The sequence below is a fragment of the Chitinibacter sp. GC72 genome (assembly GCF_009760905.1).
Classification (GTDB): Bacteria; Pseudomonadota; Gammaproteobacteria; order Burkholderiales; family Chitinibacteraceae; genus Chitinibacter.
In genome coordinates, this window is the sequence record NZ_VIRW01000001.1 from 56,140 (window position 1) to 113,810 (window position 57,671).

Consider the following 57,671-nt stretch of genomic DNA (forward strand, 5'->3'; position numbering starts at 1 on the left):
GGCCGGACGCCACGACAAAACACTGGTTTTCAATCGCGCGCGCACGCAGCAGCACTTCCCAGTGCGCCCGCCCGGTGGTGGCGGTAAACGCGGCGGGCAGCACCCAAATATCCACCTCGCCGACCAGATCCAGCGCACGAAACAGCTCGGGAAAGCGCAAATCATAGCAAACAGCCAGCCCGATGCGGCCAAATGGCGTGTCAAACGCCACCGGCTGCTGCCCGGCGCAAATGGTATCGGCCTCGGTAAAGCATTCGGCCCCATTAGCAAAACCAAACAGGTGGATTTTGTCATAGCGCGCGACACATTCGCCCGCGGGGTTAAACGCCAGACAGCTATTCATGACTTTATCGGGCTCGCCAGACACCAGAGGAATCGTGCCGCCGACCAGCCAGATCTGATGCTCACGCGCTTGCGTGGCCAGAAAATGCTGTAGCGGCGCGGCCTGGCTTTCGATTTGATGATCGGATTGATATGGCTCCTGATGCGCCAGCTTGTCGCGATCACTCTGGCCCATGATCGCGAAATATTCCGGCAAGACAATCAGCTGCGCCCCGGCGGCGGCGGCGCTGGCAATCAGACGAGCTGCGTGTGACAAATTGCTGGCCACATCCGGACCGGACACCATCTGGATGGCACAGGCGATTAAACTATTCATATACACACCACCGTATAAAGCTGCACAGCATATTTAGATTGATCTGCAGCCATATACCCATTAGTCCTAATTAGAAAAGGGCCGCTCCGGCCTGACGCCGATTTTCTTGATCTGCGGGTCAGCCATGCTGCCGTCAATCTGGAATTCATACGCCACCAGCTCGCCCAGCGGATTATCCAGCGCCGACTGTGCCGCCAGCGTGGCCAGACCGATAATCGGGTTTACCACCGCCACCCCTAGCGCTACCGCGCCGCCAATGCTGGGTACTACTCGCACTCGCAAATGCTGGGTACCAGCGACAAAATTGGCGTCGCCAGTAAAGCGCACTTTGGCCGCTGGGCCGTTGATTTTCAGATTATTGGTTTTGGCGATGCCCTGCTCGATCACTGCCGTGCCGTGAATCTCGTCAAACTCGAAACCACCGCTAAACACATCGCTAAAGTCGAGCTTGAGCCGACGTGGCAGCGCTTGTAAGCTTAAAATCGACATAAATCGCCCCACGCCGGGATCAAGCTGGCTAAATTGCCCGGCGCCCATATTCAGCTCGATCTGCCCGGCTGCCGTTGGCCAATCGGGCGACCACGGCGCGCCGCGCCATTGCCCATCGCCGCGAAACGTCAGCGGCGCCTGTTTCATGGCCTCGGGGTAGCCCAGACGTTTGAGCAAATTGCCCAGATTGGGCGAATCAATCGCTACCTTGGCTTGCGTTCGCTCGCTGCCGTCCTGCCGGAACCATTGCCCATTGAGGGCAATCTGGCCGTCGGCATTGCTCAAGCTCAATTCCTTGAAATCAATCCCGCGCCCTTGCGGCTGGCTGGACAGGCGCAAAGTGCCCAGCTCGACATTTTTAAAACGAAAATCCTGCGCTTGCAGATTGAGCGCCGGCCAGGATTGCCACAGGCTTAAACCGCTTTTCTCAGCGGGCAGTGCCAGCGGGCCGCGCGCGAGCAGGCGGGATGGTTTTTCCGGCTCGGCCGCGACTGCAGCGGGTTTTAGCGGCAGCCAGAGCTTGCTCAGCTGCACATCAAGCCGGTTGGCCCCCGGCAACCAGTGCAGATCGCCCACAATCTGCTGGCTGGCCAGGCTGGCCTGCACGCCTTTCTCGCTGATCTGGCCTTGCAGGCGCACTTCATCAAGCTGCTGGCCTGCAATATACAGCTGGTCAAACGCCAGCTGCTGCACCTGCAATTCGGGCATTTTGCTGCCCGGATTTTTGCCGGTGGCGGGCGTTTTCAGCCACTGACTCTGCAGCGGCAACCATTCGGCCAGATTGAGCTGCGGCCAGCGGCCACTGAGCTGGATGCCCTGATTTTGCGGTAATACTACGGGTAATCGGGCTGCGGATTCACCCTCGCTACCAAGCACAATCTGGCCGCGCACCGGTGTGGCATCCGCAGGAAGCAACAGCGCGGCTTGCAAGGTTTTGCCGTAGGCAAATTCAAGCCGGGAACCGCTTTGCTCACCGGCCACTTTCAGGCGGAATGCCCGGCTCTGTGAGGCGGATTTATTTAATGGCACAGGCAGATGGCTCTGCGCGCCCTGCAAATCCGAATTCAGATTAAAGACATAATCATCCTCGTCCACTTGCAGCTGCCCCTGAAACGCCACCATCCCTTGCAACCACGGGCTCAGCGGCGGCAGATAATGCCGCAAAGCCTGCTCAAGCTCGGCCTGTCCTTTCAGATTGAGCATCAGCTCGCCCTTGGCATTGGTTTCGCCATGCATCTGTACTGTGCCGCCCAGAGCCCGAGCGGTGGACGGCTGCACTTTCATGCTGGTTTCGGTGAAGCTAACGGCCCCTTTGGCCTGATTGAGCACCGGGATCTCGTCGCCAAAATCAAGCTGGTTGCCGTCAAAAGCATACAGCCCCTTGATGCGGGTCTGCTCTACGTCCTCAATCGGAATATCGAGCTGCAGATCAAGCTGGCCGCGGCCTTGCGCCTTGAGCTGATCGAGAAACCCATGCGTGGCAGTGCGTACCGGGCTGTTTTCCACATAGCGAAGAAAATCGGCGGTTTGCCCGCTCACCTTGCCATCGACAAGCACATGCTGATTGTATTCAAGGTTGGGAATGGTCACTTTGACCTGGTCCAGCGCCGTGCCGCTAATCTGTCCCTGATTCGCCGCCACCGTCAGCTGCATACCGTCGATCAGTACCTGTCCATCCACCTGTGTAATCATCGGCCAGCCGTCGGCGTAATTGATGGTGACGCCCTTGGCCTCGGTCTGCACCATAAACTGTCCGGCCTTGGCCGCTGGCGTGCCCATGGTGTACGGAAACTGCGCCACATCGCCACGCCAGAGCAGACGGCCATTGCGCGCATCGCCAGCCAGTAGCCCGCCCTTAAGCCAGACCAGCACTTCATCAGAGAGCACACGCGGCAGATAGGCGTAGACGCGCTGGGCGGCCAGCCGACGGATGTCCGCGTTCAGATCAACCTGCCCCATGCCGGTACCCGGCCAGCGATATTGCCCCTGCGCACTCAGCTCAAGCTCGGTATTGACGGCTTTAAAGCCATCCAGGTTCAGCTGCCAGCCCTGGCCCTCACGCCGCCAGTCAACGGCTGCCTGCAGCAGACCGAATTGCAGCGGCTCCAGAAATTGCGCCGGGTAATCAAACCGCACATTCTGCCCGCCCAATTTGAGCTGCCCGCCCTTGGGGGCTAGATTCAGCGTCAGATCCAGCCCGGCGATTGCAGGCCAAGCGGTGACGCCCTGCACCGATAACTGGCTGATTTCGGCGTCCACTTGCAGCGTATCGAGTTGCGGTTGCTGGCTGTGTTGGCGTCCCTTTCCATAGGGCCATTGCCCCGGCCACTCCAGACTAAGCTGCTTGAGATAGCCCCCCAGCGTCGCGCTGCGATACGCCGCCAGATGTTCGGGCAAAAACTGCCGATAGGCATTGAATGCCTGCAGTTGCCAGCGGCGTGCAGTCAAGGTTTGCCGCTCTGGGGTTTGCGTATATTCCAGCTCGCAGCGCTCGCACCAGGCCTGCCCTTTACCTTGATTCCCCTCACCCGGAATACCTTCACCTTGAATCTGTCTGCCGTACACCTGCAGCGTGCGCTGCTGCTTGCGATCACGCCAGACCATTTTGCCGTCAAACAGCGGCAAGCTCAGCATGGTCTGATCTGGCAGCAGCAGCCGCCAGTTGCTCAATTGCACATCGGCTTCCAGTCCTTCGAGCACACCTTTGTCCAGCTCCAGCGTCAAAGCCAGCGCGCCGTAACCCGACTTCATGTCGATAGCCGGCATCAGTGGCGACAGCCAGGGGCTGACTTGCAATAGATCACTGGCAGGCAACACAACCTTGAGCCAGCCCGACCACTGCGACAGCGTATTAACATTGTCGCCACTCAGGCGCCCCTGAATATCGACCTGCTTGCCGACCCCCGATTTGTCCATCAGATGGCGTGGCATAAAGCGCAGCACCAGCTGATGGCTGCCAAACCAGTTTTCAGCATTGAGCTGCACGCGATCGGCATACAGCGCCGGAAAACGGTTTTGCTCATCTTGCAGGCGTACCGCGCCATTGCTGATGGTCAGCTCGCCCTGATTGAGCAGCCAGTTGAAAAACTGCCCGTCGCTTTTGGCCTGCGGATCAAGCTTCAGACCCGCCACCTGCCACTGCCCGTTGGCAAGGCGCACAATATCAAGCTCGGGTGCATGCAGGCGCAAATGGCTAAAGCGCAATTGCCCGACCAGCAAATGCCACCACGACAGCGTGCCTTCCATGCGGTCAAATTCCAGCGGGCTGCGCTGAGATGGGCTGCTCTGGGTTTGGCGGCCCTGGCTGAGGCGAAACTTCAGCAGTGCCAGCTGCGGGCGAATCCCACGCCAGCTGCCTTGTAGCTCGGCAATCTGCACTGTCGCGCCCACTTTCTGGCTTAACTGCTGCTCGATCCAGGGTTTGTAGCTATTGAGGCGCGGGATAAAGACAAACTGCCAGGCCAGCGCCGCCAGCAGCAGCAACAAAAATGCAGTCAGCACAATGCGTTTTAGCCAGCGCAGATGCCAGGCGGTAAATAGCGCGGTCAGGGATTTGAGCTGACGCAAAAACGCAAGAGACATCGGGATTCCGGGTAAGACACCGTGCACGCAAAGGACATCAGCTGTGCTACGGTATTGGATATGAAATTTATCCCTGCATTTTAACCTGAAAGTGCAGCCAAATTCAGCAGCCTTACATCGCCACAACCGGGAAAAACAAAGCCAAATCCATGACCGATACCCTTGTTGAATCACATCCGCTGCTGGCCAGCGCCCAAAATCACAGCCGCTACCTGCAACGTCTGTTTTTATGTCGCCCTGATCTGGCCGCCGAAACGGCGCAATCGGCTGCGCAAGCCTTTAGCCGCAGCGAGATGCTACAGCGCCTGCGCGCCCATCCTGTCGATAGCGACGAAGCGCTCTCGCTGGCTTTGCGCCGTTTGCGCCAGGCCGTGATGGCGCGGCTGATTGTGCGCGAAATCAATGGCTTGTCCGCGCTGACCGAAGCCATGCACACCATTTCCGATCTGGCCGAAGTGGCGATTGAAGTCGCGCTCGACTGGGTGAGCCAGCCCGATGAGCGCTTTGGTGAGCCGATTGGCGAAGAGAGTGGCAGCGTGCAAAAGCTGATCGTCGTCGGCATGGGCAAGCTGGGCGGGCGCGAGCTCAATGTCTCGTCCGACATCGACCTGATTTTTATCTATCCCGAAGACGGCGAAACCAACGGGCGGCGCAAAATCAGCAATCACGAGTATTTTGTGAATATTGGCAAACGGCTGATCCGGCTGATCGGCGACACCGACGCCAATGGTTTTGTGTTCCGCGTCGATATGCGCCTGCGCCCGTTTGGCGATTCAGGCCCGCTGGTCAGCAGCTTTGCCGCGCTGGAAAACTATCTGCTCACACAAGGCCGCGAATGGGAGCGCTACGCATGGATCAAGGGGCGCGCGCTCACAGGCGACGAGCAAGGCATGGCCGGGCTTATGGAGCTGGTGATGCCTTTTGTCTATCGCAAATACCTCGATTACGGCGCCTACCAATCCATGCGCGAGCTGCACAGCCAGATTCGCCGCGAGGTGGAGCGCAAAGACCGGCTCGACAACGTCAAGCTGGGCCCAGGGGGTATCCGTGAAATCGAGTTTATCGGACAGGTGTTCCAGCTAATACGGGGGGGGCGTAACAAGACATTACGCTCACGCGCCACGCAGCAGATTCTGCAGCAGCTGGCCGAGCAAGGCCTGCTACCCGCAGACGTGGTGAGCCAATTGCAAGCGGCGTATGTTTTTCTGCGCGATGTCGAGCACCGCATCATGTATCTGGACGACGCGCAAACGCAGATGCTGCCCGGTGCTGAAGATGACCAGCAACGCCTTGCGCTGAGCATGGGTTTTACCGACTGGACGCAGTTCCGCGCCGCGCTGGACGCGCATCGCGCACAGGTGAACCAGCATTTTGAAGAAATCTTTCTGCAGCCGGAGCAAAATACCCCCCAAGGGGATAAGCCTGAAGCAGCCATTGATGCTTTCGCAGAGGGCAATACCCCACTGTATGCCCAGCTAGGCTACAGCCAGCCGGAAGAAATCCAGCGGCGCTTGTCCAATATGCAGGACAGCGGCAAATACCGGCAAATGCCCGATCGTTGCCGCCGCCGCCTGGACAGCATTCTGCCCAATCTGATCAGCTGCACCGCGCAATTTGACAACCCGGACGCCACGCTGATGCGCCTGCTTGATCTGCTGGACGCCATCAGCCGCCGCGAATCCTACCTGGCCTTGCTGGCCGAGCACCCGCAAACGCTCAAACGGCTGGCCAGCCTCTACAGCGCCAGCCCCTGGGTATCCGAATACCTGACCCGCCACCCGATCCTGCTCGACGAATTGCTCGACGTGCGCCTGCTGCATCAGGCACCGGACTGGGACAAGCTGGGCCGCCTGCTGCGCGAGCAGATGAACGAGCAGGCGGGCGATGTGGAAGCCCGGATGGACAGCCTGCGCCATTTCCAGCACTCGCAGATTTTCCGTCTGGTGTCGCAAGACCTGGCCGAGCTGCTGCCGCTGGAAAAATTATCCGACCATTTATCCGATCTGGCCGACCTGATCCTCAATGTGGCGCTGGAACAAGCGTGGCAGGATTTGCCCAATAAGCACCGCGACACGCACCGCTTTGCCATCATTGGCTACGGCAAGCTGGGCGGCAAAGAGCTGGGCTTTGCCTCCGATCTGGATATTGTCTACCTCTATGACGACGATCACCCCAACGCCGCCGACATCTACGCTCGGTTGGCCAAGCGCATCGTCAACTGGCTCACTTCGATGACTTCGGCTGGCCAACTGTATGACATCGACTTGCGCCTGCGCCCCAATGGCTCGTCCGGCCTGTTGGTTTCGACGGTTGAAGCATTTACCGAATACCAGCACCACTCGGCCTGGGTGTGGGAGCATCAGGCCATCACCCGCGCGCGCTATTGCGCAGGCGATGCGCAGGTGGGCCAGCAATTTGAAGCCATCCGCCACCAGATTCTGTGCCGGGAGCGCGATGTCAGCGCCTTGCAGGCCGAAGTGCTCAAGATGCGCAATAAAATGCTCGAAACGCATCCGGCGCTAGCTCACGATGTCAAACACCGGCGCGGCGGGATTGTGGATATTGAATTTATCGTGCAGTTTCTGATTCTGGCGCACTCGCGCCACCTGCCCGCGCTGACGGCCAACGCGGGCAATATCGCGCTGCTGGATGTTGCCGCGCAGCACCAGCTGATCAGTACCGCCAGTGCCGAGCACGCACGAACGGCTTATCGGGAATTGCGCCGCCTGCAACATCGCCACCGGCTCAATGGCAAGGAGCTCAAGCTGGAGCACATCAACGCCATCGCGCTGGATATACAAGCCGTAGAGGTGCTCTGGCACAGCCTGTTTCCGGCGCAAGCGCCACTCTAGTCTGTGAAGCGGGTGCTTGGACGTGCTGTTTCAGCCCGTCCAAGCCCAGCGCCATCACTCACAGCACCAGAATCCATCCAGAACCCTTCCAGTCCCTCGGCCAATAGAGTCATTATCACAAAGCGCAAGCGGCCACTGTGGGCTCACGCACAGCAAAGCCACAAATTCCTTACGTGAAACATGGGCAATATGACATGATGAGCGCCTGCAAATTCTGGGGGCGCGCGCCATGCAACGGTATGAATATACGGAAGGAAACTCGAGCAAATTCTGGGAAATCGAGCAAGACGGACTGCAGCTCAATATCCGCTGGGGCCGTATCGGCACCAACGGCCAAAGCCAGACCAAAGACTTTGCCAGCGCCGACAAGGCCAGCACCGCGATGGAAAAGCTGATCAAGGAAAAAACCGGCAAAGGCTATACCCACACCGGGGATATAGCTGTAAACAATATCAAGAAAGAGCTACAGCAAGATACCCCTGAGCAAGCTACTGAAAAATCCATCACCGTCAACATCGCTGCCCCGCAAGCAGCAACTCCGCCATCCCAGCCCGAGCGTGGCAGCACCCCGCCGTGGCTCAGTATTGAATACATCGCCCTCACGCCGGAAATGCGGCAAGCGGCGCATCCAAACCGGCAAAACCCCGGCCAGCCACTCAACATCGATCCCGAACAAGCCTGGCAGGAGTTTGCCAGCAGCCTGGAAGACGAAGGTGAAGATCGCGAAAAACTGGCGATGGATGTTCAGGAAAGCGGCACCGCTTTTGCCAGCGCCTGCAACGAAGCATTTGAGCGTATCCGCAAGGCAGAACGCCATGGCAGCCCGCAATCGGACGCCGTATTACTGGCATTTAGCTGCAATGCCAGCTGTTTTTATCGGATGGCGCTGGGCGGCAATGCCATCGCGCTGGTGCGTTATCTGCTTGGCCACTACGGCTTGCTGGGCGCGATTGATATTCTGATCGAAGCCGAACAAATCCACGTTGAGCGCGATTGGGATTACTCGCAACGCGTCACACGCCTGACACTAAGCCGGCAAGTAGACGGAACGCTGATTCATGGCGAGCGCTTTTGCCCGGGCGAAATGCTGTATCGCACGGCGCTGGCACAAGCCAGCGAGAGCGACTGGCAAGCTGCAGCCGAACGCCTGCAGGCCGCAGCGCCACTGATCCACCCAGCGCGGCGAGTGCTGCTGGCTGCGCTCTTGCCCGAATGCCCCGAGTTTGCCAACAGCATGGCGCTGGAGCTGGCCAATAGCGGCCAGAGTCTCACCATGCTGGCCACCGTGGTGACCTCGGCGCAAGCGCGCAAAGCCGTGCGTCAGGCCAGCAATGGCCACTGGTATGGCTACTATGCCGATTTTCCGGCCACCGTGATTCAGCAGCATGGCGACGAAGCCGTTGCGCTGCTGGAAGCGTTGATTCATCACGACACCATCGCCGACATGATCGCCCGCATCGGCACGCCCGAAGCCATCACTGCACTGGCCAAAGTGGCGAGCCAAAGCAAAGCTAATCAGGCGCGCTTTGTCAGCGCCAGCCAGCGCTGGCCGCTGGCCGCTATTCCTGCGATTGCCGAGCTGCTGATTCACAGCGGCAAGGATGCAGGGCTATTTTCAGCCACGCTGACCACGCTGGCGCAAGCCCACCCTGCGGCGCTCGAGCAGGTCTGGCACTGGCTTAGCGCTGCGGCACAAGGACAGATTAGTGAGCTGCTGGCGCGCTTTACCAGCCCGACCGACGTGGCCAGCACCGACGAGCTGCCGCGTGTGCTGGTCTCCCCGCCGTGGCTAAGCAAGAAAAAAGCCGCCATCGCCGCGCTGGAGCTGGACGTATTGCCATTGCCGCCCGTTGAGCAATGGGCTGAGGACGAAAAAGAACAAGCACGAGCAGTCCACGAATGGCAGGCCAAGCGATTTGAAGAGGCGGCCAAAGATGCCACAGCCTTGGCCGACGAGCTGGGCTTTGGCCGGGTAAGCCATCAGCAAAGCGAAAACCGCAAGGCATTCCAGGGCATTTTGCAAAGTGCAGTCCATGCGCTGCAACAGCACAATGGCGCAAGCCTGATTGAGGCGTGGAAAAACTACAAAGCGGCCAAACTGAGCTACTGGATGAGTGCCGATACCCGCTATCTGACGCTGCTGCCCGAAGCGATGGCGCTGCAGGTCTGGCCAAGCTTTGCCGTGGATGACAGCTATCGTTGCAGCTTCTTTATGGCCACCTACGGCTTGAAGGCGCTCGACGGCCTGCTGGCCTGCGTGCAGCAGCGCCCCGCCGCGGAAATCCCGCTTGCCATGCATTACGGCTGGTCTGCGCTCGCCCCTGCCATCGCCCGCGCCTATGTCAAGCTGAAAACCGCCCGCGCCAGCGCGCGCGAATGGCTGCTGGCCTACCCCGAGCATGCCATCACCGGCCTGCTCCCCAATGCCTTGGGCAAAGCTGGCGAAGCGCGCGATTGCGCAGGCACAGCACTGCGCCTGCTGGCCAGCCACGGCCACGCGGCGTTGATGCGCACGGTTGCACAGCGCTATGAGCGCGCCGATGTGCTCAACGCCTTGCAAGCCGTACTCGACGAAGACCCGCTGGACCGCTACCCCGCCAAAATCGGCAAAAACCCCGCATTCTGGCAGCCGCAAGGCTGCCGCCGCCCGGTGTTGCTCAATGGCAAGGCGCTGCCCGATAGCGCGCTGGAACATCTGGGCTGCATGCTGCGCTTTCCGACCACCGAGGGCATTTACCCCGGCATCGAGCAGGTCAAAGCCGCCTGCCAGCCACAATCACTGGCCGATTTTGCCTGGGATGGCTTTAACCAGTGGCTATTTGCCGCGGCACCATCAAAAGAAAACTGGGCGTTTAGCGCGCTTGGCCTCTTGGGCACTGACGACACGGCGCGTAAGCTCAATCCACTGATCCGCGCCTGGCCGGGTGAGGCGCAGCACGCCCGCGCCGTGGCCGGGCTGGATGTACTGGCCACCATCGGCAGCGATGTGGCGCTGATGCTGCTCAACGGCATTGCACAGAAGGTGAAATTCAAAGGTTTGCAGGATCGCGCCCGCGAGAAAATCGCCGCCATTGCCGAAGCCCGCGAGCTCACCACCGAAGAGCTGGAAGACCGCCTGGCGCCGGATCTGGGGCTGGACGAAATGGGCACGCTGCAGCTGGATTTTGGCCCCCGGCAATTTATCGTCGGCTTTGATGAAACACTCAAACCCTATGTGCGCGATACCGATGGCGTGCGCCTGAAAGATCTACCCAAGCCCAACGCCAAGGACGATGCCGAGCTGGCCAAGGCCGCAGTCGACACCTACAAGCAGCTGAAAAAAGACGCCAAAACCGTCGCCAGCCAGCAAGTGCAAAGGCTGGAAGTCGCCATGTGTACGCGCCGCCGCTGGCCGGTGGACGTGTTTGTCCAGTTCCTCGCCACGCATCCGCTGGTGCGCCATCTGGTGCAGCGGCTGGTCTGGGGCGTATACACGCTGGCGGGTGAAGGCCGCTATGGCGGCGAGCTGCAAGCCACTTTCCGCGTCGCCGAAGATGGCAGCTACACCGATGCCAACGACGATGAATTCACCCTGCCCGCAGGCGAAATCCGCATCGGCCTGCCGCACGCGCTGGAAATGCCCGCCGACGATGGCGCAGCCTTTGCCCAGCTCTTTGCCGACTACGAGCTGCTGCAGCCCTTTGCCCAGCTGGGCAGAGACAAACACAGCCTCAAGGCACAAGAAGCCGCCGAAGCCAAACTGCTGCGCTGGAAAGACCGCGTGGTTCCCACCGGCAAGATTTTCGGCCTGAGCCATCGCGGCTGGCGACGCGGTGAAGCGCAGGACGGCGGCGGCATCTGGTATTACACCAAGGAGATCGGCGACGGCCGCCTGATCGAGCTCACCTTCGATCCGGGCATCATCGTCGGCATGACCGACGAATACCCCGAACAGAAACTGCAAGAGCTGGTCATCGCCAAAAAAACCAGTGGCTGGCACCAGGACAGCAACGAAGCCTTCGCCACGCTGGACCCGATCACCGCCAGCGAGCTGATCCGCGACATGGAAATGCTGGTGGGTTAACTAGATGGGTATTGCCATGTAGAGCTTGATTTGCATTGGCTGCATGGCAATACCCTAAGGCACAATCAAACTAAAAAAACTGAGTACTAAAACACCAAGGAGCAAAACCATGCAACGTGATGACATCGGAACGGCTGGCAATCTGAGCTGCAACACACCAAATGGCATCGCGCCTTGGTTGAAAAAAAACCCGGTAGACCTGACCAAGGCCATGCGAGCATATGCTCTGCCCAATCGTGCCAATCCGGGCGAGCCTTTGCAACTGGATGCCGATACCGAATGGCAGGCGTTTGCCGCGTCACTCGATCCGGATTTGAATGGTCAATTAGTCAGTGAATGGGTGTTAAACGAACTGGATGATGCTACCCGCGCCGCCTGCGAAGAAGCCATCTACCGCGCACAAAATCGGCAGCGGGAAGGCAGCCTGCCGTCGGAAGCTGCCCTGTTTGCAATCTGCAGTTCAAATGACTTTTATGCCAGTGATGCCTTACCACTAGGCCGGTACTTGATCGCGCAATATGGCATCAACTCGGCTCTGGATATTTTATTGGCTGCAGAGCAACTGAATATTGAAAAAAACGCGGATGACATCAGCAAAAGCAAGCTGGTTCAAATCAACCAGTACTCGCAACGACTCAGTTACACCCTCTGTATTAACCGGTCTATCACCGAAACGCTCAACGGTTCGGAGCAATTCTCGGGCGGCGAGTGGGTTTTCCGCTCTGCACTGGCCCAGGCCAGCGATGCAGAACGCGCTTTAGCACTCACTCAATTACTCACTGCAGCGCCACAGCTTCACCCGGAACGTCGCATCCTCCTCGCACTACTGTTGCCGGAGTATCCGGACCTCGCCCAGCACATCGCCGGCACATTGCCCACGGATAGTCGCACCCTGAGCTGGCTGGCCGCCGTCACAATCAGCACGGAAGAACAGCAACGGGTCATCAGCAATAGTCGCAACAACGATGGCTATGGTTTTTGGTGGACTTATCAGCAGCAATTTGCCAGTACCGTCATTCAGCAGCACGGTGCAAATGCCGCTGTTTTATTAACCTATTTTGTTGGCAATGAAGGCGTCGCCGACATGCTGGCGCGCATTGGTACGCCCGAGGCGATTCAGGCCTTGATCCAGCATGCCGCCGACGGCGGCAAGGCCAAATACCAGCGTCTGGCCAAAGCTTGCGAGCGCTGGCCGATGGCAGCAACTGCAGCGCTAGCTACTTTACTCGTCAAGGCCGGACGACATGACAAGGCTCGCTACCATACACTGCTCACACCACTACTGCACAAGCATGCGGATGCTGTGTGCGAGCTGCAGGCATGGCTGGAGCCGGCAGCCCAGGAAGTGCTTAACGAGCTGCAGACCGAACTGGCTCAGCAAGCCGCAAACGCCTCCGCCATCAACAGCACGACCGCAGAACCAGCACCCGAGCAAGACCCCCAGACCGCCGCACCCGATCCGCAAGCCAGCAGCCTGCCTGCGGTACTGGTTTCGCCGCCTTGGCTCAACAAGAAAAAGAAAGCCGCCATTTCGCCGCTGGTGTTGGACATATTGCCACTTGAGCCGGTGGAGCATTGGGAAGAAGGCCAGCGCGAAAGGGTGATTTCTGCACGTCAGTCCAATCTGAACGCCATCAGCAAAACACCAGAAAGGCTAGCAGAGGTCTTGTTGGGCTCCTTTTATGGCAGCCAGAGTGCTGAGCGCATGCAGCAATATCAAGCCTTTGTCGAACCCGCTCGCCAAGCGATCGCCGCCAACGATGCCGCTGGTTTATGCGCCGCCTATCTAGCCTATAAAGCGTCCGATCTCAGCCGCCAAACATTCCCGCATTCCTACTGCCTGCTACTGTTGCCAGAGGGCATCGCACAAGCGGTTTGGCCGACCTTGGCTGCTTACGATTATTTCACCGACTATTTCTTTATGGCGAAAGTCGGCTTGAAAGGGCTGCAGGGTTTGCTGGTGGCCGTTGAGCGTCGCACCGAAAGCGGTATTGCCATTGCGCAGCATTTCGGCTGGGCGGCATTGGCTCCGGCCATTGCGCAAGCGTATCTCAAACAAAAAACCGTACGTACCAACGCCCGCAACTGGCTGCTGAAATTTCCCGAACACGCCATTACCGGCCTGTTACCGGCGGCACTAGGCAAAGCCGGTACTGCCCGCGATACCGCCACCACCGTACTGCGCATGCTGGCCGATCAAGGTCACGCCGAGCTGATCCGCCAGGTTGCGGCCCGCTATGGGCAGAAGGAAGTCGATCAGGCTGTGCAGGCCATGCTGAATGCTGATCCGCTCGATTGCTTCCCAGCCAGAATCAGCAAAGCGCCGTCTTTCTGGGCGCCGCAAGCCTGCCCGCGCCCGCTGCTGCTCGATGGCACACCGCTGCCGGATTCGGCACTGGAACACCTGGGCACCATGCTGCGCTTTCCGTCATCCGAAGGCGTTTACCCCGGCATCGAACAAGTCAAAGCGGCCTGCCAGCGCGACAGTCTGGCCGCATTTGTCTGGCAGGCATTTCAGCAATGGCAATACGCCGGTGCGCCCGCCAAGGACAACTGGGCTTTTACTGCGCTGGGCCTGCTGGGCAACGATGAAACCGTGCGCCAGCTAGTACCGCTAATTCGCACCTGGCCGACCGAAGGCCTGCTGGCGCGCGCGCAAAGCGGGCTGGATGTATTGGTGCGGATTGGTAGCAACTATGCCTTGCTACAACTGAACGGCATCGGCCAGAAAGTCAAATCCAAGCCACTGCAACTGGCTGCCCAGCAAAAAATGCAGGAACTGGCCGATAACGCCGGCCTGACGCCGGACGAGCTGGCCGAGCGTATTACGCCCGATCTGGGGCTGGATGCTGCAGGCGGGCTGGACCTGGATTTTGGCCCGCGCCAGTTCCGCGCCGGCTTTGACGAACAGCTCAAACCTGTGGTTTTTAATCATGAAGGTGTGCGGCTGGCCGACTTGCCCAAACCCAACAGCAGCGACAATGAGTATCGTGCCGAGCAAGCCCAAAAGCAGTTCAAGGCGCTCAAGCGCGATGTGAAGGCACTGGCCGACCAGAGCCTGAAACGATTGGAGCGGGCCATGTGCGAACAGCGGCGCTGGCAGCGCGAAATTTTTGAAAGCACGCTGGTGCAACATCCGCTCCTGCGCCATGTGACGCGTCGGCTGGCGTGGGGTCTTTATCAAGACGAGCAATTGCAACAGGTGTTCCGCGTCGCAGAAGACCTCGGTTTCACCGATGCTGCGGACAACGCTCTCACACTACCCGCCGATGCGGTCATTGGCCTGCCGCACCCATTGGAACTGGACGAGGTCATGCTGGCCGCACTCAGCCAGCTCTTTGCCGATTACGAAATCATCCAGCCCTTTGCCCAGCTCGGGCGCGAAGTATTCCGCAGCGACGATCCAGCCAGTGCACTCACGCAGGCCTTGGATAAAGCCGTACCGACTAATGCATTGCGCGGGCTGGAAAGCCGGGGCTGGGAAAAGGGCGACAATTTTAGCGGTGATATTGCTAGCTACCGGCGCCCAGGAAATGGCAGTGGAGTGGCTACTCTGCGGTTCGATCCCCCCTACTCGCTGGCCATCGCCGATAAAACCTTGCGTCATAAGCTGTATTCGCTGGAGCTACACAATCCTGAGCAACAAGTGATTGTATTCGAACAATTGCCGCAGATTTTGCAGAGTGAGTTGTTGCGAGATTTACAGTATCTGCAAAGCTAAAAACTTTATCCCGAATTTTTAAATGCCAATGTATATGGCTACAGATCAATTAAAAATTGATCCCTAGCCCTATACCCACCAAGGTAAACACCATGACCGAACACCACCTGCAACGCCCGCCTGCTGAAATCAGCCATGCCGAGGAATTGGCCCGTTTGCGCGAGCATGATCGTGATCCGCGCCCGCCGGGCTGGCTGCTCAGCCTGAATGCCGTGCGGCGTTTTATTCTGGGCGACGATGCGCTTGGCATTAGCCGCAAAATGGTCGCCCCTGTGGCGGCGATTGAGCGCATGCTGGTCACGCTGGCCACCGGGCGTGGGCTGATGCTGGTGGGCGAGCCGGGTACGGCCAAATCCATGCTGTCGGAATTGCTGGCCGCAGCCATTAGCGGTGATTCGGGGCTAACGATCCAGGGTGGCGCGTCGATTACCGAAGATCAGATCAAGTATTCATGGAATTACGCGCTGCTGATCAATGAAGGCCCCAGCCCGCGTGCGCTGGTGCCCGCGCCGCTGTATCGGGGTATGCAGCAGGGCAAGCTGGTGCGCTTTGAAGAAATGACGCGTGCCCCGCTGGAGGTGCAAGATTGCCTGCTGGGCATGCTGTCCGACCGGGTGATGACGGTGCCCGAGCTCAGCGGCGAGCACGCCATGCTGTTTGCCCGTGCGGGGTTTAATATCATCGCCACCGCTAATACGCGCGACCGGGGCGTAAATGAAATGAGCGCGGCGCTCAAGCGCCGTTTTGATTTTGAAACGGTGTTTCCGATTATGGACTTTCAGCAGGAGCTCGAACTGGTGGCCAGCAAATCGGCCACGCTGCTGGCGCAAAGCGGCATCAGCGAGCGCGTGCCCGAGCCGGTACTGGAATTGCTGGTGACCACGTTCCGTGATTTGCGCGCCAGCCTGCAGCAAGGCACGGGTGGCGGCGAGATGGACAAACTCAATGCCGTCATGTCGACCGCCGAGGCGGTGAATGTCGCGCATGCCGTGGGCGTTCGCGCGTGGTTTCTGGCGCAGCGCAGCGGTACGCCGGCCGATCTGGTCGAGTGCATCGGCGGCACGGTGGTGAAGGATAACGAGGACGACCGCAATAAACTGCAGCGCTATTTCGAGCAAAAAGTGGCGCGGCGCGAGGGCGAACACTGGAAGGCGTATTACGAAGCGCGCCACCGCCTGCCATGAGCGACTCCCCGCACACGTTCGACGCCGTTCATCAATCCAGTCACCAAAGCAGTCACCAAGCTGAATATGCAGCCAGCAGCACACTGGATAGTCGCCGCGTGGAGATCATCGGCGTGCGCCATCACAGCCCGGCCTGCGCGCGGCTGGTGGCGCAGCGCATTCGCGATAGCCGCCCGGACTGGGTGCTGATCGAAGGCCCGACCGATTTCAACCCACGGCTGGACGAGCTATTTCTGCCGCATACCTTGCCGCTGGCGATTTACAGTTTTTGCTCGGCAGGCGAGCGGCTGCACCGCGCCTCATGGTCGCCCTTTGCCGATTACTCGCCCGAATGGCAGGCGCTGCAGGTCGGGCGCGAATGCGGCGCACAGCTGGCTTTTATTGACTTGCCCGCCTGGCACGATGCCTTTGCCGACATCAGCAACCGCTATGCCGATGTAACCGACAGCGAACAGGAGCGTTTAGCCAGCGCCTACGAGGCCGAGCTGGGGCGGCAGCTGGGCATCGAAGGTCGCGATGCGCTGTGGGAGCATCTGTTCGAGTCAGCAACGCTTGGATCGGAAACATCTGAATCGGAAACACTTGAACCGGATGCGGCGTCGGCCACGGCTTCACGCCGTGATCTAGCCGAGCTATCGGCGCGACTCAGGCAGTATTTCATCAATTTGCGCGGCACTGATCCGGGCTCGGCCAGCAATCAGGCACGGGAACAGATGATGGCACGCTGGATCGCCTGGGCAGCGCAGCAAGGGCAGCAGCAAAACCGGGTGCTGGTGGTGTGCGGCGGCTATCACGCGCCAATGCTGGCGCAACTCTGGCCCAGCATTGAGCCCGACCTCAGGCAAGATAGCGCAGCCCCGGCCACGCCAAATCTGAATGAGAGCATAGCGGGGGTATCAGATGGCAGCATAGATAGTACGGTAGCTACAGGATCATACCTGCTACCGTATACCGGCAAACGGCTGGATGCTTTTCATGGCTACGCCTCCGGCATGCCCTCGCCCGCCTTTCAGCAAGCGGTGTGGGAGGGCGGCCTGCAGCAGGCTGGAGCGCAATTATTGCAAGGCATAATGCAGCGGCTGCGCCAGAAGAAGCTGCCCGCCTCCACCGCCGATATGCTCGCCATTCATGTGCGCACGCAGGCCTTAGCACGGCTGCGCGGCCATGTGCAGCCGCTGCGCAATGACTGGCTGGATGCGCTGGCCGGCTCGCTGGTGCGCGACGCGCTCGATGCACCGCTGCCGTGGACCTATCGCGGCCCGCTGCGGCGCGGCACCGACCCGGTGCTGGTTGAAATCATGGACGTACTGGCTGGCGATCAGGTCGGGCAACTCGCCCCCGGCACGCCACTGCCCGCGCTGCAGCACGCCGTGAGCCGCGAATTGCTCGCGCTCGATTTGCAGCCGCCGCTCAGCGCAAGCCGCACTATCACTTTGGCCTTGCTCGACACAGCCGACCGTGCCAAAAGCCGCGTGCTGCATCGGCTGGCCATTTTGCAGATTCCCGGCTTTACGCGGCTGAGCGGCCCAAACTGGGCGATGTCGGGCGAGCGCAGCGAACAATGGCAGCTTAGCTGCCCGCTAGAGCAGCAGGCCGCCTTGATCGAGGCCGCCATTTATGGCGCTACGCTGGCCGATGCGGCCATCGCCCGACTGGCCGAACAGCTGGCGCATAGCCACGGTGCCAGCGCGTTGGCGCAACTCTTAAATCGCGCCGCTCAGGCCGGTCTGCCCGCGTTCAGCCCTGGCCTGCTTAGCCGCCTGCACGAGGCCATCAGCAGCGAAAGCCGTTTTGAGGTGCTGGGCCAGCCGCTGGCAATCACGCACGGCCTGTACCGCCACGGCCACGAGCTGGGCATGGCCGACGCGCCCGCCTTGCTCGAATTACTTCAGCTCACGCTCGATCGCCTGCTGTGGCTGGCCGAAGTCCACGGCAGTGTCAGCGCTCAAGACAGCAATGCGCATCTGGCGGCCTGGCAAGCGCTGCGCCTGCTCTTGCGCGATGCCCAAGCTAGCGCGGGCCTGCCGCTGGGCGAGCTGCCGGTCGCACGAGCTCTGGCCGTCTGCCAGCGCAAAGCCCGCCACCCGCAAGCCGCGCCACTGAGCCGGGGCGCTGCACTGGGCTGCCTGCTCAGCGTGGCGCACGACGATCAGCAGCAAGCCGACGAAATCCATAGTGCCATCACCCTGCTCTCTGCCCTGCCCGCCGCCGCGCTGGGCGATGCACTGCAGGGACTGCTGGCGCTAGCAAGGCACGAGCTGATCCACGTTCCAGCCTTTATCGCCACACTGAGGCAGCTGGTCAGCGCGCTGGACGAAGCCGACTTCATCCAGGCCCTCCCCGCCCTGCGCGCCGCCTTTGCCTGGCTACCCAGCTTCGAGCGCGGCGAGCTGGCGCAGCAAATTCTGCACCTGCTCGGCAGCACAGCCAGCCCCCGTACCCTCACCGCCCCACTCAGCAAGGTGGACGCCGAAACACTGGCACGCCACAGCTGGCGCGAGAAGCAGGCAGTGGCGATACTCGAGCATTGGGGGCTTGCAAATTAAGTAGGGGTATATTCATGCAAGTCAATTATTACAATAGTTTTAACCGCATACCCAAGGGCACACCAATAGCACCAACAACCAAGCATGACAGAAATGACTGATATGTTCATCAATGAAGAATTCGCCAAAAAACTCCTTTCTGGTTTCTCGATCAGTGATTGTGCGATTGATCGCGAAAAAGGATACGGCTTTGTCCTGACTCAAGAACAAAATGATCGCCAGACATTACCAGCTATCCGGGTCATGATTGCCGCAGCTGAAAACCCAATGGAACGACGCTTCAACGTCGTGACCATGTTTAATATGAGTTTTCCTACGCTGGCCAGAGGGATTGAGCCAAAAGAATACGTTGTTGCAGACTTGGCGACATTAACGTACAGCAGTGATCGCTCGGGCCGACGCGAAGAAAAACCCATCGACAAGCTGCTCGATTTGCATAACCCGGACGACACACTGTGCACGATCAGCCGAGTAGTGCGTGCAGCCGGTAAGGTCTACGCCATCGGCGGCTATCGTTGCATCCTGCGCCGCGAAGGCGTCGAGCAATGGGTCAATCTGCGTGACGAGGGAAAAGGTGCTCCATTACCCGAGCAGTTGCCAGCGAAAGATGAAACCAGCTGGGCCCTCTCGCTGGGCTTTAACGATCTGGCGGCCTTTGCCGCCGACGACATGTACGCGGTGGGCGGCTACGGCGATGTATGGCGCTTTGACGGCAAGCGCTGGCTGCAGTGTGCTTTCCCGAGCAACGCGCATCTGGAAACCGTGTGCTGCGGTGACGATAGCCGCGTCTACATCAGCGACCAGAAAGGCAAGGTGTGGGCAGGGCGCGAAAACCGCTGGGAGCTGCTGGCCGACAGCGACCTGCCCTGGGGCAGCCAGCCCATCGACGCGGTATGGTTTGCCGACCGACTGATCCTGGGCGGCTGGGGTGGGCTGTTTGCGCTCGATGGCAAGGAACTCGTCCCGCTGCAGGAACTCGAGCCGCGCTCGCCCAACGCGATGGTCTCGGGCCGGCTTGACGTCAGCCCCTGCGGGCAATTCCTGCTCACCGCCGGCCCCTACGGCGCCTGCCTGTACGACGGCCAGCGCTGGACGCGGCTGTTCAGCATGTTCGATTTCGATTAAATAGAGCACCACAGACGACATGACATCTAGAGCCTCTAGGGGTAAAGCGGTGAAAGGCAGCAAAATAGCGCTGCTCAGTGATCTGGCTTTATCTGAACTTGGCCGATTATAGAAAGGTATAGTCCGCAATATGAATATAAATAAAGCCTTCATCGATATACCCACTGATACTCAGCGCTGGCGCTTGCTTTTGGGCGAGGCGGCGCAGCCGAGTCTGGGCGCGCTGACTGGCGATGCGCTGGCGGCGGATGCGGCGCTAGAATGGCTGTACGGGCGCGACCCGGAGCTGGCGCAGCGTGGCGAGCGGCGCGGTGGGCAGGAGGCCAGCCAGCTCACCACCCCGGACTGGGTCAATGCCATCCACCAGCTGTTTCCGCAAGAAGTGATCGAGCGGCTGGAGCGCGATGCGGTGGAGCGTTTCGGCATCGATGAGGTGGTGACCAATCTGGAAGTGCTCGAACGGATCGAGCCGTCGGAGAGCCTGTTGCGCGCGGTGCTGCACACCAAGCATCTGATGAATCCGCAGGTGCTCGCAGCGGCACGCAAGCTGGTGGCCGAAGTGGTGCGACGCATTATGGACAAGCTGGCGCGTGAAGTGCGGCAGAGCTTTTCCGGCACGCGCGATCGGCGTCGGCCTTCGCATATCCGCGTGGCGAGCAATTTCGATTTCAAGCGCACGGTGCGCGCCAATTTGCACCGCTGGCACCCCGAGCGGCAAAAGCTGTATATCGAAACACCGCTGTTTATCAGCCGCAGCAAGCGGCATACCGAGCGCTGGGATATTGTACTGCTGGTCGATCAAAGTGGCTCGATGGTTGACTCGGTGATCCATGCCGCTGTGATGGCAGCCTGCCTGTGGCAGCTGCCGGGTATGACGACCCATCTGGTGGCGTTTGACACCGCCGTGGTGGATCTCACGCGCGATGTGAGCGATCCGGTTGAGCTGCTGATGAAAGTGCAGCTGGGTGGCGGCACCGATATTGCCAAGGCGGTGGGCTATGCCCAGGGGCTGATTCACAATCCGCGCCGCAGCATGGTGGTGCTGATCAGCGATTTTTACGAGGGCGGCAGCGAATACGAGCTGATTCGCCGCACCCGCCAGCTGTGCGCTGCAGGCGTTAAAGTACTGGGGCTGGCTGCGCTGGATTCGGCCGCCAAACCCAATTACGACCGCGAGCTGGCGCAAAAACTGGTCAACGCCGGTGCCCAGATTGGCGCAATGACGCCGGGCGAGCTGGCCGCGTGGCTGGCCGGACAGGTACAACAATGAACACACTACTGACACTGCGCCCTGATTTGCTCTCGCTCAGCGACGAAGCACTGATTGCGCTCAGCAACGCAGGTTTTGTAAAAAAAGCGCATAAAGAGCTGCAGGAGGGCAAAGCGCCAGCGCTCACTGCAGGCGACGATGGCGCGCTGATTGCCCACTATGCCGACGGCCATGTCACTACACTGGCGGCCGGCGGCGGGCTGCGTGATGCCCGCTGCAGCTGCCCGGCCAGCGGACTGTGTCGCCATCGCGTAACGCTGGTGCTGGCCTACCGGCAGCTGGCCAGCAGCTCGAGTGGCGAGCCTGCCACGCACTCCGCAACCGCAGTAGCAAGCCCGGCAACTGACTCAGCGGCCAATGCATCTGCAAACGCATCTGCGGACACATCGACAAACACATCAGTAGACGCATCAATCAGCGAGGAGCGCGCCTGGAGTCCGGCGCTGTTTGCTGCCGAGCTGGCCAAGCTGCCTGCCGCCATTTTGCAACGCACCCAAAAGCTGGCCGACGCCGGTACGGTGCTGCGCCTGAGCAGCTGGCAAGCCGGTCATCCACACCCGTCGGCGCAATTGCCGATGTGCTCAGTGCGCTTTTTCTCGCGGCACAGCCTGAATCACGCCCGCTGTGATTGCATCCAGAGCCAGATGTGCGAACACATTGCGCTGGCGGTAATGGCCTTTGCGCAAGCACCTACCGAGGGCTGGACACAGCTTAATCTGGCCGTACAGGGCGCGGTAGAACAAGCGCCGCTGATGCAATCGCCAGCGGCGCTGCAGCTGGGTGAATCGCTGCAGCAGCTGGCGCTACAGCTCTGGCAGGATGGCAGCAGCCAACCTTTGAGTAATCTGGCCGCCAGTTTTACCCGCGCCCGGCAGCAGGCAGAACAGCTGGGCTGGCGCTGGCTGATTGATGGTCTGGCCCAACTGCAGCAAGCCTTGCACGATCAACTGGCGCGCTCAAGCCGGGCCAGCGCCACGCGCGAGCTGCGCCTGCTGTGCGAGCTGATCGCCCGCTGGCAAGCAGCCAGCTATCTGGACGGACAAGCTGCCAACGACCAGAATGGGCAAGGACATTCCCTCCGCCCGCCCGCCGATCTGCTCGGCGTCGGTATCAAGGGCGAAGTGGCACTGGAGCATCTGCGCCTAGTTGGGCTGGGGGCCCAATGGAGCGACGACGAACAGCAGGAACAAGCTCAGCTGATTTTCACCGACCCGGATACACAGGCGGTACTGGTGATCGAAAAACAATGGGAAAAAACACCCGACAGCGCCACACCGCTGTGGCAGCGGCGCTATCTGGGGCACTCGCTGGCCCGGCTGGCACAAAGCCAGATTGTGACCCGCTCGGCCAAACGCTTTGCCAACGGAGCGCTGACCATTGGCGGCACGGCCAAACAGAGCAATGTGCTGCCGCTCACCCCGGCGGCATGGCTGCAGCTGGCCGCACCGCTCAGGCAGCCCGATGCGGCCAGCCTGCTCGCCCACCTGCAAGCGGCCGATCCGGAATTTGTCCGCCCGCGCCAGCTGCTGGAACACCTGCATCTGCTCCCGATCAAGGCCGTGCCCGACTGGGGCTGGGATGGTGCTCGCCAGGTATTGCAGGCCCAGTTGCAATGCGGCGACGGCGATCAGCCACGGGTCTGGCTGCAATTGGCGCATCAGCGCAGCGCCCCGCACGCGGTGGACACACTGGCCACGCTGCTAAGCCAGGAAATGCCCACCATGCTGTGCGGGCATTTCAGCCTGCGCGATGGCGAGCTGCAAGTTACACCGCTCAGTCTGGCCGTGGACAACCGGGTGATTGCACTGCATGGCGAGCCAACGCCTGCCATCGCCCTGCCCGACTGGCAGGCACACAGTGCATCGCCACTGACGCAGCAACTGGACGAGCTGGAGCAATTGCTCGGCCGCTTGCTGCGGCAGGGCTTACGCCATCAAGGACAGAGCGCTCGCCAGCAAGCCCGGCGGGTACAGGCCCAGCTGCTTGAGCTGGGCATGCCCACACTGGCCGAGCGGCTGGATGAAGTGCTGCAGCAGCTATCGGGCGCACACACCGGCTCATTGGTCAGCTCGCTGGCACAGTTGTATTGGCTAGGCCAGCTATGCGCGCGGTAGTGCAATGCAAAAGTGTCATCTACACAACTTCACTGCTGACCCAAAACACGGCCTGTCGAGCTCGCGCAGTTGTTTACCCTTTTGTAAACGGGGGATTAAGGTCGCGAGCAAAACGATAAAGCTCTTTGTCTCGCTCCACGCCCTTGGCGATGGGCGCGAGAGGCTTTTAAGTCTTGGATCCACCACCGAGGCTCGGATCAACACATTTTGAGAACATCACCCACTCAAGCTGATTCACATGGTAGTCCGGGCAATCCGCTGGATTCAGACAGGAACTAGGTAGAAGTAATCGCAAAATCCGCATACCGAGCTTTTCAGGCTAAAAGTCGAGCGTTTTGGCATCAACGGCTGCGCGGCCACTTTGTATGATCAAGGCTCTTTTTCAGGAGCTCATCATGAAACATATCGCCACTTTACTTGCCACAATGGCCACAACGTTTTGCGCAGCCAGCGCATTGGCTGCCGATTTCCAGCTGGGCAGTACCGAGCTCAAAGCCAATCAGCCTATGAGCAAACAGCAGGAGTTTGCCGGTTTTGGCTGCGATGGGGGCAATCAGTCGCCGCAATTGCACTGGCAAAATGCGCCTGCCGGCACCAAGAGCTTTGCAATTACGGTGTACGACCCAGACGCCCCCACGGGCAGTGGCTGGTGGCATTGGGGCGTGGTCAATATTCCGGCCTCGGTTAGCGCAGTCGCCGCAGGCAGCGTGCCTGCGGGTGCGGTGCAAACGCGGACCGACTACGGCACAGCAGGCTATGGTGGGGCCTGCCCGCCAGCCGGCGATAAAGCGCACCGCTATATTCATACAGTGTGGGCGCTCAATGTTGAGCAACTGCCGCTTGATGCCAACGCCAGTGGCGCGCTGGTCGGCTATATGCTCAATGCCCATCAACTGGGCAAAGCCCAATTAATCACCACTTATCAGCGCACCAAATAAGTAGCAGGGCCATCAGCACGTTGAAGGTGAGGGCTGATGGCGGTCGATTTATCGGTATCATGACCTCAGCCCATCTACAAAAATCGCCATGAGCCAACTCCAAACCCGCCTGATTCAGCACAGCGTGATTCTTGCCAAAGCCACCCAGCAATTGCGCGAAGTAACCTGCCTGCAAGCTACGCTGATGCGAGTCGTCCACGGCGAAAAACACATCTGGATCAATGAGCACACGCAGATCGCGCGGCATGGCGATTTGCTGCTTGCCCCAGCCGGTACGCGCCTGACTTTATCCAATTATCCCGACGCGCAGGGCTACACCTGCGAAGTGCTGGCTTTGGATGCCAGCCTGATTGCGCATTTTCGCGCCAGCTACCCTGATGCGGTACAGGGCGTGATCCAAAAACCAGCCAGGCTGTGTGAAAAAATGACGCCGATGATTCAGCATCTGTGGGATGAAGTGTTTGCCGCCACCGCCAGCCACGAGCCAGAGCAACTGCTGCAACACCGCGCCGAAGGGCTGTTGCTGGCCATCACCATGGCAGGCTACGGCGCAGCATTGTTGCTCAATCGCAGTGATTCGCTCGCCGAGCGCGTCCAGCAGCTGATCATGCTGCACCCGGCGCAGGAATGGACGGTTGAGATGATGGCCAGACAGCTCAATCTAGGCGCATCCACCTTGCGCCGCCAGCTGGACAAGGAAGGCCAGTCGTTCCGCGAGCTGCTCGAACAGGTGCGGCTCAATACCGCGTTGGGGATGATACAAACGTCCAAACAGGCCATTGGCCAGATCGCCCAGCAATGCGGCTACGCCTCAGCCTCGCGATTTAGCGCGCGCTTTCAGCAGCAATTTGGCATCAAACCCATGCAGCTGCGCGCCACGATGGCATAACACGCAGCCTGGCCACACTCTGCGACTGGCTTGGCTTTAAATCTGCGCTGCCAAGGCGCTGGCTTGGGAGAGCCAGGTGGCTTTTTGCGTATCATTTGCGCTGATCACCGGGCCGAAAACCGCCGTCTTTTTAACCTTGATGCCGCAAAATTCCAAGGTCGTTTTGCGCATTTGCTTGAGCACCGACAGGCGATACACCCAGCGGTAATACCACGGAGGGGTATCCATCGTGGCCATCAGGTGCGCACTGCGCCCGGCGAGCAGTTTGATCTGGAAGCTCGAGTGTTCATCGTATTTGAAGGCAAAGCCAGGCAGAAACACACGATCGATAAAGCCTTTGAGCAAGGCTGGCGCTGCGCCCCACCAGATCGGGTAAATCAGCGCAATGTGCTCTGCCCAGGCGATTTGTGCTTGCGCCTGCTGCAAATCGGCCTCCAGCGGCTGGATCTGCCGAAAGCCTTGCCGCAGGATCGGGTCAAACTCCAGCTCGCCCAGTTTCAACACCTGCACCTGATGCCCGGCCGCCGCAGCGCTCTGGGCGTATTGCGCGCTCAGTGCGCCGCACAGACTGTCGTTCAAGCCATGCCCCAAAATCACCAATACTTTTTTACTCATGCCGCCCCCTCGCAAGATTAATCATCGCCCAAAAGTGTTCCAGCAAGGCACTGAGTCGAAGACAGTACATATCGTACGGCGAGACGAAGTAACGCTGCTGGAGCACTTTTGGTTTAGAAAGCATGAGCCTAAGTCTGCCCCTAAGGGCAGAGTCAAGCGGGCTGTGAGTCGGCGCAAAAAGCGTAAAATTTAGCCTGCTCAGGGCTGGGCTCGGCGGCCAAAGGCTCACCGCTGAGGCATTCGTTGATCTCAAGATGAATGGTGGTCAAGCAGGCTTCCAGCGCTTGCAGCCGGGCGACTTCCTGCTGCACGGCACTACGTTTTAGCTCAATCTGGCGGCTCATCTCGCGCCAATCGAGCTGGCCATCGGCATCACGCTGAAACGCCGCAACGATCTCGGCCAGACGAAATCCCAGGCTTTGCGCCTGTTTGATCCACTGCACCACCTGCACATCTTGCTGGCCATAAACACGATAAACGCCTTGCCGCTCAACCCGGCCGAGCAGACCCAGACTTTCATAGTGACGAATCGCTTTGGCGCTGGCGCCGCTGAGTTTGGCAAGTTCACCGATATACATGGCTTAGTCCTTGGGACGCAGTAATTGATTGATGGCCGCCGGTTTGCTCAACCGCTCGCCCGCCAGCGCCACCGTCGCGACGCCCAGCGCGCGATACACCGCTTGCGTGGCAGGCGGCAGCACGGCCAGATGCTGCGCCACCGTTGCCGAGTCGCCGCGCACAATCGGGCCAGTGAGCGCTGCGGCAGCACCTAGGCTGTCGATATTATTCAAAGTCTGACGTATCAGCCCCAACACCAATTGCTGCGCGACTTCCGGGGCAATACCCGCCTGTTCGGCAGTTTTTAGCGACAAATCGCTGAGCGTCACCAGAAAATTCGCCGCCATGCTCAGCGCGGCGTGATACGCGACTTTCGCGCCCGCCTCGCTGCTCAGTGCAAAGGCGCGGCCACCGATGGTGGTGGTGAAATCGCTCAGCACTGCGACAGCCTGCGCGTCGCCTTCGAGCGCGCACAGCGTCCCTTTAAATGTTTGCACTGCGCGTGCGGGATCGGCAAATGAAAACGCCGGATGCAAACTCGCCGTCAATACGCCTTGCGCAGCCAAAGGCCTGAGTTGATCCGACGCTAGCGCACCGCTGGCGTGAAAAACCACTGCATCAGCATTCACCACGCCAGCCTGCGCCAACTCGGTGGCGACGCTGGCAATCGCGCCATCAGGCACAGCGATGAGCCACAAATCGGCGGACGGCAAATCATCAAGCTGCGCGGCGACTTCACCCGCGCCTATCCATATACCAGCGGCAGTACTGCTCGCCAAGCTACGTGAATAAACCCCTGCAAGGCGATACTGCCCACTTTGCTGGGCCAGTTGCGCAATACTTTTCCCCAAACGCCCTGCGCCGATCAGATTGAGCCTCAGCATGGCTGCGACTCATTGGCGGCCAGCAGCACTCGCTTGATCTGCTCGCACAGCAGCGCCACCTCTGCCGCGGTATGCGCCGCCGATAAAGTGACGCGTAGTCGTGGCGTGGGAACGGTCGGCGGGCGAATCGCGGCGACCAAAATACCCGCGTCGAGTAGCGCTTGCGAGAGCGCCAGCGCGGTGGCGTTGTCTTTGACAATAATCGGCTGGATTGCGGTACTCGAAGGCAGCAACTCGCACGGCGCATCGGCCAGCGCGGCGCGGAAAGTGGCAATGTGGCGCTGCAACCGTGCGCGGCGCTCGACATCCTGCTCGATGATGTCCAAACTGGCGTGCAGCGCGCAGGCCAGCAACGGTGGCGCAGCGGTAGTATAGATATACGCCCTGGCGGTATTGATCAGATAGTCAATCACCACCTGCTCTGCAGCAATATACGCCCCAGCCACACCCGCGCCTTTGCCTAACGTCGCCATATAAATAATGCGCGGGGAATTGATGCCCAGCTCGGCCAGCGTGCCGCGCCCTTCACCCAGCACACCAAAGCCATGCGCGTCGTCGATATACAGCAGCGCGTCGTAACGCTCGGCCAGCGCGAGGTATTGAGCCAGCGGCGCGATATCACCATCCATGCTGAAGACGGCATCGACGGAGATCAATTTGCGCTTGGCAGTCGACTCAGACAGCAATCGTTCGAGCTGCGCCACATCATTGTGCGCAAAGCGTTTGAAATCAGCGCGCGCCAGCTGGCAGGCGTCGTTCAGCGAGGCGTGATTGAGCTTGTCGGCAAACACCGCATCACCACGGCTAACGAGCGCCGGAATCACCGCCAGATTGGCCATAAAACCAGTCGATACCAGAATGGCTGCCGGTTTGCCCGCCCAAGCGGCAAGACGCGCTTCCAGCGTATGTTGCGGCGTGAAATGCCCGGTCACCAGATGCGCCGCCCCGCTGCCCACGCCCCAATCGGCCGCGCCCTGCTGCGCAGCGGCGACAACCGCCGGATGGTTGGCCAGGCCCAGATAATCGTTACTGCAAAAATTGAGCACCTCGCGGCCATTCAACTGCACGCGCGCGCCTTGCGGAGAATCGAGCAGTCGGCGGCGACGATAAAGGCTTTGCGCCTCGCGTTGCGCCAACTCGGCTGCCATGTCCTGAAATATCGCGAGTGGCGGCATCGGGGCTCTTTGCGGTAGGTAATCGGAAACGGCATTTTACCGAAAAAATATCGCAGCAGAGAAAAAGCCCTTGCCGATAGAAAACCGCAATATTTACCACTTAATATCTGTCGCAATCTCGATTTTATTGCGCAGTGTCATGCTCGATGTACCCCACGGCAGGCCATTTAAGGATATGATTGCCGCTTCTGAAAAATAGCGATTTTATATGCCGAAAATTTAAACAATCGTTTAGATTTTCCTGGATATAAAGCAGTGGATTAGATTGAATGAAGCGTGTTGATGATTTTCGCCTGACCTTTAAAGACCTTGAAGGGAATGAAAAAAAGTACGTGCCAATCATGATTGGCGGCATGGGGGTTGATATTTCAACCGCCGACTTGGCGCTTGAAGCCTGTCGCCTTGGCGGCATTGGCCATATTTCGGATGCCATGATTAACACCGTGACCGACCGTCGCTACAACACCAAGCACGTCAAAGACAAGCTCAAGCAATACAAATTCAATGTCGCCAATAGCGATAAATCCGTCGTGCAATTTGACCTTGTCCAGCTCGAAGAAGCCACCCGCCTGCACGTCGAAGGCACCATGAAGCGCAAACAGGGCGACGGGCTGATTTTCATCAACTGCATGGAAAAGCTGACGATGAATGGCCCGAAAGAAACGCTGCGCGTGCGCATGCGCGCGGCGCTCGATGCAGGCATCGACGGCATTACGCTGGCGGCGGGCCTGCATCTGGGTTCATTCTCGCTGATCGAAGATCACCCGCGTTTCCGTGAGGCCAAGCTGGGCATTATCGTGTCATCAGTACGCGCACTGCAGCTATTTATCAAAAAATCAGCTCGCACTAATCGTCTGCCCGATTACGTCGTCGTTGAAGGCCCGCTCGCGGGTGGCCACCTCGGCTTTGGTATGGACTGGGCCGAGTACAAACTTGAAGACATCGTGGCCGAAGTAGTCGCGTGGATTAAAGAGCAAGGCTATGACAATATGCCGGTGATCGCCGCAGGTGGCGTATTTACTGGCTCAGACGCTGTGAAATTCCTCGAAATGGGTTGCGGCGGCGTGCAAGTGGCGACGCGATTTACCGTGACCAAAGAGTGCGGTCTGCCCGATGATGTGAAGCAAGAATATTACAAAGCATCGGAAGAGCTGATCGAGGTGAATCAGATTTCACCGACCGGCTACCCGATGCGGATGATGAAAAATACGCCAGCGATTGGCTCGGGCATTCGTCCGAACTGTGAAGCCTACGGCTACCTGCTCGACGCCAACGGCAGCTGCTCGTACATTCAGGCGTACAACAAAGTTATCGAAGAAAATCCAACGGCGAAGAAAATCTCGGAAATTCACGTTTACGAGAAAACTTGTCTGTGTACGCATATGCGTAATTTCGATTGCTGGACGTGTGGCCACTACACCTACCGCCTGAAAGACACGACCAATGTGTTGCCAGACGGCCGCTATCAGCTATTGACTGCCGAACACGTATTCAAAGACTACCAGTTCAGCACCGACAACCAGATCGCGCTGCCACCACTGGATGAAACTGCGGTTTAATCGCCTCAGAAAAATCAACCCGCTTTCGAGCGGGTTTTTTATTGTGGAGACAATGTGAACTGGAAAAAATGGCTGATCCTGACGATGAGCTCGGTGTGGTTTTTTCCGGTGAGCTGCAGCACTAGCGCGATCGGAATCATCAAAGGATCGTCTTACCTTGGTATTCAGCATCATGAGCGAGGTGATCCTGTGCCAGCTCGGTTTGCCATAGCCGTGTTTAACTCCACACCGGCGCAGTTTCATTTTGAAAAAATCAGTGTGGCGGCCAGTTACCCAATCACAGCGCTTCGCCCGCCGCACAATTACGCCTCGCGCCCGCATCCTAGCGACGCCATCGGCCAACTCCAAGTGCGCCGTTTAGAACCGCCCGAGCTGATTGAAACAACTGAGTTTCAGGACGATTACACCTTTATCTATCGCTATCAACTCAAGGCATCCGGCATTGAGCCTATTTCAAGCCAAACAGAAGGCATAGGCAACGCCCTGCTTGCCGGACTGTTGTGTTGGCCAATCGGCATACTGATTTATGAGCTAAGTAACTGGCTTAGACGCCGATTTTACTCATAGGGTATTGCCACCAAAGGCAAATAGAATATTGGCTAGGTGGCAATACTTGGCAGAGTATATTTAGGCTAACACAGCCATCTCACGATCTTTCGCCAGTACTGGCTCCAAGCTTGCCAAATCTGCCGCACACAAAGGCAGGCGCAATTCGTTCGAGGCAATCCGACCCTGATGATGCAGAATCGCTTTGGCTGGAATCGGATTTGCCGCTAAGAATAGCGTTTCAGCAGCCGTGCGCAGCAAATCGCCAATCGCCTCACCGGCCAAGCCTTGCTGCACCCAGCGCGCGACTTGTTGCGGCCAAACGTTGCTGGCGACCGATACCAAACCGACAGCGCCCAGTGCTGCGTGCTCGGCAAACAGCACATCGTCGCCCGAATACCACGCAATACTTGGGAAAGCGGCTTTGAGTTCGGCAAAGCGCGCGGCGTTGCCGCCTGATTCTTTCACCGCCCAGCAATTCGGATGCTCAAGCAAGCCAGCCAACGCCACATCCGACAGGGGCACACCAGCGCGCGAGGGAATGTTGTACAGCATGCAGGGCTTGTTCACCGCGTTTAGCAAAGCACTAAACCAGCGGCGCTGGCCTTCGGCACCCGGTTTGGCGTAGATCGGCGTCACCAGTAAATACGCGTGAACCGGCAGCGTTTCACAGAAAGCCAGCCATTCAAGCTGGCTCGCCAAATCCAAACCGCCAACGCCCACCATCAACGGCACCGTTAAATTGAGGCCACAGGCATGTTGCAATATGGCCTTGCGCTCGGCCAGAGTGAGATTGCTGCCCTCGCCGGTTGAGCCCAGCAGCAATACGCCAGCACCAGCGGCCTCTTGCTCGCGCAATAGCGCGGTTAAGGCGACAAAATCGAGGGATTCATCCGCAGCAAACGGCGTAATGAGCGCGGTCCACAAGGTGGTAGTACGAGGGTTGAGTGACATGCGATTCTCCAAATCAGAAATAACGATTGGAGAGAGGAAAAGTGCGGCAATGACAGGCACCGATCAAGGCACCAGAAGAATTCATCACCAAGAGCACTCCAGCCCGCCAACGTGCAACAGCATCGTTAACCGGCTGACAGTCCAGGGGATTCAGCCCCTGCAACCAGCACTGACTACATCACGGTAGTCAGCACTTCGGCCTTGCACCCCCTGACACTGCTTCACCGGAACATGACTTCCTGGGCAGTGCGACCTGGGCAAGGCGCCTCTCTTGTCGTTTACAAGCGGCAATTTCAACGCGGTTTCACGTAAATGTCAAACATTTTGTCGCATGATACGTGGCAATCGGGTGGGCTCGCTTTGATGTGCGACATGTTGGCATCATTGCAAAATAGCCTGCCTCGCCGCTTGGCATCCTTGCGAATTGTCTTCGCTCTTACGCCCTGCTTGATCACTGTTGTTCGCTTGCTTCATACTGAAAAGATGAAAATCCAACGCCCCTTGCCAGCACAAGTACGTGCTGATTTGTTTAACCAGCTGGCCGCACTGGAGCACGCTGGTTTGCCAGCGGATCGGGCTATTGCAGTTTTGGCCTTGCCCGCACCGTGGAATCAGCGCGTGCGTGCTATGCAACAAGCCCTATTACGCGGACATAGTCTGGCGAGTGCAGGCAAGGTGGCGGGCCTGTTTGATCCACTCGATCAGGCGCTGATTCATGCTGCTTGCGCAGCGGGCAGCCCGGAGCCAACTTATCGGCAACTGGCCAGGCAAGCCACACTGAAAGCCACCTTGAGACAGCAAGTACGCGCCAGGCTGGCGCTCCCCACCTTGCTGATTTTCCTGGCTCTGCTGATCAAACCGCTACCCGCACTGATTCAGGGCAGCTTGAGTATTGGCGACTACCTATGGGGTATAGCCTCACCCGCCATATACATCATAATTTTGATGGCAATACTGGGCTGGGTAACCAGACTGATTGCTCAAGGCAGCGTGCTGGCAAGCCTGATTTTGCAGCTACCTGTCATTGGCCCTTTTTGCCTGCAATTGAATCAGCGTGATTTTTTATCCAGCCTGAGCCTGCTAGTGAATGCAGGCGTCCCGGTATTTGATGCCCTTGCGCTGGCACAGAACAGCATTTCAAATGGGCATTTGCGCCAGCGAAACCACGTGTTATTACGTAAGCTGCGTAGCGGCGCATCGCTGGCCGGAGCAATTGGGCACACCGGCTGGCTGGCCACGCCACGCATCGTAGCCCTAATTAACACTGGCGAGCAGAGCGGCACGCTAGACGCCATGCTGGCTAGGCTGGTCGAGCAGCTCGATCAGGATATCGAGCACAGCAGCAAACAATGGGCGGCCTGGCTGCCACGGCTGGCCTATGCGCTGGTTGCGATATGGATTAGCTGGGGTTTGCTATCAACGACGGTATTCATGCCATCTGCAGATCAAGCGGGAATGAGACAGGAGTTCAGGCGCGATCAAACGGGCGGCTGATTGACGACAAAGAGCTCAGGCGACCATCGGCGCTATAGGCCACATCCGTATGGCGCTGCGCGGCCAGCGAGGCCATCAGATGCTGATTGACCTCTTCGTGCGTCTGAATCAGCTGGCCATTGGTGCGATTCAGGGTTTCGGCGTACTTGGCCTGTTGCAGCAATTCGCGCCAAACGCTCGCTTGCTGACCCAGTGTCAGCTCGATCTGCTCGATACTGATTAATTCGTTCTCGCTGCAAAACTGCGCGCGCTCTTTGCTGGCTCGCTCCAGCGCTTGCAGGGCACGCGTTTTACTGTCTATCAGCGCGGAAACCTGATCAAACTGGCGCAAAATCAGTGCATCCTGTTCCTGCGCCAATAAAGCAATTAGCTGCTGAACCAGATCAAGCTCAACAGCTAACAGGGAATACAGCCCGGATTGTCGTTGTTCAGGGGTCACTTAGCGTGCCAGCAGCTCTTTTACACTGGAAAGCAAGCCATCGGCAATCGCCTCTGGCTTGACCGAAAAACGGCCTTCAGCAATCGCCGAACGGATCGCAGCCACCTTATCGGCATCGAATGTAGCTTCATTGCTGGCCACACCAGAGAGCTTGCTATTAATACTACTTTGCGGTGCAGCCGCCGCTTCGCTTTTGCTGCTGTCATTGGCACGCACATCGCTGGGCTTACCCGCGAGCGGCGACAATGGCTTGCCTGTGTTGTCGATTTTCATGATGTATCCCCTGCCGCATTGAGCGGCGGTCATCGTCCAGTTATTTCACTATTATGCCTACAATCGGCAGTTGTGAGAAATTCTTTAGCGATTCAACCTTTTATCAGATTATTCTAATGCGCAGCCGCACACCTTGCGTCATCAAAATAGCTTTTTGCTGCCTCATAAAGTAGTGTTTATTGCGCATCATTCATTCCAATATCCAGCATGGAGAGCAAACCTTATGGACGTTTTTCAAAGCCAGTTTGGCCCGATTGAAGTAGACCCCGATACCGTGATTCATTTTCCGGCGGGGCTGCCCGGTTTTGATGATTGCAAAAACTACAAACTGTTGCACGAAGACAAGCCCAATCCCAGCGTTTATTGGCTCCAATCGCTGGATGACGCCAACGTGGCCTTCTCGATTGTCGGCGCAGAACGCCTTGGCTTTAATTATGTACTGACTTTAAATGACGACGAATGCGCGGCACTAGAATTAAAAGAAGCCAGTGAAGCCATGCTGTTTCTGATCTTATCCCGTCCCGACAACCAAGCCATTCGCGCTAATACGCTAGCGCCGCTGGTCATCAATCTGCAATCGCGCAAAGGTTTGCAAAAGATCGACGTCAAAGCGGATATCGTTTTCAGCAATACCTGATTTTGCTGCAAAGCAATAACAATGAAGCACTGAGTTTGTTGCTTGGGTTTGCCAGCGGCTTGTTGTATGATTGCGTCCAATTTTTGGGGCAGCCATGCTGGCTGCCTGTTCGCGCTAGTCTAGCGCCTCTGGAGTTTTAGAGCATGAAAACCACCTTCCTTGACTTCGAGCAATCGGTTGCAGAGCTTGAAAACAAGATCGAAGAGCTGCGCTACGTGCAGGATGATTCGGCAGTTGATATTTCGGTTGAAATTTCTCACCTTGAGAAAAAAAGCCTTGAACTCACCAAAAATATTTATGCAAAACTGACCCCCTGGCAGATTTCGCAGGTATCGCGCCACCCGCAACGCCCGTATACCTACGATTATATTTCCGGTCTGTTTACTGATTTCCAAGAGCTACATGGCGATCGTGCTTTTGCCGATGATTTGGCGATTGTGGGTGGCTTGGCGCGTTTCAACGGCCAGAGCGTCATGGTCATTGGCCATCAGAAAGGGCGAGATACCAAAGAAAAAATCGCGCGCAATTTTGGCATGCCACGGCCAGAAGGCTATCGCAAAGCCTTGCGTCTGATGAAGCTGGCCGAAAAATTCAATATCCCGGTGATCACTTTTGTTGATACGCCAGGCGCTTATCCGGGCATTGGCGCTGAAGAGCGTGGCCAGTCGGAAGCGATCGGTCGCAATCTGTTTGAAATGGCGCAGCTCAAAGTGCCGGTGATCTGCACAATTATTGGCGAAGGCGGCTCAGGCGGCGCGCTAGCAATTGCCGTGGGCGATGTCGTACAGATGCTGCAATATTCAACCTACTCGGTGATCTCGCCCGAAGGTTGCGCCACCATTCTGTGGAAAACGGCTGAACGCGCATCTGACGCTGCCGAAGCGTTGGGCATTACCGCAACGCGCCTGAAAACCCTCGGCCTGATCGATAAAGTGGTGCCAGAGCCGATTGGCGGCGCGCATCGCGACCCGCAAGCGATGATGGCGACGATGAAAAAATCCATCGCCGATTCGCTCAAGGTACTGAAAGCTAAAAGTGTCGACGAATTGCTTGAATCCCGCTTTGACCGTTTGATGGAACATGGCAAATTTAAAGAAGAAGCAGCCGCTTAATGGCTGGCCAGAAGCCTTTGAGCTGATCAAAGGCTTTAGCAAACACGGGAGCTTAGGCTCCCGTTCTAATTTTCAGCAGGCAAAATTATGCGTGGGGCTCTCTGGCGGGCTCGATTCGAGTGTACTGCTGCACTGGCTGGCGCAATGGCGGAGCGAATTGGATGTCGAGCTCAGCGCCGTGCATGTGCATCACGGCCTCTCGCCCAATGCCGATGAGTGGGCCGCCCAGGCACAGACGTTGGCCGCCAGTCTTGATATCCCCTGCGCCATTCATCACGTTCAGCTGGATCTAACTCAAGGTCGCGGTGTCGAGGGCGCGGCGCGCAAAGCGCGTTATGCCATTTACGCGCAGCAGGACTGCGACGCGATCATTCTGGCCCACCATCAGAACGATCAAGCCGAAACCATCCTGATCAATCTGCTGCGCGGCAGCGGCCCGGCAGGTTTGGCCGCCATGCCGCAACAGCGCAAGCTGACTGATTCCATCACATTATTGCGCCCCTTGCTCTATACCCCGCGCACCGAGCTGCTGCGCTACGCGCAAGAGCAAGCGCTCAACTGGGTTGAAGACGAAAGCAATCTTGATACGCAATACAAGCGCAATGCGATTCGCCATCAAGTGATGCCCGCCATCACAGGTATATCGCCACAAGCTTTGACCACCTTGACCCGCAGCGCAATACATCAGTCAGAAGTCAATCAACTGATGATTGAAATTGCCGAGCTTGACCTCGCACAATGCCAGAATAATGAAGCGCTGGCGTTGGCGCCGTGGCAACAATTGAGCGCCGTGCGGCAAAAAAATGTGCTGCGTCACTGGCTGGGGCTGGCGGGCGTAGTGCTGGAATTGCGCGCGTTTAATGAGTTGCTGCGCACTGCGATTGACGCGGCGGATGACACGCATCCCGCGCTGGTCTGGCGCAACGCCGCAGTGCGCCGCTATCGCGGCCATTTGCATATTACGCAAGCGAGCTTGCAAGCCGGGCCGACGCAAGTCATTGCGCCCGATTTTAAAAACGGCAATGATTTGCCCGACTGGCGCGGCGTTTTGCGCTGGGTCGAAACTGACTCGGGCGGCATCGCCGCGTCTGTTTTGACGAGCGAGAGCGTCAGCGTACGTGGTCGGCATGGTGGCGAGCAATTCAAGCTGGCAGCCAATCGCCCTACCCGCTCGCTTAAAGCACATTGCCAGGCCGCGACCATTGCGCCTTGGCTGCGCGAAACGACGCCGCTGATTTATATTGGCGAACAGTTGGCGGCCATGCCCGGATTGGGTGTTCATCACGCATTTCAGCCAGACGCAGGTGCACCAGGCTGGATGCCTCAATGGCTGCCCTACCCTGCCAAGGTATAGCCCTGCAGGGCAAACCTAGCATAGCCTTCAACCATATACCTATACATAGAAAAGCCATGGCTAAAAAATCAGCAAGCGAAGCTCCAACCCACACGCCAATGATGCAGCAATACCTCGCCCTTAAGGCCGATCATCAGGACAAGCTGGTTTTTTATCGCATGGGCGATTTTTACGAGCTGTTTTACGACGACGCGATCAAAGCTGCGCGACTACTCGACATTACGCTCACCACTCGTGGCAGCAGCGCGGGCGAGCCGATCAAAATGTGCGGCATTCCCTTCCATTCACTCGAGCCTTATCTCGCCAAGCTGGTGAAACTGGGCGAATCAGTCGCGATTTGCGAGCAAGTCGGCGATCCGGCGACCAGCAAAGGGCCAGTCGAGCGCAAAGTGATGCGCGTGATTACGCCCGGCACGCTAACCGACGCGGCGCTGCTCGACGACAAACAGGAAAACCGCCTGCTGGCGATCCGCATGGTGCGCGGCAAAATGGGCATGGCGTGGCTCTCCTTGGCTTCGGGCGATTTTGCGCTGATGGACACCGACGTGGAAAAGCTGCCGTCCGAGCTCGAACGCCTGCGCCCTGCCGAGATTTTGATCAGTGACGAAGCCGAACTGGCGCTATTCGATCAATTACGCATTCCGGTGCGCCGCGTCGCCAGCTGGCAGTTTGACGCGGCCAGCGCCGAACGCAATCTGACACGCCATTTTGCCGTGCATGATCTGGCCGGTTTCGGGATTACTGAACCATTACTCGCACTCGGCGCAGCAGGAGCGCTGCTTGAATACGTGCGCAGCACACAAGGCGGCGCATTGCCCGCGTTGGCCGGTTTGCGAGTAGAAAGTCACAGCCAGTACATCGAGCTCGACGCCGCCACACGGCGCAATCTGGAAATCACCGAGACCATCCGTGGCGAAGCTGCGCCGACGCTATTCTCCTTGCTCGACAACTGCGCCACCGGCATGGGCTCGCGCTTACTAGCGCAATGGCTACACCACCCGCTGCGCAGCCACGGCAAAATTCTGGAGCGCCAGTCGGCAATCGGCACGCTGCTCGAGGCGGGAAGCTGCGATAGTCTGTACGGCCAATTGCGCGAAATCGCTGATATCGAACGCATTGTGTCGCGAATTGCGCTCAAAAGCGCGCGTCCACGCGATCTGGCGAGCCTGCGCGACAGCTTGCGCGTCCTGCCCGATTTAGCGGCGCAAATGCCAGATGGCGGCCTGTTTAGTGGCCTTGCGCACGCGATGCAGGCCGAGCCGACGATTTATCAGTTGCTGGCTGCGGCGATTTTGCCCGAGCCGGGCGTGCTGATTCGCGAAGGCGGCGTGATTGCCGATGGTTACTCAAACGATTTGGATGAGCTGCGCGCGATTCAAAATAATTGCGGTGAATTTCTAACCATGCTCGAAGCGCGTGAGCGCGAGCGCACTGGCATTGCGACATTACGGGTGGAGTATAACCGTGTAGCGGGCTTCTTTATTGAGGTTACCAACTCATACGTGGGGCAGGTACCCGATGATTATCGCCGTCGGCAAACAATGAAAAATGCCGAGCGCTATATCACGCCCGAGCTCAAACAATTCGAAGAAAAAGCACTGTCGGCCAACGACAGAGCGCTGGCACTGGAAAAGCAGCTCTATGAAGGCGTGCTCGACAGCCTGCAAAGCCACCTAGCGACGCTGCGTCTGACTGCACAAGCCGTCGCGACGCTCGACGTGCTGGTGTGCCTGGCGCAACGCGCACAATTATCCGGCTATATCGCGCCGCAATTTTGCGATGATGCCGTATTGCAAATCGACGCTGGCCGCCACCCGGTCGTCGAAGAGCAGATCGACGACTTCATCCCAAACAGCGTCGATTTCCATCTGGCGCGCAAACTGCTGTTGATCACCGGCCCGAATATGGGCGGTAAATCGACGTATATGCGGCAAGTTGCGCTGATTGCCTTGCTCGCGCATGTTGGCTCGTATGTACCAGCGACAGCGGCAAAAATCGGCAGACTGGATAGAATTTTTACGCGTATTGGCGCGAGCGACGATCTGGCTGGTGGTCGCTCGACCTTTATGGTCGAAATGACCGAAACGGCGAATATCCTGAATAACGCCGGTGAACATTCATTAGTTTTGATGGACGAAGTCGGCCGCGGCACATCGACCTTTGACGGCCTGGCACTGGCGTGGTCGATTGCCAAAGCGCTAATCGAGAAAAACCGCTGCTACACACTGTTTGCCACACATTATTTCGAGCTAACGCGTCTGGCCCAGGATTACGCGCAGGTCGCCAATGTCCATCTGGATGCGGTCGAGCATAAAGACCGGATTGTCTTTTTGCACGCGGTGCAGGAAGGCCCAGCCTCGCAAAGTTATGGTGTGGCGGTGGCAAGCCTAGCTGGCGTGCCCAAAGAAGTGGTTCGCAGCGCGAAACGTAAATTACAAGAATTGGAGCAAGGTAGCTTCAATAATGGCTTGCAGGCGGATCTGTTTGCCCCCATTTTCACGGCAGAACTCGAAGCTGAATCACATCCGGTGATTGAGCTGCTAGCTGCGGTTATCCCTGATCAAATTAGCCCGCGCGAAGCGCTGGAGATGATCTATAAACTCAAAGAACTAATTTAGATCAAGCTGGGGTAATATTTACCTTCTGCACCAACAAAAAATGGCTAGCCTGTCTGTAAGGACTCGGCCCTAAGTGATTTTGAGTATTGCTCCGCTTGGCAGAGCACAAAAACACCAGACCGAAATTTACGTACATCAAGCAATAAAAAGGATAAAGCATGAATTCTGCTACCGAACTCTCAGCACCGCAGGCTGATCAGCAAGGCACTACTTTACTGGATTTGGCGCGGATGATTTCCGACTCCGGCGAGCAAGATGTCATGAAACTTAACGATTTAAAATCGAGCGTCGGACATGAATTGCGCCGCTTTGGCGACGATTTGTCCGGCCACCTGGGCGCCCATGCGCAAGTGAAAGTGCCGCCAGCCTACCAGCTGCGCAGCGCTGAACAAGGCAAAGTGATGGTGGTGGGCGATCACCCGGATAAAGCTGCGATTGAAAATTATCTGAACAATGACACCCGTCTGCTCAAATGGTTTAAAGAGCTTGAGGTGCTGTTTGAAATCCAACGCCGTCTTGAACTTGACGCGACAGGTGAAAGCATGGACGGACAAGTATTCAATCTGGGCATGACCAGCCTGGGCTGCATTGCCTTTTTTACCAGCGAACAATAAATACTCCGCATTGCCCCGAAGCCGCCCGCCAGCGCTACGCTGGGGCGGCTTCTGCCGTTTTGATGCAGACGCAGTCGGCTCAAAAACACCTCGAGCGCTTCGAAGATCAGGCAAAAATAAAGATTACACGCCATTTTCTAAGGCAATATTCGAATCTGCTCATCGTTTTTCAGCGGCCTGTTCATGGCATAAGCGGTATAATCATTCCTTATTCAACAGGCACATATCCCATGAAAACCACTAAAGCTCGTCGCCCGCAACCGGCCATTCGAGAAGCCAAAGCGAACGACCAACAGCGCGCAACAACCAAAATCGGTGCTCGTGGGCAATCCGCTGCCGGTGAATCACGTTTTGCCAATATCAAGAAAAAGAAAACCTCGGGCCCGGACATGGGCCGCTCGTCTACGCCGGCCACCAGCAAAAAGCGCAGCTCGCCCACCAGCGGCATGAGCCGCATGGTCGCTCAAGCCATTGCCAAAACTGCCATCGCCCGCGAAGTGCAAGGCATTAAACCGGCGACCGAAAACAGCACGGCAGCAGAAACCCAAACCACGATTCGCGATAGCAAATTGCGCCCAAGCGCCAAGCGGGCCAAGAAAATGCCGCAGCGCCATGGCTCACAGCACGAAATTTCAGCACAAAAACAATTGCGCGAAAAACGGCTAACCAGCGATCAGATCGGTGACGAACGCCTGCAAAAAGCGCTGGCCTTCTCTGGCATTGGCTCGCGCCGTGAAATGGAAGAAATCATTGAAGCCGGTCGCGTTAGCGTCAACGGCAAAATCGCCGATCTGGGTGCCAAGGTGAGCCCGGGCGATGAAGTACGGATTGATGGCAAGCGCATTGCACTCAAATGGCAGGATCGATTGCCACGCGTCATTATGTACCACAAGGAAGAAGGCGAGCTGGTCAGCCGTGATGACCCGGAAGGCCGTGTTACCGTGTTTGACCGTCTCAAGCGGATTTACTCAAGCAAATGGGTCGCCATTGGTCGTCTGGACTTTAACACCTCAGGGCTCTTGCTGTTTACGACTTCAGGCGAGCTGGCGAACCGCATGATGCACCCAAGCTTTGAAGTCGAGCGTGAATATGCAGTCCGCGTGCATGGCCAGCTCACGCCAGAACAAATGAAAGAAATGGTCAATGGGATCGAGCTCGATGACGGCCCGGCCAACTTCGCTCGCATCGAAGATCGTGGCGGCGAAGGCCAGAATCACTGGTATCACGTGGTACTGAAAGAAGGCCGTAATCGTGAAGTGCGCCGGATGTTCGAGCACTACAACCTGATGGTCAGCCGACTGATGCGGATCCGCTTTGGTATGTTCAACCTGCCGGGGCGTCTCAAACGCGGCCAGTTTTATGAATTAACCGAAACCGAAGTGCTGGCCGTGATGAAATGGGCCGATCTGACCATGATGGGTCAGGTCAAGAGACGATAAGCGGATAGCAGCGCAGACATGAGCAAAGCGTTTACCAAAGAAAACAACGGCGACGATGATGAGCTACCCGCGGAACTGCACGTACCTGCGGGCAGCAAAAACTATATGACGCCACAGGGCTGGCAGCGGATGAAAACCGAGCTTTACGAGCTGGTGAACAAGGAGCGTCCGCACGTCACCCAAGTGGTCAATTGGGCAGCCAGCAATGGCGACAGGTCGGAAAACGCCGATTATCAATATGGCAAGCGCCGTTTGCGCGAAATTGACCGTCGCATCCGTTTTTTAAGCAAACGGCTGGAAAACGCCGAAGTCATCGACCCGGAAACCCGCGAAGCCACCGACCAGATTTTTTTTAGCGCCACCGTCACGTATTTGCGTGAAAATGGCTTTGAGGAAACGGTGGTCATTGTCGGCGTGGATGAAACCAATCTGCCCCTCAATCACATCAGCTGGACTTCGCCCGTCGCTCGTGCGCTGATCAAGGCGCGCGAAGGCGATGTGGTGTATTTGCGCACCCCGGCAGGCAGCGAAGAGCTGGAAGTAATACAAGTGCGTTATGTAAGAATTGAAAGCTAAGTGTTTGCTTTACAACGACAACATCAACATAGAGCTTAAACGTTTTGCCAGATACAAAGTGCTACTGGTATTGTTCTGGCATGAATTCACATAACCACGCGACCAGCAGCCTCTTCCGGCGGGTTCTACGCAGTATGGCACTGCGCATCGCCATTGCCGCCTGCCTGATTTCTGCGCTGAGCTACTACTACAGCTATGTGCGCCTGCAAGAAGAAGCGCTCAGCAATCTGTCCAAATACATTGATACGCGCAGCCAGCTCGAAAGCGAGCTGTTTATCAATGCTGAATCGAATACCAAACTAATTCGCGACGATTTCCTGCGCCGCTATGCCCAGGCACAAAATCAGGACTTTAGCGCTCAATTTGGTGCGCTGGTGCGTCAGGACAGAGACGGCATGTGGCGGGTCAAGGCCGAAATTGACCACTTTGAACACCAAGCCACGATTGCCCTCTTGCCCACCGTCAAGCAGACGCCGGAACTGAAGCGCCAGGTCGTTCTGGCGCACCAGATTCTGAGCCAGTATGGCCCGGCTTATCGTGGCCGCAGTTACGATAGCTTTATTGACCTCAATGTCTCCGATGTCAGTCTGATGTACCTGCCCATCCTCAACTATGCCAGAAATGGCTCGGTGGATGATTTTGCCGAAGATCTGGAAACCGAACTGGGTGCGCTACCCGAGCGCAACCCGGCGCGAAAAACTTTCTGGACCGGCATTTACTACGACAAACAAGCGCTGGAATGGATGGTCTCGGTGGTCACCCCGATTGACTATCTGGGCAAATATATCGGTGGCGTCGGCCAGGATATTCCGCTCGATCAGCTGATTACGCGCACCAATAATGTCAGCATTCCGGGCACGCACAATATGATTTTCAGCCGGGATGGCATGCTGCTGGCTCACCCGGACTATATGGCCAAAATCCAGGCCAACGATGGCAGGCTGGATATGCGCAAGGCCGATCCGATGCTGCAAGGCATTTTCAATGTGGTCAGCAAAGCCGCCACCAAAGATCGATTTATTGAAAGCAGCGATGGCAAATCATGGCTGGGCATCGCGCCGATCAAGGGAGCAGACTGGCTCTTTGTCACCGTGTATCCCAAGCGCCTGCTCGAAGAAAAAGCCGCCCTGGCCGCCAGCATGGTACTGATCCTCGGTATCTTTGCCCTGGCCGTGGAACTGGGTTTGCTCGCCATGGTGCTGCGCAATGACGTTGCACGCCCACTGGAGCGCCTGAAAAACGCAATTCGCGCCCTGGCCGCGGGCAAGCAAAGCAATCAGCTCGATTTGCACCGCAGCGACGAAATCGGCGAGCTGGCGCGAACCTTCAATGAAATGTCGCATACCGTCCAGTCGCACCGCATCCATCTGGAAGATCTGGTGGCCGACCGCACGCAAGAGCTGGCCACGCGCAATCTGCAACTGGAAGCGGCTAACGAAGCACTGAAATACCTCAATCAAGAGAAAAACGAGCTGCTGGCCATTGCCGCGCATGATCTGAAAAACCCAGTGGCCAGCATCCAGGGCATGGCTGGCCTGCTCAATGAGCGGCTAGACAGCTGGCCGACCGAGAAAATCAAAGACAGGCTCGATGGCATTCACCTGCTGGCAGGGCGTATGCAGCGCATTATCAGCAATCTGCTCGATCACGACGCGCTGGAAGCAGGATCGGTGCAGATGCAGATCGAAGAGATTGATCTGGATGACCTCATGAGTGACACCCTGATCACCTGGCGCGAGCGACTGCGCAGCAAGCAGCAAACCATTCACTACAGCCCAAACCAGCTTATCGTGCGTGCCGACCGGCAGGCACTGTGGCAGATCATGGACAATCTGATCTCCAACGCGGTGAAATATTCCCCTAACGAACAAAGCATCCTGATCGGCGCCCAGCTCACCGATGATGGCGTCGAGCTCACAGTGAGCGATCATGGCCCGGGTATTGCGCCGCATGAGATCGGCATGCTGTTCAAAAAATTCAGCCGCCTGTCTGCGCGCCCCACCGGCGGCGAGCACACGACCGGGCTGGGTTTATCCATAGTCAAAAAGCTGGTCGAAGCGATGTATGGGCAAATCCGTTGCGAGAGCCAGTTTGGGCAAGGTGCCCGCTTTATTGTGACGCTGCCACCAGTTCGTCAGCAACTTGCTGCAAGCAGCGCCCATCGCCAGCAGGAACAAGCCTGAGTTTTGCGTTAGAATCACGAGCTGCATTGCGCCACGTCGGCACAATGCAGCTTTTTTTACGGCTAGCCCACGGAGTTTTCGATGCGCCAATATCTGGATTTACTGCAACATGTTTTGGATACTGGCATCGCCAAAGAAGACCGCACCGGCACCGGCACCGTGTCGATTTTCGGCCATCAGATGCGCTTTAATCTGGCCGAAGGTTTCCCGCTGGTCACCACCAAAAAAACGCATCTCAAATCAATTATCAACGAGTTATTGTGGTTTTTGCGCGGCGACACCAATGTGCGCTGGCTGCAGGAGCACGGCGTGACGATCTGGGACGAATGGGCGCGCGACGATGGCGAACTGGGCCCGGTGTATGGCTATCAGTGGCGCAGCTGGCCGACGGCCGATGGCCGCCATATCGATCAGATTTCTGAGGTCGTCAAACAGCTAAAAACCAATCCCGACTCGCGCCGCATTATCGTATCCGCGTGGAACGTCGGTGAAATCGAAAACATGGCGCTGCCACCTTGCCATGCTTTTTTCCAGTTTTATGTCGCACCAGCGCAGCCGGGAGACGCGGATCAGCGCGGCAAATTGTCCTGCCAGCTGTATCAGCGCAGTGCAGACCTTTTCTTGGGCGTACCATTCAATATTGCATCGTATGCGACGCTCGTGCTGATGCTAGCGCAAGTGTGCGATCTGCAGCCGGGTGATTTTGTCTGGACTGGTGGCGATTGCCATATTTACCGCAATCACTTCGATCAAGTGCGCGAGCAACTGTCACGCGCGCCGCGCAGCTTGCCCACGATGAAACTGAATCCGGCCAAAACCGATATTTTCTCGTTTGAATTTGCAGACTTCACGCTCGAAGGGTACGACCCGCATCCGGCGATCAAAGCGCCGGTTGCCGTTTAACAAACCAAGGGTATATTACTGCAGAACAATACGAGATTGATCTGCAGTGACATACCCTAAGCAAGCCGCACAATCAGATCGTCTTCGACCACGTAGTGACAAGCCAGTCGCACTTGCTGCGGTGAATCAAAAATCGTCAGCGGCATATTGATCGGCATCCGGGCGTGGCGCACCAGCACATTGCGCTCCTTGCTGCCAATCTCTATCCAGCGCCGGCTTGCCGCGTGTTCGCAATACACCTGACACGCGCCGCACGTTCCCTGCCCGCAGCGCCAGGCCAATGCCAATTTCCCTTCGCGTACCAAGGGGCGAACAGCATCGATCAGCAGAGAGCCTGCCGCCACCTCAACGGCGAGATCAGCGCGCTCACTCTGGATAAAAGTCACAATCGGCATGACTGCTCACATTAAAATTACCCTGTTGAGAATATAGGACTTCCACATGAAAAAATCGTCATCCGGCGGCCTCGTTTACTCAACTGAACATGGTCGCACCTGCCCCGATTGCCGCCAGCCCATCGCGCAATGCAGCTGTAAAACTCCGGCCCTACCCACCGGCGATGGCCACGTGCGGATTGCGCGCGAAGTGCGCAGCGGCAAAACCATCACCGTGATCCGTGGCGTGTTACTGGCAGCGCCCGAGCTGGCCAAACTCGGTAAAGAGCTGAAAAATCTCTGCGGCAGCGGCGGCACAGTGAAGGACGGCGTGATTGAAATTCAGGGCGAACACCGGGAGCTGATCGCCAAAAAGCTGACTGAACGCTATAAAGTGAAACTGGCTGGCGGCTAAATTTAATCAAAGGGTATATCCCTGCAGATCATCCTCAACAACACCTGCAGAGCAATACCCGCTCTATCAATCCATCCGCTTCGGGAATAGCACGTCGGTATAACCAAAGCGCGTCATATCGCTAATGCGTTGTGGATAAAGCACGCCCCATAGATGATCGCATTCATGCTGCACAACACGGGCGTGAAAGCCCTCGACGCTGCGATCAATCCGATTGCCATATTGATCAAACCCCTGATAGCGAATCCGCGCATAGCGTGGCACTTCGCCGCGCAGGCCGGGCACCGACAGGCAGCCTTCCCAGCCCAGCACTTCTTCGTCGTCCAGCGGCGTGATCACCGGATTGATCAGCACCGTTTCGGGCACCGCTTGCGCATCGGGATAGCGCTCGCTGTGCGTAAAGCCAAAAATCACGACCTGCAGATCAACGCCGATTTGCGGCGCAGCAATGCCCACGCCACCGCTGGCGCGCATCGTGTCAAACAGATCCGTAATCAGCTGCGCCAGCGCCGGCGTATTGAAGGCAACAATAGGCTGCGTCTGCTCGGATGTAGCGAAGGTAGTGGCAGGCTGCGCCAGTTGGGATGTATCGACGGTCGCGACAGGCTGCGCCAGTCGCAGCAAACGAGGATCGCCCATTTTCAGAATGGTGCGTACGGCCATATTTTCTCCTTGCAGCTCAATCCAATATCATCCCTTGCGTTTCAATCCCATACCAAACAGCCCACCACAGCCAAGCCAGTGCAGCGTATCATGGGCAGCTTTGCCACTGCCCGCCATTTTGCCGTATGTACGACGATTATCAAGCCCACAATGATATGGATGAAACCACGCTGCACGCTTGGCAATTTTATCTGGCCGTCGCCCAGCTGGCGCTCTCGCATCTGGCGAGCTGGCCCGCAGGCAGCATTGCCATCACCGATGATCAGGAGCACGCCTACTGGGTCTGGCAAGGCGCAACAGAAAATCATCTGGCCTGGGCGCCAGTGGCTGAGGGCATGGTGTGTTTTGATAGTGCGATTCTGGTGGCCGAGCTGCTGGGCCTGAGCGCCGAAGAAATCGACTATCGCCGCGACTCACTCAGCCGCTTGTTGCAAAGCGATTCGCCCATCACGCTGCAATGGCCCAAGGCTCAGCTACAGCGCGCCATCCGCAGCCCGGGTGAGTATTGAACCGTTCATCCTTACAGTAAATTAATGACGTATATACCTATAGCTCAATCTAAATAAAGCACGCAGAGCAATACCTAATAGCGGTATAAAAATAAATCCCTTACAGACTTGATTTTGTAAGCATTTAGCGCCATCTTTCCGTCATTGCATCTCCCACCTTGTTGCACAGGATCACTCATTATTGCCATGGCATCCGCACTACCCCATCCCGAGAGCCTGTTTATCAGCGCCAGCGAGCGCACCCAGAACACCGCCGATCCGGCCGAAGCCAAGCCTGCGCCCAGCGTTGGCGACAAAATCAAACGCTTAAAACAAAAGCGTGAGCTGGCGCAGGATTTGCAGCAAATGATCGCCAACAGCGGCTTGAGTATTGAAGAGCTACGCGAAGCGCTCGCCCGCCAATCTGGTTAAACACCGACGTTCTCTGCCATCACTAGACCATCCGTTCTGACAGCGTACTAGGCTGCATCTTGCGGTGCTTGATCTAGCGCCAGCGGCAGGTGATGCGCCAGAAAATCATACACTGCCCGAATACGGGCGCTGGTGTGCAATTCGCGGTGCACCGTCAACCAGATCGGCAATCTGGGCAAAGGCAGCTCGGGCAGCAGCATCTGCACCTGTGGATCGGTGCGCAGAATAAAACCGGTCGCAAACCCCACGCCCAACCCCGCGCGCACAGCCTGCCATTGCGCCAGCAGATCGTCCGAACGCAAGCCAAAACGCAGCTTTTCCACCGTCAGGCCATAGGCAGAAATGGCTGGCGTCACTTCATCATTCGCATCGCCGGTAATCAGATCATGCCCCAACAGATCGGCAAATTGCAGCGGCACGCCGCGCTGACGCAAATACTGCTGATGCGCGCAGGCATAAATCGGGATTTCAGCGATTTTGCGTGCGACCAGCGTGCTTTGCTGCGGGCGCATCATCCGTAGCGCAATATCGGCCTCCCGGCGCAGTAAATTGGACACCGTATTGCTCACCAGCAATTCGATTTCAATGTCCGGATAAGTCTGCCGCAATTGCGCCAGCACGGGCGGCAGCAACACACAGGCCACGGTTTGGCTGGCCGTTACACGCACCCTGCCCTGCAGCGAGCGCTCTGCACCGGTGGCCAGCCGCCCAAGCTGCGCGGCCTGTTCGGCCATGGCACGCGCCGTTTCGGCCAGCCGCAGCGCATGCACAGTAGGGGTCAGCCCACGCCCGGTGCGCTCGAACAACACAATGCGCCAGCGCGCCTCCAGCTCGGCAATATGCCGCCCCAATGTGGGCTGGCTAACGCCGCTGACACGCGCCGCAGCCATCAGGCTGCCGTGCTCCAACGTCGCCAGAAATGACTGGACGTGATCCCATGGAAAATCATATTCATTCATTTTTGAATAACTGAGCAGATAGTTTATTTCATTGTAAATAGATGAGCGGGATTTCACAATGCAAGCACGCCCCCGCCACAACCGGCGTGTCGGGGTGGATTAAGGCATCAGCCTTGCCCGCATCATCATCTACTTTGGGAGAAAATCATGCATCGTCGTGAATGGCTTCGTTTATTTGGCGGTGGCCTGATTGCCGCAGCCACTCTGCCGCTGGTCGGCTGCAGCTCGGCCTTGCCCGCCGAGGCCATTGCGGCCTGGCAGCAACCCGCTGCATCGCTGGATTTGCGCCACTGGATACTCTCGCACGCGCTGCTGGCGCCGCACTCGCACAATCTGCAATCGTGGCTGGTGAATCTGGAAATCCCGGACACCATTTTGCTGCGTATGGATCAGCACCGCTTGCTGCCGGAAACCGATCCATTTGGCCGCCAGATGGTCATGAGTCAGGGCACTTTTATCGAAATCCTGGCCATTGCCGCTCAGCAGCGCGGCTATCGTGCCGAAGTCACGCCCTTTCCCGAAGGCGAATTTGCGGCAAACCAGGTCGATGAACGCCCGACTGCCAGCATCCGCCTGATTGCCGACGCATCGCTACGACCCGATCCGCTGTTTGCGCAAATCTTCCAGCGCCGCACCAATCGCTCGCTCTATGAAGCCAGAGACCCGGATGCCAAAGCACTGCTGGCCATCGCGGCCAGCACCGCCGCTTATCCGGTTCGCTGCGGCTTTATTCTCAGCACCGAAGTCAATATGGCCCGCCATCGACAGATTGCCAACGAGGCCTGGCGCGTTGAGCTGAGCACACCGCGCACCTTGCTGGAGTCGTACAAGGTGCTGCGTGTCGGGCCAGCAGAAATTGCCAAACACCGGGATGGTTTATCGCTCAATGATCCCTTCGTGCGTGTACTCACCGCAACCGGCCTATTTGACCGCAGTAAAGCTTCTGCGCCCGATAGTTCGGAAATTAGCGGGCAGATTGAGAAATTCCAAGCCAAAATCGCCGCCACGCCGGCATTTTTCTGGCTGGTCAGCGAGCGCAACGATAGGCACACGCAATTGCAGGCGGGGCGCGCCTATGTCCGCGCCCAGCTCGCTGCCACGGCGTTCGGGCTGTCGATGCATCCCTTGCAACAGGCTTTGCAGGAATACCCCGAGCAGCGTGACAACTACACCGCCATTCATCGCCTGCTCGACGCCAGCCAACCGGGCCAAACCGTACAAATGTGGGCACGGCTGGGATACGCACCAGCGGTAGAACCAGCGCCACGGCGCGGACTGGCTGCACATCTGTCGCAAGCCTAGCCGAGCCTCTCTGGCCAAGCTCATTGTCAATTCTCCGCGCAAAATTTTGCGGACAGAAGTTATGTGCAGTGCTGACAAAACGCGAATTAATTGGTTTGAGCAAATCGGGCTGGTGCTCTGGCCAATGGCGAGCAGCTGGTTAGAATCGAATTCGCAATCAACAGGTCTTATCAGCACTGGCGACCGCAAACTAGGCTTAATTCTGCGAAAACAATACATACTGGATGTATATCACAGGGGAGCTTAACAGGAAATGGCTTGACGAATATACCCTCTTGCTAGCAGTAAGCAGATCAAACAGAGAGGGGATTAAGGAGAGCGAGGCTGGAGGGCAGCGGAAAGTTAAATCGCTAGAAAGCAAAAAGCCCAGCAGGGCTGGGCTGTCCGGATTGGTAAACATTCCGGTTTGCTGCAGTGATGGTGCCCAGGGTCGGACTCGAACCGACACACCTTGCGGCGGGGGATTTTGAGTCCCCTGCGTCTACCATTTCGCCACCTGGGCAGGTAACTGGTTTAGAGGGCGGATTATTCATCAAGAGCGCCGCTTTGGCAATACTTTGGCCAGAATAATTAGCTATTCATTTGAAAAATAAACACAAATATTGCAGCGCCATAGGGGTTATTGCAAAGGCTTCACCACCCATTTCAAGCCATCGTCATCCGGGTGCGGGCCAATGCTAAAGCCCAGATGCTTCATAAATGCCAGCATGGTTTTATTACTGCTCAGCACTTCACCTTCGATCACTTTCAGATTCATATCGCGTGCAGCATTAAATAGTGCATCCATCAAACGCCCGCCCAGCCCTTTGCCCTGCCAGCGGTCATCGATCACCACGGCAAATTCACAGCTATCGCGATCGGGGTTGGCGGTAAAGCGTGCCACGCCGATGATCATTTCACCACCGCCGGTTTCCACGGTGGCCACAATCGCCATTTCGCGGGTGTAGTCCAGCTGGGTAAAGCGCGCCAGCAAGGCTTGCGGCAAGGTTTTGAGCGTACTCATAAACCGGTTGTAGCGGCTTTCGTCGGATAGATTGCTAACAAAAGTGGCAACCAGCTCGGCGTCTTCAGGGCGGATTGGGCGCAAGGCCATCGGCATGCCGTTTTTCAGCTGCGTCACGCTGGCCAGATGCGCCGGATAAGGGTGAATCGCCATATGGCTGTAACGGCGTGCCTGCTCGGAAACCGGGGCAATAATAATGCGGGCGTCCACCGCAATGACGCCATGCTCGTCGGCAATGAGCGGGTTGATGTCCATTTGCTGGATTTGTGGCAATTCGCAGACCATTTCCGAGACGCGCATCAGCACCATTTTCACCGCGTCCAGATCAACGGGCGCCTGATTGCGAAACGCCCCCAGCATGGCCTTGACGCGGGTGCGGCGAATCAGATTATCGGCGAGGTATTCATTCAGAGGCGGCAGCGAGACTGCCACGTCATTAAATACCTCCACAGTTACACCGCCAAAGCCGAAGGTGATCACCGGGCCGAATGAGCGATCGCGTGACACCCCCACCATCAGCTCGCGCCCACTTTTTTTGCCGTGCATGGGTTGAATCACCAAGCCGCGCACATGCTCGGGCCCCAGCAAGCTGTGCGCACGGGCGAGCATTTTATTGGACTCGGTGGCCACCTGAACCAGGCTATTGAGGTTAAGCACCACACCATCAATATCGGTTTTATGCAGCACGACTTCGGCGTCGATTTTCAGCGCAATCGGCAATCCCAACCCCATCGCGGCAGTGACTGCATCATCGGCAGTTTTGGCGCGCAGGGTTTGCGACACGGGAATATGAAAGGCGCGCAGCATGGCTTTGGATTCAACTTCGTCGAGCACTTCGCGGCCACTGGCCAGCACGCCATCAATAATCATCCGCGCCGTTTCAAAATCGGGCGCTTCCATCTCGCCAATCGGCGATGGTGTTTGCAATAAGAGCTGCTGGTTGTACTGCCATGACGCGAGCGAGTAAAACACCTCGACCGCGTTTTCCGGTGCGCTGAAATGCGCGCACTGCGCCTTCGACAGTAATTTTCGGCTGGCCTCGACTTTTTTGCCACCAATCCACGACAGCAAAATCGGCTTGTCATTGCATTTGCGCAGCTCGATCATCGCCTGCGCCGTGGCAATATCGTCGGTGCCCGCCTGCGGGGTAAACACCACCAGCACACCATCAATACCCGGATCGCGCAAAACGATCTCAGTCGCCGCCTTGAAGCGATCCGCCCCCGCATCACCCAGAATATCGACCGGATTATGGTGCTGCGCCTGCGGCGGCAGCAGCGCATCCAGCTCGGCGATCGTTGCATCGCTCAGGCGCGGCAGTTGCACATGCAGATCATACGCCCGGTCAACCGCCATCATGCCCGCACCAATCCCATTGGTGATAATCGCTAGGCGGCGACCTTTGGTTTTGTACGAACCATCGAGCACACGTGCCGCGGTAAAGAGCTGGTTAATCGAATGCAGGCGCAAAACCCCGGCACGTTTGAGCGCCACATCAAACACATCATCGCTACCAATCAGGCGCTCCGAATGCGTGCGCCCGATGCGCTGCCCGCGGTCATATCGCCCGACCTTGAGCGCCAGCACCGCTTTGGAGCGTGATGCAGCCCGCAGCGCCGACATAAAAAGCCGCGCGTCTTTCAAATCTTCGATGTAGAGCAAAATCGATTTGGTTTTTGGGTCGGCAACCAGAAAATCCAGCACATCGCCGACATCAATATCGGCAGCGGTTCCCAGCGAGACGACCGACGAGAAGCCCAGATCGTGCGACTCGGCCCAATCCAGAATCGCCGAGGTGACGGCTGACGATTGCGATACCAGCGCCATGCTGCCGTTTTTCACCTTGCCCTGATAATTGCACGCCAGCAGTTTGCTCGGCGCACGCACAAAACCAAAGGCCGTCGGCCCCAGAATCCGCATACCGTACTGGCGCGCACGCGCCAGCAATTTATCCAGAATCACCTTGCCCTTGGCATCGGTGCCGACAAAATCCCACGACATGATCATGACAAAGCGAATGCCCAGCTTGCCACAGCCTTCGATCAGCTCGGGCAATGTTTTGCTGGGCGTCGTTAAAATCGCCAGGTCCACTTTTTCCGGCACCTTGGCAATTGTTTTTACCGTATTGAGGCCAAATACCGTCTGGCTGCGCAGATTTACCGGAAAAACCTTGCCGGTGTACGCCGACTCAACCAGATTGCGCATGACCTTTTCACCCACCGAACCGGGCGTTTCCGAGCCGCCAATCACGGCAATCGTACGCGGGTCAAACAAAGGGGCTAAATAATGAGGTTTCATGCAGGTATTCCCAATAATGCGGCAGGCTTTAATTGTATATGCTGCGCCCGATTTGCCATATCCGCTTTGCCACATATATTGCTGCAGTGCAAAAGTCAGCGCCAGATTAAAGCTGAACAAGTTTTAAAACCCGCAATCACCCGCCATTTATGCGCCCCAGCGCAAACTGGCAGCCAGCCGTCCCGAATTTGGGCGCAGAATCCGCCGCAAGCTGCACGCCGTGCTATCGGTTTGCACTGCGGCGCGTATATAATTGCGGGGTTTTTCAAACTTAAAACCTCAGGATTTGAAGCTCATGGACATCAGCAAAATTGCAGCGGGTAAAAACCTGCCGGAAGATTTCAACGTCATCATCGAAATCCCAGCCAATGCACCACCGGTAAAATACGAATTCGACAAAGAATCCGGCGCGATCATCGTTGACCGTTTCGTGGGCACGTCAATGTCCTATCCGATGAACTACGGTTTTGTACCGCACACACTGTCACTCGATGGCGATCCTGTTGACGTGCTGGTTTACACCCCATTCCCATTGGCACCTGGCATGGTGATCAAATGCCGCGCGATTGGCGTATTGGGCATGGAAGACGAAGCCGGAATGGACGCGAAAGTCATCGCCGTGCCAGTACCGAAAGTTTGTGCAATGTTTGCGCACATCGAAAAACTGGAAGACTTGCCAGAGTTGCTGTTGGCTCAGGTGAAACACTACTTCGAGCACTACAAAGATCTGGAAAAAGGCAAATGGGTTAAGGTAACAGGCTGGGGCGACAAAGCTGCCGCTGAAGCCGAAATCATGACCAGCTACGAGCGTGCGCAACAAGCCTAAGTGCAGTGCACGGCATCTGGTTTAGCCTAAACAGGTGCTACCCTCCCGGCCAATTGCAGGTAAGTCAGAATGACTGGCTTGCCTGCAAGCAGCAAAACTCATCGTGAAGTTAAAGGAATTTGATATTCCTACGTGTTATCGCGCTCAATAAACTATATCCGGATTTTCATTAGAACGAAGAAGTGTCAGGTTTGATCCGGCTATTGAATTCATCCAGAATTTTTTGTTCGCGCTGGTTTTCTTTTCTCATTTCATTTTGCTCGTGCCGTACGCGCAAGGCATCAAAGGCTTTGACCTTTTTTTCGCACGCTAGCCAATCGGTTTTTCGTCGTTCGTACTCCAGCTCAAGACGGCTTACTTCATCACCTTGCTGAATGGCTGCAGCATCCAGCTTGGCAAGAAATAGCTGAAAATCACGCCACTGGGTCACCGAAATGCCGGTCTGTGCGCTGTTGGCCAGTCTGGCTCGGTATTCGGTGCGAAAACCATCGACTTGCTCCAGCTTAGATTTAGCCAGCAGCCAAGCAGCTTGCGCGCTTTGCATGGCGCGTGAAGCTTCTTCGCGTTCATCCTGCGCGAGCTGCAATAAAAAGGCAAAACGAAAAGCGGCCACAATCAGTATTCATCCAATCAAAACTCGCGCCAGCGCGACAGCAAACCAAACGTCAACAGACCCTAAGCAAACAGCTGAGCCAGTTTCATTCTAGCGCCGTCGTAGCCTTCCTGCTCATTGATCGATTGCTGCAGAAAAGCCTCAAAGCTGGGGTGACGACGAATGGCATCATCGAGCACAGGATCGGAGCCGGGCACGTAAGCACCAACGCTGATCAGGTCTTTGCTGCGCTGATAGCGCGAGTACAGGAATTTGAAACGGCGCACCATTTCAAATTCCTGGTGGCTGATAATGTCGTGCATCACTCGCGAAATCGAGGCTTCAATGTCGATTGCCGGATAATGCCCCGATTCTGCAAGCTGGCGGCTCAAAACAAAGTGGCCATCCAGAATGGCGCGGGCATTATCGGCGATCGGGTCTTGCTGATCATCGCCTTCGGAAAGGACGGTATAAAACGCGGTGATCGAGCCACCACCTTCCCGGCCATTACCGGCCCGCTCGACCAGCTGCGGCAAGCGGGCAAAGACCGAGGCGGGATAGCCTTTGGTGGCGGGCGGCTCGCCCACCGCCAGCGCAATTTCGCGTTGTGCCATGGCATAGCGCGTCAGCGAATCCATAATCAGCAGGACATTCTTGCCCTGATCACGAAAATATTCGGCAATACTGGTTGCATAGGCGGCCCCATACAGCCGCAATAGCGGCGGTGTATCGGCGGGGGCGGCGACCACGACACTGCGCGCGCGGCCTTCGTCACCCAGAATATTCTCGATAAAATCTTTCACTTCGCGGCCACGCTCGCCGATCAGGCCCACGACCACCACATCGGCGGCAGTATAGCGGGCCATCATCCCCAAGAGCACCGATTTACCCACCCCTGAGCCAGCAAACAAGCCCAAGCGCTGGCCGCGCCCGACAGTGAGCATGGCATTGATGGCGCGGACACCGACATCCATTACTGTGCGCACCGGCTCTCGGTCCATCGGGTTATACGCACGTGAAAACAGCGGGTAATACGCTTCGTTATTCACCGGCCCCTTGCCATCCAGCGGGCGACCCAGACCATCCAGAATCCGCCCCAGCAAGCCCCAACCGACAGGCACCTGCCGGCCGTGATCTTCAACCCGACGCTGGGCGGGCCGTGGATTGCCCAACTGGGGCTTCCAGGCGGCTATATCCTCGCGTGGCATGACGCTGGCACCGGGTTCGATACCATACACCTCGGCAATCGGCATCAGGAATAGGCGCTGCTCCTGAAAGCCAACGACCACCGCCTCCACCGGATGCCCGCCGGGCGTCATCACATCGCATGAAGCACCAATTGGCAAACGCAGCCCCACAGCTTCGAGCACCAGCCCGGATACCCGGGTCAGGCGGCCACGCGGCAGCCAAGGCTTTACCGTGGACACCGCCGAAGCACAATCTTGCAGATAGCTTCGGATAGAATTAAGTGTTGGCGTCATCGGTGTCAGGACGAGCGGAAGGGGTAATGATGGATGCTGTGTCAGAGGTGCTGGCAGCAACATCCAGTGTCGCTAAAGAGGCAAATTCGGCAGGCAATACATCACCCCCGTATTGCCCTACAGGAAAATCAGGGACTGACTTGGCACCCAATACCCCGGTTATTTTTTTCCAGCGGCTAGCCAGTGAGAATTCAAGCTGGGTGTTGGGGGTTTCAATCCGGCAACTGCCGGAAGACATTTGCTGATCGGGAAGCAGTTTCCAGACATCTGCCGGCAGCTCATATTGCAGATCTTGCTCCAGCAGCTGCAGATCATCGGGCGACAGAAACAGCTTAGCCGGGCTAGTGGGGGTTGGAATCGCCGACAGTGCATCACGAATCGGTGCCAGCAATTGCTTGGGATGCTGACGCAGTTCGTCACCAATCATTTGCTGGGCCACCAGCAAAGCCAGCTCAAGCACCGAGTCAGCCAAAGCCGTCTCGGTCTGTTGCATGGTGTCTGTCAGCGCAGCCAACAAGCCAGTCAGTTGCTGCAACTCGGCCGCAGACTGCACACGCCCTTCCGCCAAACCAGCCTGATAGCCTTCTTCATGGGCCTGTTGCTGAATCGCTTCGATTTCTTCCGCCGTCGGGTATGGCATGGCGTTCGCTATATCTTGTGTAGAAACCGGCTCAGCCGACAGATTGATTTCCGGCTCGATCGGCTCTTGGGTTTCAGCTTGCTCGAGTCCGGGCACATCCTCGGCGGGCTCGGCAGCGATGAACTCTGGCGCTTGCTGCTCTTCTGGCACGGCTTTATCGAGCAAGGAATTGAACTGCCAGCGTTGAAACTCGGTCAGCTCTTCACTGGGAATAATACGGCGTTGTGGACCTGACACTACTTATCCTTACTCGATCATGCCTTCGCCGCCGCTACCACCAAGGACAATCTGCCCTTCATCAGCCAGTCGACGAACGATTTTAAGAATTTCTTTTTGCTCGCCTTCCACTTCGGAGAGTTTAACCGGGCCCTTGGCCTCCAGATCTTCGCGCAACATTTCTGCCGCCCGTTGCGACATGTTTTTGAAGATTTTTTCACGCAAGGCCTGGCTGGTGCCTTTCAGGGCAATAATCAGCGAATCGGACTGAACCTCACGCATCAGCAACTGGATACCGCGGTCATCAATATCCAGCACATTGTCAAAGGTAAACATTTTGTCCTGGATTTTCTGTGCCAGTTCGGGATCGTATTCGCGAATATTGGCCACTGCAGAAGCTTCGACCACCCCACCCATAAAGTTGAGGATATCGGCGGCCATTTGCACCCCACCAATTGCACTCTTTTTGAGTTTGTCCGAACCGGAGAGCAATTGCGTCAGGACATCGTTCAGCTCTTTCAACGCAGCCGGCTGAACACCTTCCAGCGTGGCAATCCGCAGCAATACGTCATTGCGCACACGCTCGGGGAAATTGCTCATGATTTCGGACGACTGATC

44 protein-coding genes, 1 tRNA gene and 1 riboswitch (2 of these 46 only partly in view) are annotated in these 57,671 nt (G+C 57.4%); of the genes, 27 read left to right on the plus strand and 18 right to left on the minus strand.

Annotated elements, in window-relative coordinates; genetic code table 11:
- On the minus strand, positions 1 to 658 hold the 5' portion of the coding sequence (locus FLS37_RS00290) for a carbon-nitrogen hydrolase family protein (protein WP_157313931.1). 179 nt of this gene lie to the left of the window's left edge; 658 of the gene's 837 nt are visible here — the first part of the coding sequence; its start codon is at positions 656 to 658; its stop codon lies off the left edge, out of view.
- A 66-nt stretch (positions 659 to 724) separates the two neighbouring features.
- The gene (locus FLS37_RS00295) at positions 725 to 4,729 is read right to left on the minus strand and encodes a YhdP family protein (RefSeq protein WP_157313932.1); all 4,005 of its coding nucleotides are present in this window, start codon (positions 4,727 to 4,729) and stop codon (positions 725 to 727) included.
- A gap of 149 nt (positions 4,730 to 4,878) precedes the next feature.
- Between FLS37_RS00295 and glnE the strand changes: the two genes are divergently transcribed.
- From glnE to FLS37_RS00345, 10 genes are all read left to right on the plus strand, one after another.
- Positions 4,879 to 7,581: a bifunctional [glutamate--ammonia ligase]-adenylyl-L-tyrosine phosphorylase/[glutamate--ammonia-ligase] adenylyltransferase gene (glnE, locus tag FLS37_RS00300; RefSeq protein ID WP_157313933.1), complete on the plus strand. Its 2,703-nt coding sequence runs from the start codon at positions 4,879 to 4,881 to the stop codon at positions 7,579 to 7,581.
- A 229-nt stretch (positions 7,582 to 7,810) separates the two neighbouring features.
- Positions 7,811 to 11,644: a WGR and DUF4132 domain-containing protein gene (locus FLS37_RS00305; RefSeq protein WP_157313934.1), complete on the plus strand. Its 3,834-nt coding sequence runs from the start codon at positions 7,811 to 7,813 to the stop codon at positions 11,642 to 11,644.
- Positions 11,645 to 11,753: 109 nt separating this feature from the next.
- Positions 11,754 to 15,365: a DUF4132 domain-containing protein gene (locus FLS37_RS00310; RefSeq protein ID WP_157313935.1), complete on the plus strand. Its 3,612-nt coding sequence runs from the start codon at positions 11,754 to 11,756 to the stop codon at positions 15,363 to 15,365.
- 92 nt (positions 15,366 to 15,457) lie between these two features.
- Entirely contained in the window at positions 15,458 to 16,549 is a 1,092-nt protein-coding gene (locus tag FLS37_RS00315; protein ID WP_157313936.1) for an AAA family ATPase, read from the plus strand.
- Positions 16,546 to 19,095, plus strand: a complete 2,550-nt coding sequence (locus tag FLS37_RS00320) for a DUF5682 family protein (protein WP_157313937.1) — start codon at positions 16,546 to 16,548, stop codon at positions 19,093 to 19,095. The genes FLS37_RS00315 and FLS37_RS00320 overlap by 4 nt, the downstream gene beginning before the upstream one ends.
- Before the next feature lie 93 nt (positions 19,096 to 19,188).
- Positions 19,189 to 20,220, plus strand: coding sequence for a hypothetical protein (locus FLS37_RS00325; RefSeq protein WP_157313938.1), 1,032 nt, complete (start codon positions 19,189 to 19,191; stop codon positions 20,218 to 20,220).
- 130 nt (positions 20,221 to 20,350) lie between these two features.
- Complete coding sequence (locus FLS37_RS00330) at positions 20,351 to 21,490, plus strand: VWA domain-containing protein (RefSeq protein ID WP_157313939.1); 1,140 nt, start codon at positions 20,351 to 20,353, stop codon at positions 21,488 to 21,490.
- Positions 21,487 to 23,604, plus strand: a complete 2,118-nt coding sequence (locus FLS37_RS00335; RefSeq protein WP_157313940.1) for an SWIM zinc finger family protein — start codon at positions 21,487 to 21,489, stop codon at positions 23,602 to 23,604. Before FLS37_RS00330 ends, FLS37_RS00335 begins: the two co-directional genes overlap by 4 nt.
- Positions 23,605 to 23,999: 395 nt before the next feature.
- Positions 24,000 to 24,542: a YbhB/YbcL family Raf kinase inhibitor-like protein gene (locus FLS37_RS00340; protein WP_157313941.1), complete on the plus strand. Its 543-nt coding sequence runs from the start codon at positions 24,000 to 24,002 to the stop codon at positions 24,540 to 24,542.
- Positions 24,543 to 24,630: 88 nt separating this feature from the next.
- Complete coding sequence (locus FLS37_RS00345) at positions 24,631 to 25,431, plus strand: helix-turn-helix transcriptional regulator (RefSeq protein WP_157313942.1); 801 nt, start codon at positions 24,631 to 24,633, stop codon at positions 25,429 to 25,431.
- A gap of 36 nt (positions 25,432 to 25,467) precedes the next feature.
- On the opposite strand, the gene FLS37_RS00350 is transcribed toward FLS37_RS00345, so the two are convergent.
- The 4 genes from FLS37_RS00350 to bioF all read right to left on the minus strand — a co-directional run bounded on the left by FLS37_RS00350 (position 25,468) and on the right by bioF (position 28,663).
- On the minus strand, positions 25,468 to 26,046 hold the full coding sequence (locus FLS37_RS00350; RefSeq protein WP_157313943.1) for an NAD(P)H-dependent oxidoreductase: 579 nt from the start codon (positions 26,044 to 26,046) through the stop codon (positions 25,468 to 25,470).
- 152 nt (positions 26,047 to 26,198) lie between these two features.
- The gene (locus FLS37_RS00355) at positions 26,199 to 26,624 is read right to left on the minus strand and encodes a MerR family transcriptional regulator (RefSeq protein WP_157313944.1); all 426 of its coding nucleotides are present in this window, start codon (positions 26,622 to 26,624) and stop codon (positions 26,199 to 26,201) included.
- 3 nt (positions 26,625 to 26,627) lie between these two features.
- Positions 26,628 to 27,488, minus strand: coding sequence for a Rossmann-like and DUF2520 domain-containing protein (locus tag FLS37_RS00360; RefSeq protein ID WP_157313945.1), 861 nt, complete (start codon positions 27,486 to 27,488; stop codon positions 26,628 to 26,630).
- Positions 27,482 to 28,663, minus strand: a complete 1,182-nt coding sequence (gene bioF, locus FLS37_RS00365; protein ID WP_157313946.1) for an 8-amino-7-oxononanoate synthase — start codon at positions 28,661 to 28,663, stop codon at positions 27,482 to 27,484. The genes FLS37_RS00360 and bioF overlap by 7 nt, the downstream gene beginning before the upstream one ends.
- Before the next feature lie 269 nt (positions 28,664 to 28,932).
- Between bioF and FLS37_RS00370 the strand changes: the two genes are divergently transcribed.
- Positions 28,933 to 30,222 (plus strand): nitronate monooxygenase, encoded by a 1,290-nt coding sequence (locus tag FLS37_RS00370; RefSeq protein WP_157313947.1) that lies wholly within the window; start codon positions 28,933 to 28,935, stop codon positions 30,220 to 30,222.
- A gap of 54 nt (positions 30,223 to 30,276) precedes the next feature.
- Complete coding sequence (locus FLS37_RS00375) at positions 30,277 to 30,789, plus strand: hypothetical protein (RefSeq protein ID WP_157313948.1); 513 nt, start codon at positions 30,277 to 30,279, stop codon at positions 30,787 to 30,789.
- A 60-nt stretch (positions 30,790 to 30,849) separates the two neighbouring features.
- Here the strand turns inward: FLS37_RS00375 and dapA are convergent, their stop codons facing one another.
- Positions 30,850 to 31,722 (minus strand): 4-hydroxy-tetrahydrodipicolinate synthase, encoded by an 873-nt coding sequence (gene dapA / locus FLS37_RS00380; protein ID WP_157313949.1) that lies wholly within the window; start codon positions 31,720 to 31,722, stop codon positions 30,850 to 30,852.
- Positions 31,723 to 31,805: 83 nt separating this feature from the next.
- Positions 31,806 to 32,001: riboswitch (Lysine riboswitch) on the minus strand.
- A gap of 204 nt (positions 32,002 to 32,205) precedes the next feature.
- On the opposite strand from dapA, the gene FLS37_RS00385 reads away from it, so the two are divergent.
- Positions 32,206 to 33,216: a type II secretion system F family protein gene (locus tag FLS37_RS00385; protein WP_198314423.1), complete on the plus strand. Its 1,011-nt coding sequence runs from the start codon at positions 32,206 to 32,208 to the stop codon at positions 33,214 to 33,216.
- Here the strand turns inward: FLS37_RS00385 and FLS37_RS00390 are convergent.
- Both FLS37_RS00390 and flgM read right to left on the minus strand, forming a co-directional pair.
- Positions 33,191 to 33,655, minus strand: coding sequence for a flagella synthesis protein FlgN (locus tag FLS37_RS00390; RefSeq protein ID WP_157313951.1), 465 nt, complete (start codon positions 33,653 to 33,655; stop codon positions 33,191 to 33,193). The genes FLS37_RS00385 and FLS37_RS00390 overlap by 26 nt on opposite strands.
- Positions 33,656 to 33,928 (minus strand): flagellar biosynthesis anti-sigma factor FlgM, encoded by a 273-nt coding sequence (flgM, locus tag FLS37_RS00395; protein ID WP_157313952.1) that lies wholly within the window; start codon positions 33,926 to 33,928, stop codon positions 33,656 to 33,658.
- 223 nt (positions 33,929 to 34,151) lie between these two features.
- Between flgM and fliW the strand changes: the two genes are divergently transcribed.
- From fliW to FLS37_RS00440, 9 genes are all read left to right on the plus strand, one after another.
- A complete protein-coding gene (fliW, locus tag FLS37_RS00400) occupies positions 34,152 to 34,565 on the plus strand; it encodes a flagellar assembly protein FliW (RefSeq protein ID WP_157313953.1) in 414 nt (137 codons plus the stop codon).
- A 143-nt stretch (positions 34,566 to 34,708) separates the two neighbouring features.
- Positions 34,709 to 35,677, plus strand: coding sequence for an acetyl-CoA carboxylase carboxyltransferase subunit alpha (locus tag FLS37_RS00405; RefSeq protein ID WP_157313954.1), 969 nt, complete (start codon positions 34,709 to 34,711; stop codon positions 35,675 to 35,677).
- Entirely contained in the window at positions 35,646 to 37,031 is a 1,386-nt protein-coding gene (gene tilS / locus FLS37_RS00410) for a tRNA lysidine(34) synthetase TilS (protein WP_157313955.1), read from the plus strand. The genes FLS37_RS00405 and tilS overlap by 32 nt, the downstream gene beginning before the upstream one ends.
- Positions 37,032 to 37,087: 56 nt before the next feature.
- Positions 37,088 to 39,649: a DNA mismatch repair protein MutS gene (mutS, locus tag FLS37_RS00415; protein ID WP_232522452.1), complete on the plus strand. Its 2,562-nt coding sequence runs from the start codon at positions 37,088 to 37,090 to the stop codon at positions 39,647 to 39,649.
- A 158-nt stretch (positions 39,650 to 39,807) separates the two neighbouring features.
- A complete protein-coding gene (locus tag FLS37_RS00420) occupies positions 39,808 to 40,263 on the plus strand; it encodes a hypothetical protein (RefSeq protein ID WP_157313956.1) in 456 nt (151 codons plus the stop codon).
- Between the two features lie 230 nt (positions 40,264 to 40,493).
- Positions 40,494 to 41,702: a 23S rRNA pseudouridine(2605) synthase RluB gene (rluB, locus tag FLS37_RS00425; protein ID WP_157313957.1), complete on the plus strand. Its 1,209-nt coding sequence runs from the start codon at positions 40,494 to 40,496 to the stop codon at positions 41,700 to 41,702.
- Between the two features lie 18 nt (positions 41,703 to 41,720).
- Positions 41,721 to 42,278 (plus strand): transcription elongation factor GreB, encoded by a 558-nt coding sequence (gene greB / locus FLS37_RS00430; RefSeq protein WP_157313958.1) that lies wholly within the window; start codon positions 41,721 to 41,723, stop codon positions 42,276 to 42,278.
- An 80-nt stretch (positions 42,279 to 42,358) separates the two neighbouring features.
- Positions 42,359 to 44,461, plus strand: a complete 2,103-nt coding sequence (locus tag FLS37_RS00435) for a sensor histidine kinase (RefSeq protein ID WP_157313959.1) — start codon at positions 42,359 to 42,361, stop codon at positions 44,459 to 44,461.
- An 81-nt stretch (positions 44,462 to 44,542) separates the two neighbouring features.
- The gene (locus tag FLS37_RS00440) at positions 44,543 to 45,364 is read left to right on the plus strand and encodes a thymidylate synthase (RefSeq protein ID WP_157313960.1); all 822 of its coding nucleotides are present in this window, start codon (positions 44,543 to 44,545) and stop codon (positions 45,362 to 45,364) included.
- Positions 45,365 to 45,420: 56 nt separating this feature from the next.
- Here the strand turns inward: FLS37_RS00440 and FLS37_RS00445 are convergent, their stop codons facing one another.
- Positions 45,421 to 45,759, minus strand: coding sequence for a 2Fe-2S iron-sulfur cluster binding domain-containing protein (locus tag FLS37_RS00445; protein ID WP_157313961.1), 339 nt, complete (start codon positions 45,757 to 45,759; stop codon positions 45,421 to 45,423).
- A 46-nt stretch (positions 45,760 to 45,805) separates the two neighbouring features.
- Here FLS37_RS00445 and FLS37_RS00450 point away from each other — a divergent pair, with 46 nt between their 5' ends.
- Entirely contained in the window at positions 45,806 to 46,153 is a 348-nt protein-coding gene (locus FLS37_RS00450) for a translation initiation factor Sui1 (RefSeq protein WP_157313962.1), read from the plus strand.
- 66 nt (positions 46,154 to 46,219) lie between these two features.
- On the opposite strand, the gene def is transcribed toward FLS37_RS00450, so the two are convergent.
- Positions 46,220 to 46,816 carry a peptide deformylase gene (gene def / locus FLS37_RS00455; RefSeq protein ID WP_157313963.1) on the minus strand — a complete coding sequence of 199 codons (597 nt, stop codon included), beginning with the start codon at positions 46,814 to 46,816 and terminating at the stop codon, positions 46,220 to 46,222.
- A 125-nt stretch (positions 46,817 to 46,941) separates the two neighbouring features.
- On the opposite strand from def, the gene FLS37_RS00460 reads away from it, so the two are divergent.
- Positions 46,942 to 47,325 (plus strand): hypothetical protein, encoded by a 384-nt coding sequence (locus FLS37_RS00460; protein ID WP_157313964.1) that lies wholly within the window; start codon positions 46,942 to 46,944, stop codon positions 47,323 to 47,325.
- 186 nt (positions 47,326 to 47,511) lie between these two features.
- Positions 47,512 to 47,736: a hypothetical protein gene (locus FLS37_RS00465; RefSeq protein WP_157313965.1), complete on the plus strand. Its 225-nt coding sequence runs from the start codon at positions 47,512 to 47,514 to the stop codon at positions 47,734 to 47,736.
- Positions 47,737 to 47,783: 47 nt separating this feature from the next.
- On the opposite strand, the gene FLS37_RS00470 is transcribed toward FLS37_RS00465, so the two are convergent.
- Positions 47,784 to 48,695, minus strand: coding sequence for a LysR family transcriptional regulator (locus tag FLS37_RS00470; RefSeq protein ID WP_157313966.1), 912 nt, complete (start codon positions 48,693 to 48,695; stop codon positions 47,784 to 47,786).
- A gap of 147 nt (positions 48,696 to 48,842) precedes the next feature.
- Here FLS37_RS00470 and FLS37_RS00475 point away from each other — a divergent pair, with 147 nt between their 5' ends.
- Positions 48,843 to 49,997: a twin-arginine translocation pathway signal protein gene (locus FLS37_RS00475; protein WP_157313967.1), complete on the plus strand. Its 1,155-nt coding sequence runs from the start codon at positions 48,843 to 48,845 to the stop codon at positions 49,995 to 49,997.
- A gap of 418 nt (positions 49,998 to 50,415) precedes the next feature.
- Here the strand turns inward: FLS37_RS00475 and FLS37_RS00480 are convergent.
- Positions 50,416 to 50,499: transfer RNA gene (locus FLS37_RS00480), tRNA-Leu, on the minus strand.
- A gap of 117 nt (positions 50,500 to 50,616) precedes the next feature.
- Positions 50,617 to 53,298 (minus strand): bifunctional acetate--CoA ligase family protein/GNAT family N-acetyltransferase, encoded by a 2,682-nt coding sequence (locus FLS37_RS00485; protein WP_157313968.1) that lies wholly within the window; start codon positions 53,296 to 53,298, stop codon positions 50,617 to 50,619.
- Between the two features lie 295 nt (positions 53,299 to 53,593).
- Between FLS37_RS00485 and ppa the strand changes: the two genes are divergently transcribed.
- Positions 53,594 to 54,124: an inorganic diphosphatase gene (gene ppa, locus FLS37_RS00490; RefSeq protein ID WP_157313969.1), complete on the plus strand. Its 531-nt coding sequence runs from the start codon at positions 53,594 to 53,596 to the stop codon at positions 54,122 to 54,124.
- Between the two features lie 169 nt (positions 54,125 to 54,293).
- Here the strand turns inward: ppa and fliJ are convergent, their stop codons facing one another.
- The 4 genes from fliJ to fliG all read right to left on the minus strand — a co-directional run.
- Positions 54,294 to 54,737: a flagellar export protein FliJ gene (fliJ, locus tag FLS37_RS00495; protein WP_157313970.1), complete on the minus strand. Its 444-nt coding sequence runs from the start codon at positions 54,735 to 54,737 to the stop codon at positions 54,294 to 54,296.
- Positions 54,738 to 54,799: 62 nt separating this feature from the next.
- Positions 54,800 to 56,197, minus strand: a complete 1,398-nt coding sequence (gene fliI, locus FLS37_RS00500) for a flagellar protein export ATPase FliI (RefSeq protein ID WP_157313971.1) — start codon at positions 56,195 to 56,197, stop codon at positions 54,800 to 54,802.
- Positions 56,181 to 57,074, minus strand: coding sequence for a FliH/SctL family protein (locus FLS37_RS00505; protein WP_157313972.1), 894 nt, complete (start codon positions 57,072 to 57,074; stop codon positions 56,181 to 56,183). The genes fliI and FLS37_RS00505 overlap by 17 nt, the downstream gene beginning before the upstream one ends.
- A 9-nt stretch (positions 57,075 to 57,083) precedes the next feature.
- Positions 57,084 to 57,671: the 3' portion of a flagellar motor switch protein FliG gene (fliG, locus tag FLS37_RS00510; protein WP_198314424.1), read on the minus strand. The gene runs 420 nt beyond the window's last position; only the last 588 of its 1,008 coding nucleotides appear in the window; its start codon lies off the right edge, out of view; it ends in the stop codon at positions 57,084 to 57,086.

Coding starts and splice junctions, on each gene's coding strand:
- fliI (WP_157313971.1), bottom strand. CDS start 56,197: ATGACGCCAACACTTAATTCTATCCGAAGCTATCTGCAAGATTGTGCT.
- FLS37_RS00485 (WP_157313968.1), bottom strand. CDS start 53,298: ATGAAACCTCATTATTTAGCCCCTTTGTTTGACCCGCGTACGATTGCC.
- rluB (WP_157313957.1), top strand. CDS start 40,494: ATGAAAACCACTAAAGCTCGTCGCCCGCAACCGGCCATTCGAGAAGCC.
- FLS37_RS00450 (WP_157313962.1), top strand. CDS start 45,806: ATGAAAAAATCGTCATCCGGCGGCCTCGTTTACTCAACTGAACATGGT.
- FLS37_RS00325 (WP_157313938.1), top strand. CDS start 19,189: ATGACTGATATGTTCATCAATGAAGAATTCGCCAAAAAACTCCTTTCT.
- glnE (WP_157313933.1), top strand. CDS start 4,879: ATGACCGATACCCTTGTTGAATCACATCCGCTGCTGGCCAGCGCCCAA.
- FLS37_RS00340 (WP_157313941.1), top strand. CDS start 24,000: ATGAAACATATCGCCACTTTACTTGCCACAATGGCCACAACGTTTTGC.
- bioF (WP_157313946.1), bottom strand. CDS start 28,663: ATGCCGCCACTCGCGATATTTCAGGACATGGCAGCCGAGTTGGCGCAA.
- FLS37_RS00310 (WP_157313935.1), top strand. CDS start 11,754: ATGCAACGTGATGACATCGGAACGGCTGGCAATCTGAGCTGCAACACA.
- flgM (WP_157313952.1), bottom strand. CDS start 33,928: ATGAAAATCGACAACACAGGCAAGCCATTGTCGCCGCTCGCGGGTAAG.
- def (WP_157313963.1), bottom strand. CDS start 46,816: ATGGCCGTACGCACCATTCTGAAAATGGGCGATCCTCGTTTGCTGCGA.
- FLS37_RS00320 (WP_157313937.1), top strand. CDS start 16,546: ATGAGCGACTCCCCGCACACGTTCGACGCCGTTCATCAATCCAGTCAC.
- FLS37_RS00305 (WP_157313934.1), top strand. CDS start 7,811: ATGCAACGGTATGAATATACGGAAGGAAACTCGAGCAAATTCTGGGAA.
- FLS37_RS00470 (WP_157313966.1), bottom strand. CDS start 48,695: ATGAATGAATATGATTTTCCATGGGATCACGTCCAGTCATTTCTGGCG.
- FLS37_RS00460 (WP_157313964.1), top strand. CDS start 46,942: ATGTACGACGATTATCAAGCCCACAATGATATGGATGAAACCACGCTG.
- mutS (WP_232522452.1), top strand. CDS start 37,088: ATGGCTAAAAAATCAGCAAGCGAAGCTCCAACCCACACGCCAATGATG.
- FLS37_RS00370 (WP_157313947.1), top strand. CDS start 28,933: ATGAAGCGTGTTGATGATTTTCGCCTGACCTTTAAAGACCTTGAAGGG.
- FLS37_RS00295 (WP_157313932.1), bottom strand. CDS start 4,729: ATGTCTCTTGCGTTTTTGCGTCAGCTCAAATCCCTGACCGCGCTATTT.
- FLS37_RS00330 (WP_157313939.1), top strand. CDS start 20,351: ATGAATATAAATAAAGCCTTCATCGATATACCCACTGATACTCAGCGC.
- FLS37_RS00440 (WP_157313960.1), top strand. CDS start 44,543: ATGCGCCAATATCTGGATTTACTGCAACATGTTTTGGATACTGGCATC.
- FLS37_RS00350 (WP_157313943.1), bottom strand. CDS start 26,046: ATGAGTAAAAAAGTATTGGTGATTTTGGGGCATGGCTTGAACGACAGT.
- FLS37_RS00465 (WP_157313965.1), top strand. CDS start 47,512: ATGGCATCCGCACTACCCCATCCCGAGAGCCTGTTTATCAGCGCCAGC.
- FLS37_RS00420 (WP_157313956.1), top strand. CDS start 39,808: ATGAATTCTGCTACCGAACTCTCAGCACCGCAGGCTGATCAGCAAGGC.
- FLS37_RS00475 (WP_157313967.1), top strand. CDS start 48,843: ATGCATCGTCGTGAATGGCTTCGTTTATTTGGCGGTGGCCTGATTGCC.
- FLS37_RS00360 (WP_157313945.1), bottom strand. CDS start 27,488: ATGCTGAGGCTCAATCTGATCGGCGCAGGGCGTTTGGGGAAAAGTATT.
- FLS37_RS00405 (WP_157313954.1), top strand. CDS start 34,709: ATGAAAACCACCTTCCTTGACTTCGAGCAATCGGTTGCAGAGCTTGAA.
- FLS37_RS00385 (WP_198314423.1), top strand. CDS start 32,206: ATGAAAATCCAACGCCCCTTGCCAGCACAAGTACGTGCTGATTTGTTT.
- dapA (WP_157313949.1), bottom strand. CDS start 31,722: ATGTCACTCAACCCTCGTACTACCACCTTGTGGACCGCGCTCATTACG.
- FLS37_RS00435 (WP_157313959.1), top strand. CDS start 42,359: ATGAATTCACATAACCACGCGACCAGCAGCCTCTTCCGGCGGGTTCTA.
- FLS37_RS00445 (WP_157313961.1), bottom strand. CDS start 45,759: ATGCCGATTGTGACTTTTATCCAGAGTGAGCGCGCTGATCTCGCCGTT.
- greB (WP_157313958.1), top strand. CDS start 41,721: ATGAGCAAAGCGTTTACCAAAGAAAACAACGGCGACGATGATGAGCTA.
- FLS37_RS00345 (WP_157313942.1), top strand. CDS start 24,631: ATGAGCCAACTCCAAACCCGCCTGATTCAGCACAGCGTGATTCTTGCC.
- tilS (WP_157313955.1), top strand. CDS start 35,646: ATGGCAAATTTAAAGAAGAAGCAGCCGCTTAATGGCTGGCCAGAAGCC.
- FLS37_RS00355 (WP_157313944.1), bottom strand. CDS start 26,624: ATGTATATCGGTGAACTTGCCAAACTCAGCGGCGCCAGCGCCAAAGCG.
- FLS37_RS00315 (WP_157313936.1), top strand. CDS start 15,458: ATGACCGAACACCACCTGCAACGCCCGCCTGCTGAAATCAGCCATGCC.
- ppa (WP_157313969.1), top strand. CDS start 53,594: ATGGACATCAGCAAAATTGCAGCGGGTAAAAACCTGCCGGAAGATTTC.
- fliW (WP_157313953.1), top strand. CDS start 34,152: ATGGACGTTTTTCAAAGCCAGTTTGGCCCGATTGAAGTAGACCCCGAT.
- FLS37_RS00335 (WP_157313940.1), top strand. CDS start 21,487: ATGAACACACTACTGACACTGCGCCCTGATTTGCTCTCGCTCAGCGAC.